Consider the following 57671-nt stretch of genomic DNA (forward strand, 5'->3'; position numbering starts at 1 on the left):
CAGGAGCTAACATGATTTTCGAAAAGCCATTCACGGGTGTGCCCAACGGCGAGATCTACCCGATCAGCTACGAGCCTGGCCAAGATTGTCCGCCCGAGTTGCTCGACGCGGCCAAGGAACTGGGCGCTGTCGCCGGCGATGATGCCGATGCGAAAACGGCCAGCAAGAAGGTGCCGGCAAAATGACCATGATCTCGGTCGAGGTGGCTAAATCGCACCTGCGCGTAGTGGGCAACGACGAGGATGCCGACATCGAGCTCAAGCTGGAGGCGGCCGAACAATCGGCTGTCTCGTATCTGAACCGTAATGTGTACCCGGACAAGGTGGCGCTCGAGGCGGCCATCGAGGCGGCGCCAGCTGCGTTTGCAGAGGCGCGCCAGGAGCAGCTGGCGGCAATGGCTGCCGCAGCACTGCTGAAGGATTGCGACGAGCGTGCCATGGCCAAGTTGGCGGCGGCTGAGCGCTGGTCGACCGCGCGGCTGGCCGGCATTCACACTCACCGTGGCATCGTGATCAACAGCGCGATCAAGGCCGCTATCCTGCTTATCGTGGGCCACCTCTACGAAAACCGTGAAGATGTGGTGGTGGGCCTGTCGGTCGCGCAATTGCCGCTGAGCGCTACTTCGCTCCTGCGGCCGCACCGCATCGGAGTGCCGCTGTAATGCGCGGCTCCCAACTTGATGATCGCGTGACGATCGAGCGCCAGACGCAGGTGAATACTCCCAGCTACGGCATGCAGCCAGGCCCATGGGTGGTGGTCGCTTCCAGAATTCCGGCTCAGGTGCTGGATGACTTGCCCAGCAAGGATGAATCGGTGCGCGATGGACTTGCGGTGGCGAAACGGCCGGCACGGTTGCGTATCCGTTATATGCGCGGACTCACGTCCGATATGCGCGTAACGCTTCACGGCGAAGACGATCGGGTATTCCAGATCGTCGGTGGCCCTGCCGAACTGGGACGGCGCGCCGGGATTGAAATGAAATTGGAGGCCTATACCTCATGAGCGATGAATATATCAGCGGAGGACGCCAGCTCGACGACTTCCTCAAAACACTGAGCACGAAGGTGGAAAAAAACATCATGCGCTCGGCGCTGCGCCAAGGCGCTAACGCATTCAAGGATGCCGTCAAGGCCAACATTCCCGTCGATAGCGGCGCGCTGCGGCGCAGTGTGCGTGTCGCCACGAAGGCGAAAGGCGGCCGCGTCACCGCGTCGCTGCGCGTTGGTAACAAGCGGGCCTGGTACGGGCATATGGTCGAGTTCGGTACCAGCGCGCACCAGATCCTACCGAAGAATGCCAAAGCACTGGCGATTGCAGGCGTGGCCGTCCGATCAGTCGATCACCCTGGTGCGACGCCTCGCCCATTTATGCGCCCGGCGTTCGACAGTAAGGGCGCTGCCGCCGTACAGGCCGTGGCCACCCAGATCCGCGCCCGCCTGACCGCCGAGGGTATCAACGTACCGGCTCCGGAGGTCGATTGAGCGATACCTCGATCATCCACGCCCTACTGGCCAGCAATGCTGCGCTGATGGCCCTGGTGCCGACCGAGCGCATTCGCATTGGCACCATCCCTCAAGGTACCGTGCTACCAGCGATCCTGATCAGCACGGTTTCGAGCAACGATCGGCAACGCGTAGCCGACAACAACAAGCCGATCCTGATCACTGCCCGCACCGAAGTGACCGTGTTGGCGAAGAATTACCAGGACCAGCGCAAGGCAATCGACCTGATCGGCAAGGCCATTCGTGGCGGCCGGCGCATGGTCGGCGGCGTCCTGGTTGCCAGTATCAGGACCGATATTGTCGGCCCGGATATGCACGACAAGCCCCTGGACATTTACATGCAAAGCCGCGATTTCCAAGTGGTGTATTACGGTTCGCGCGCGCCGGCACCACAATAAGTTTCTCCAGCCCGCCCGTATCGCAATTTCGCGTGCGGGCTTTTTTATTGAAAGGAAGATCATCATGAGTGATGGTGAAAATGTCACGACCGTAGCGGAGAGTAAGCTGTACATCAGCTTGGGCAAGCCGGCAACTAACAACGCGGCCGGCTTCGCCGCGCTGACCTGGACCTTGATCGGCGAGATCACCGACATCGGTACTGTCACCGGCCGGGAATACAACACCTCGACCCACGCGCCGGTGGCCAGCGCCCAGCAGATCGAGAAAAAGGCCAGCTACAAACTGGGCTCGTCCGAGTTCAAGATGGGCTGGGATGAAACCGACGAAGGGCAGCAGATGGTGGATGCCGCCAGCAAGGACTACAGCATCCCGTCGTTCAAGCTGGAAAAGCAGGACGGCGCCGTCCGCTACTTCACCGCCCAGGTGTCGAAATTCACCGAAGACAACGGCACGGTCGATAACGTCGTCCAGGGCAGTATGACCCTGTTGCGCCAAACCGACACGATCCGCGTCGCAGCACCAGGCTAACAGCACACCGCATTACAACCGCAGCACCACCACGAAAGGCCGGCTAAGAACCGGCCTTTTTCTATTTCTACTTTGGAGTTTCATCATGACCGATATCCGCAAACACGCCGTTGAACCTACCTCGATCCTGCACCTGCGCAACGCTGCCGACGAGCTGCTGTATGCCGAGGATGCCGACGGCAACCCAGACAAGAGCCGCCCCATGCAAGCCGTGATGTACGGCCCCGGCAGTAAGCCGTTCAAGAAGGCCCAGGCCGCATCGAGCAACCGCCTGATGGAACGTCTGAAAAAGAAAGGCAAAGACAGCCAGTCGGCCGAAGACAAAGCGCAGGAAGATGCAGTGTTCCTGGCTGCCTGCACCAAGTCCCTGGATAACGTCTCGTTCGACGCGCTGACCGGCGAGGCTTTGTTCATGGCCGTCTACACCGCCCCGGAAATCGGCTTTATCCCCGAGCAGATCAACAAGCACATCGGTGACTGGAGCAATTTTACGAAGGCGTCGCCGACGATCTAATCCTGTACGTCCGACAGGCCGCCTGGCTGGCGGCCGTGCCGGAAGCGCCCAGTAAAAAATCGTCGACCATCCAGTTGTCCCGGCTTGATCGGCACAAGCGCGATGGTGTGACGCCCAAATATCCGCCGATCGACGCCGGCGCCCACTTGATCACGTACCTGTTCGAGATCGGCCCTGGTCAGCCAGGCAGTATGGGCGAGGTGCCCCTCTCGCATGGCGAGCTGCGCGCCTGGCAGGACAACATGGGCTTCGACTTGGAGCCGTGGGAATCCCAACTGCTTCGCCGCCTGTCTGGCGAGTACTTGAGCCAGCTGCATAAGGCGACCGATTCGAATTGCAAGCCGCCATTCGGCGGGCTGTACCGAGCTCCGAACTTGAGCAAGAAAATCGACGACGCGCTCGACTGAGCCGCCGTCCGCCGCCCTGTGCGGCATTTATTCACGATGGTCGCAGAGGCGGCCATTTTTCGTTGGGGCTGCACATGATCGTTGGTGATATGGAAATCCGCCTGCGGGCCGACATCGCGCGCCTGCAGCGCGATATGGACCAGGCCCGCCGCGTGGTCAACGACACAGCCAACGGTATTGGCCGCGCGGCCGATGCCATGAAGATGGCGCTGGCGGGGATCGGCCTTGGCGTTGGCTTGGGCGGCCTCGCCCGGATGGCGGACGAGTACAACAAATTTACCGCGCAGCTGCGGCTGGCGACTACGTCGCAGCGCGAATACGCGGCGGCGATGGATGACGTGCGCCGGATCGCAAATAGTGCTCAACAGGACTTGGCGGCCACGGGCACGCTGTACGCCCGGATTTCAAACGGTACCCGCGAGCTTGGCATCCAGCAAAAGCAGGTCGCAAAAATTACTGAGACGGTCAACCTGTCGCTTTTGGTATCCGGCGCCACGGCTTCCGAGTCCGCATCGGCACAGTTGCAGTTGTCGCAGGCATTCGCCTCCGGCACGCTTCGCGGCGAAGAGTTCAACGCCGTCAACGAGGCTGCGCCGCGCCTGATGAAGGCGCTTGCCGACGGCATGGGCCTGCCTATCGGCGCACTGAAGGAAATGGCCGGCAACGGCGAGATTACGTCCAAGATCATGGCCGAAGTGCTGCCTGCCGCTCTGGTGGCGCTGCGGGAGGAGGCCAAGCAGATCCAGACTATCGGCGGCGCAATGACGGTGCTCAAGAACCGGACCATGGAACTCGTGGGAGTGCAGGCGCAGGCCAGTGGCGCTGTGTCGGTCATCAATTCTGCGCTCGACCTTCTTGGCCAGAATATCGGCCTGGTGGTAGGGGCAATCGGTACCCTCGGTGCTGCGAAACTTGGATCAGGATTGGCTGCCTGGGCCGTTGATTCTTACCGTGCCGCTGCCGCCAGCAGCGCGCAGGCGACAGCAACGCTGGCCGCTGCGGCGCGCACCACCGAGGCCGCTGCCGCGACCGCAGCCGCGAAGCTTGCTGCTGCGCAGGCCGACGTGCGCGCAGCCGCTGCGGCATCGTCCCTGGCCGCCGCGCGCGTCGCTGAACTCCGTGCGTCCGTCCTCGCAGCGGAAGGAGCCACTGCCCTGGCGATCACCACCAATGGATTGATCCCGGCCCAGGCCCGGCTCTTGGCACTGGAGCAGGCGCGCACAGCCGCGCTGGCTGCCCAGGCAGTGGCCGCTGGCGCCGCCACCACGACGGCGGCTGCCGCTACAGCCGCACTGGGCGCGCAGGCCGCTGCTGCCACGCTGGCCACCAGAGCTATGACGTTGTTACGCGGAGTCATGAGCATGTTCGGTGGTCCTATCGGAGTGATCATCACCCTCCTTGGCGCCGCTGCAATGGCCTGGTCCCACTTCTCCGACAAGGCCAAGGAATCCAACCAGGATACAGCTGAATCGTTCGAGGAAGCACAGGTTCGTATCGTCAAAGGGCTGGACGAGCAGATTGCCAAGCAAGAGGCATTGCTACGCCTGAAGGGAAAAGGAATTCCCGTGCAACAGGCGGACAAAGAATATCCGATCATCAAGCAAATCGAGGAGGGACAGCGCCGCGTGGCGGAGATGGAAAAGACCATGAAGCCCTCCGTCGGCGAGTCACTCAAAGACTTTGCTACACGGTACAAACGAGAAGTCGATGGCGTTCTTGAGTTGCAAAAAAAGCTACCAAAGGCGAGGGAGGGCGAGAAGAAGGTTGGCGAGCAGACGACTGCTGATCGCGTGGCGGGGCTGAAAAAAGAAATGGCCACAAGCGCGGAGAAGATGGCGGCCGAACTGAAAGCGATCGAGGATCTTAAGGGCAAAACCGGTGAGTACGACGACCTGGTTGCGCGCATCCGCAAGAAGTATGAAGACAAGGGCGCCGCCTCGGCACTGAAGCAGGAAGAGACTGCTTACAAGACGCTGATCACCAGTATCAAGGAAAAGATCGCCGCTAACGAACTGGAAATGGCTGGTTACAACCAGCTGACTGAATCGCAGAAGCTGACCATCAAGCTCGACGCCGAAGTGGCGACCGGCAAAACGAAGCTGAATGCCGGCGACATCGAGCGTGCGCGCGCCCTGATTGCGGTGGTTGCAACTACCGACGGCGTGATCGCGTCCAACAAGCTGGCGGCCGAGGGCTTGGCTGGCTTTACCAAAATGCAGAAGGAACACGACGACCAGGTGGCGAAGACCCTGCTGGCCGCGCAGGACGAAGCGGCCAAGAACGAAGAGCTGGTGCTGACCTACGGAATGTCGAAGGCCGCGATCGAGCAGATGGAACTGGCGCGCCTGGAAAGTCAGTATGCGCAGCGTGTTTCGAACGCGCTCACCCAGCAGGAGATCACCGACCTCGAGGCACTGATCGCGGCCAAGCAGCGCAGTGTGGCTGCCGTGACCAAGATCGAAACCCTTGATACCGGCTCCGACGTGACCAGGGCAAAGGAACTGCTCGACATTCTGGTCGCCGTGGACAACGCGGCCAAGTCCGCCGCTCAAGGCATGGCGGCATCGTTCGGTACCGTGGGCACCGCCATCGGCGGCCTGACCACGGCGCTGACCGACTACGCCGTGCAGCAGCAGGCTGTGGCCGCGCAGTTGGCGGCCGTGAAGGCGGACCCCAAGAGCAGCGCCGACAAGATCGCCAAGGCCGAAATGGCCGCGTCGAAGGCATCGGCGCAGGCGCAAGTCAAATCGTATGGCGATATGGCTGCCGCCGGCAAAGGGTTCTTCAAAGAGAACTCGAAGGGCTATAAGTTGATGGAAACCACGGAGCGTGCATTCCGTGCGTATGAGATGGCCATGGCCGTCGAGTCGATGGTGAAGAAGATCTTCTTCAAAGAGGGGGAGGTGGCGGCCAACCTGGCGCTGAACGCGACCAAGCTCTCGGGCGAGGCAGCCACCACCGGCGCTTCCGTAGCGCTTGCTGGTACCGAGGCGAGTGCATGGGGCATTACGGCCGTGGTCAAGGCTATTGCCTCCCTGCCGTTCCCGCTCAACTTGGCCGCCGGCGCCGCAACATTGGCTGCCGTTCTGGCGATCGGTGCCAAGGTGATGGGCGGTGTGGGCAGTGGTGGGCTGAGCGTCTCGCAGCAGCGCCAAGAATCGCAAGGCACTGGCACGGTGTTCGGCGATAGCACCGCGAAATCGGATTCGATCAAGCGGTCCCTTGAGCTGGTGTCGAGTAACAGCAGCATCGAATTGAACTACACCCAGGGCATGCTCGCCGCGCTGCGGAACATCGAATCTTCGCTTGGCGGGCTTGGCAACGTGCTGGTGCGCAATTCCGGGCTGACCGGCGCGACGGCCGCCCCCGTGAAAGGTTCGGCACAGCAGACCTTCGACAACGTCTTCGCACCAGGCTCGCTGGGCGAGAAGCTGACCGGCGGGGTGGTTGGAAAAATTGTGGGCTCGATCTTCGGCGGCAAGAAAACCGTCGAAGACACTGGCTTCAAGATCGATCCGACAACTCTGGCGCAGGCCATGGCCGGCAACCTCAATTCGTTCCAGTACACCGATATCAAGAAATCTGGTGGCCTGCTCCGTAGCGACAAAACGAATACCTCATGGGATGCGCTCGGCGCCGAGGCTGACACGCAGTTCGCTCTGGTGCTCGGTAGCCTGGGGCAGGGCGTTACCGAAGCTGCGAAGCTGCTGGGTCTGGGCGGCGACGAATTCACAAAGCGCCTCAACGGCTTCGTGGTCGATATCGGCAAGATCAGCCTCAAGGGTATGAATGGGGAGGAAATTCAAAAGACGCTGGAAGCGGTGTTTTCCAAGCTGGGCGACGACATGGCCAGCTACGCTGTGGCCGGCCTCGACGTATTCGCAAAAATTGGCGAGGGACCGCTCGAAACCCTGACTCGCATCGCAGCGAATTACGCCAACCTCGATTCCATTCTGGCGTCGAGCGGCACGTCGTTCGGGCAAATGGGCATGGCCAGCATCGCGGCGCGGGAGCGCCTGATCGAGTTGGCCGGCGGCATCGATGATCTGGCCAGCCTGCAGTCCGGCTTCAACGACAACTTCCTGACGGAGGCTGAGCGGCTGGCACCGGTGCAAAAATACGTCACCGGCCAGTTGGCGGCGATGGGCCTGCAATCCCTCGACACCCGCGACAAGTTCAAGGATTACGTCCTGGGCTTGGCCAACAGCGGCAAACTCGCGACCGACGCTGGCGCCGCGCAATACACCTCGCTGCTGGCCCTGGCCGATGCGTTCGCAAAAACGCACGCGGCCACCGAAGACCTTACGCAGAGCGAGCAGGAAATTGCAGACGAGCGCAAGGACCTGGCGCAGCAGTTGGCCGAGATCACGAAGAGCGAAGCGGAGCTGCTGGCCATCCAGCGCGCTGGCATCGCCGACGTGAACAAGTCGCTTTTCGACCAAGTGCAGGCGGCCAAGGCGGTCGTGACGGCAAAGGACGCGTTGTCTGCCGCTTACGACCGCGAGGCATCGGCGGCCAAGACTGCGCTCGATCGCTCGAAGGCGTGGGTAACCACGCTCAACGGCTTAAATCCTGCACTCGCGCAGGGCAATCTGTCCACCCTCACGCCGGAGCAGAAATATGCCGAGGCGCGGGCGCAGTTCGAGAAAACGCTGGCCGCCGCAAATTCCGGCGACACGACAGCGCAATCCGGACTGTCGGCGGCGGAGCAGGCATTCCTCACCGCGTCGCAAGTGGTCAACGCATCGGACGCCAAATATGCGGCCGACTATGCCCGCGTGATCGCGGCCAACCAGGAGGCGGTCAAGTGGGCCTCGCAGCAGGTGGACCTGCAGCAGGCCAGCTACGACGCGCTTGAGGCGCAGGTCAAGAGCCTGATCACCATCAACGACAGCGTGCTCACGGTGGCCCAAGCCATCGCCAACCTGCAAATTGCGATGGGTGTGACGGATGGTCTGGGTGTGAAGTTCACCGAAGCGCCGGCCGTGACGGCCATGGTGGCCAGCGCGGCACCGGCAATCGATTACAGCCGGTACTCGGCAGCGTCGAATGCTGGCTCGGATGCACTGGTTGCGGAGATCCGGGGCCTGCGTGATGACAACAAGGTGCTGCAAGAGAAGGTTGAGCGCCAGACTGCCGTTCTGGCCCGGGTGACTGCTGAATCGAATGAGAAGGCGGCCGGCACGGTGGTGGCAGGCGTCGAGAAGTCGGCGAAGGCTTCGGCCTGGACCTCTACAGTGAAAGGAGTTTACGCAGAATGACCGATCAACAATTCATGGCCTGGCTGAAAAACCCAGCCGCAGTGCGCATGGTGCTGATCGAGGCCGAGGTGAACGTGGACGGCGCCGAGGTGACGCGCTACATCGCCTCGCGTGAGTACGTCACCGGGCCGGCCGACGTGCCGGCCAACACGGCGTATCTGCCGCTGGCCAAGGGGGGCCTGGCTTTCACCGAGCAGGTCACCCTGATCGGTGAAGCCTCGCTATCCAGCGGCGACATCGAGCTGGATAACGGCGACGGCGCGCTTGATAGCTGGCTGAGCGACGTGTGGCGCAACCGTCGCATTCGCGCATGGTCCGGCGATCCGGCGTGGCCGCGTGCTGATTTCCGTCTCGTGTTCGACGGCATCGTCGACGACGTGGGCAGTTCGAGCCGCGACACCGTGAACCTGGTGCTGCGCGACAAATTGCAGCGCCTGAACACGCCGATCAGCGAGGCCAAGCTGGGCGGCACATCGCCCAACAAGGACTCGGTGCTGCCGATTCCCTTCGGCGAATGCCACAACGTGGCGCCGCTGCTCACCGACCCGGTGGCGCTGGAGTATGGATTCCTCGGCGCCGTGGAATCGTTGATCGAGGTGCGCACCAACGGCAAACCACTGGGCGTGATGCCGGGCAGCCAGGCCGGCCGGTTCAAGCTGAGCAGCAATCCGTTCTCGACGGTGATCACGGCCAGCGTGCAGGGCGACAGCGGCGGCGGTTACGCGCCCCGTATAGCTCCTCTGGTGCGCCGCATCGCCACCGCGTATGGCAAGGCCTCCGACCGCTTCACCGAGGCCGACCTCGACGTCGCCAACCTGGCCGCCTTCGATGCCGCCCACCAGCAACCAGTCGGTCTGTACGTGGCCGACCGGATGAACCAGGCGCAGGCTATCCAGCAGCTGGCGGCCAGTGTTGGGGCACAGGCGATCATGTCGGCCACCGGGCAACTGCGCCTGGTGCAGATCGCGCTGCCGGCCGCCGGTGTTCCGGTGGAGATCGGACCCGACCAGATGCTGGCGAACTCGCTGCGCCCGGCCGAACGCCTGCCTGTAGTAGCCGCGGTAAAAATCGCTTTCGACCGCAACTACACCGTGCAGGCCAACCTGACCACCAGCATCCCGCCAGAGCACGCGGACCTGTACGCCACCGAGTGGCTGACCGAGACGGTGGTGGACGAAGCCGTGCAGGCACGGTACCGGCAGACCGATGACCCGGTGCAGATCGAAACATGCCTGAAAGCCAGGGCCGACGCGCGCGGCGAGGCCGAGCGGCGCCTGGCGCTGCGCAGGGTGCCGCACACCATTTACGAGTTGGACGGCGAGCCGGAGCTGGCTGTGCTCGAGATGGGCGCTCCAGTGGTGCTGCGCGACGATCGCTGGGGCCTGGCCGCCGGCGCGCCGGGCGTGGTGGTGATGATGCAACGGAACTGGCTGACCGGCCGTGTAACAGTAGGAGTGATGGTATGACGGCAATCATAGGCGAACGCGACACCCTGATCATGAGCACCGTGCCGCGCTACGCCGCGCCCATCGACCGCGATCTGCACCTCACGGCCAGCTCGACCACGTTCGAGGTGTCGCTGACCGGCCAGCCGACGCCAGCAACGATCACGTTCTCGGCGCTGATGTTGGGCGCCGTGGGCGAGATCACGTTCTCGTCCGAGCCACCGGTAGCGCTGACAGTGGCCAACGGCGACGCCGTGCTCAAATTTGAGGATATGACCTCCAGCATCGTGACAGTCACGGCGACCACTGTCATCGACGGCCTCACCTATATTGATCGCCAGACCGTGGACAAACGTCAGGCGCTGGACCTGCGCCCGCCGCCAGCGCCGACAGGCTTGGTCACCACCGGCCAGCCGGCCGCGATTCGCCTGAACTGGGCCGCCGCCCCGGCCAATTATGCCAACCTCGATTACACCGAGATCTGGCGCGCCGGCGTCAACGACTTCGGCCAGGCGGCGCCGGTCGGCCGCGCGGACGGGCGCGAGTTCACCGATCCGGTCGGCCCGGGAAAAACGCTCTACTACTGGATCCGGTACGTCTCGCGCGCGGCGATCCCGGGGCCGTTCAATAACAGCACCGGGACGGTCGGCGCGTCAGCCGCCGAGGTTCAGCACCTGCTGGAAGTCCTGACCGGTCAAATTCGGCACTCGCAGCTGTTCACCGACCTGGGCGAAAAAATCGATCTCATCGACGACCTGGTGCTTGCCGTGGGCGACACCGTGGGGGCGGCGGTATCCGCGTCGCAGGCGGCCCAGTCGGCGACAAACGCAAGCGGGTCAGCAGCATCGGCCAACAGCGCAGCCGGCGTCGCAACCCAGGCGGCTAACTTGGCGGGGCAGAGCGCCGGCGCGGCCGTGCAAAGCAGTCAGTCGGCATCGAGCGCAGCTACCAATGCCGCTGGCAGCGCGAGTTCAGCAGCAACCGCTGTGCTGCAGGCGCAGGCAATCCTGAGTGACCCAGTGACCGGGCTGGTCAACCAGGTGGCGGTGGTAAAACAAACTCTGGAGACGACCGCCAGCACGCTGAACGGCGTCGCTGCGAAATACAGCGTGCAGATGGATGTGGACGGCGTGGTGGGCGGGCTGGAGGTGCTGGGTGGCGGTGGGCGCATCGATTTCGGCGTGCGCGCCAGCGGCTTCTTCATCGCTGGGCCGGCGGGAAGCGCTGTTCCGTCAGCGGTACCGTTCATTGTGCGCACCACGGAAACTGTTGTCGGCGGCGTCACCATCCCCATCGGGGTCTACATCGCCGACGCATTCATCCAGAACGCCTCGATCACCAACGCGAAAATTGGCGGTGACATTTGGTCGAGCAACTGGGCGCCAGGTGCCAATGGCAGCGGCTGGTATCTGCAGCGCACGGGCGATTTCTACGCCAACAGCGTACGCCTGCGCGGCAACATCGCCGGCGGTACGTACACCGGCTACGCCTGGCCGCCGAACAATGGCACCGGATACTACCTCGGCCCCGAGGGACTGCTGCTGGGCAATCCCAGCACCGGGCGCTACATTCAATTGGAGAGCGACGGTACGCTGCATGCCCCGGGGCTCTCGATCGAGGGTGGCCGGGCTAGTTTTTCGGGTAACGTCAACACTGGTATGGGCGCCGGGTTTCGCATTGAGATGGGGCCCGATGATCCGGTGTATGCGATGTGGGCCGGCGCCGGAACAAAAAATGATACCAACGCGATTTTTTACCTGAAACGCAGCGGCGCCGGCTATTTCGGTGGCGCGCTGTCGGCGGGCATCTTGCGCACATCCGTGACGAATCCAACTCTGGATGCAAACAGCCAGGTTACCGACGGTCCATTCGGTACCAACGGCGGTCCGATCACCGTGGTGTGCAGCTACTCGTACAGCGAGGAGGCAGGGCGCGATGGCGGCACCTACAGCGCGTCTGGCCCAGAGAACTCGGCAACGATCCAACTTTACCGGACGATCCGCGACACTGCCGAGGAACTCGTGCAGACCTTCAGCGTCACCGGCGCCACATACATCCAGAACAATGGCGTTTTCGACGAACTGTCGTTCTACCAGCGCGTGATCGAGGGATCGATCACATACACGGATACGGTGGGCGGTAGCCAGGATCGTACGTTCCGCGCCGTGCTGGTGACCAGGTCGCTGCGCACCATTACGTTCAACCCGATGCCGGGCGGGATCGGCCAGTCGATGTCGAATATCCGTCAATCGCTGAGCCTCATTTCCACGGAGTGACATGAACAATTTACGAATCCTCCACGACAATGCTATCGACCGCGCGGTGCTGACGGCATCGAGCCAGGCGGGCGCGCTGGGCCCGGGTAACCTGCAGCGCGACGAACGCTCGGCGGTGCTGCGCGCTGTCGGCACCAGCGTGACGATCACGGCCACCTGGCCGACGCAGGAGCTCATCGCCTGCGCGGCGCCGATCCGATCGAATATGAACAGCTCAGCGCGGATGCGGGTGCGCGGCTACGAGCGCGTCGGCGACGCCGCACCCGTGCTCGACACCGGCGTGATACTGCCGTGCCCCGAGGCGCCGCTGGACCCTGCTGATTTCGGTGTAATGCCGCTTGGCTGGAACGCCTACCAGTTCGGTGGCGTGAACACTTGGGCGCGCGGCGGCGGCGCTGACGGCGTCGCCTGGTTCGAACCGGTGCTCGTGCGCCAGCTGGTCATCGATCTGTCCTCGGTGGATAACCCCGACGGCTACATCGAGCTGTCACGTCTGGTTGCCGGCATGTACTGGGCGCCGGAATACAACCCGAGCTACGGCGCCAGCCTGGCGACCGTGGACACCAGCGAGGGCTACCGCACGGCCGCCGGCGCTGCGAAAACGAACGTCGGTACCCGGCACCGGCTGCTCAACATCAACCTGGAATTCTTGACGCCGTCCGATCGCGCGCGCCTGGCCCGCATCGTGGACGAGTGCGGCACGGTACGGCCGCTGCTGTGCAGCCTGTTCCCAGAGCACGCCGACCCGGTGCTCGAGCAGCAGCACATGGTCTACGGCCGTGTCGCCAACATCGACGCCATCAGCGCCTCAAGTTTCGACATCTATTCCGCTCCACTCCAAATCGAAGGGTACTAAAAATGGCAAGCAAATTTAAAGCAGGCATGTTGAACTTCATCGAGGTGTTGAACGAGATGTGGGACGCGTTCGTGGTCGGCCCATTCAATGCGCTGCCGTTGATCGGTGGCGTGTTGACCGGCCCTCTGTCTTCTCCGCTCGTAACTGGCACTGGCGCAACAAATGCGTCATCGCGGCCACGCTCATTGCTGGGCTACCCGGGGGGGCAAGAGCCATCCATTAGCATGGCTCGCTGGACGGGGCAGGGAAGTAACGACTACGTGTGGACGTTCGTAAACAGCAATGGCACGCTCCGCTTGCAGTTTTCGAAAGTGGGCGCATTCGGCACAGCCGAGCAGGAATCTGCGTATATGCAGATTTTCAATATCTCCCATACCGATACTGTGGACGGGGATGACATCACCACTACCTGCAATTTCCGAGGAAAGTATTTGATCCCTCGATTGGACAACCAGTATGACGTAGGACTGCCATCGCAGGCCTATCGCACCATCTACGCACGCACCGGCACCATCAACACGTCGGATGCCCGACTGAAATGCCAATTCCGCGACCTGACGCCTGCAGAGATCGCGGCGTCCTGTGATCTGGCCCGCGCCGTGCAGATCTACCGCTGGCGGGATGCCGTTGACGAGAAGTCGTCGGACGCCCGGGAACACGTCGGCCCGACCGTGCAGCGCGCAATCGAGATCATGACGGTTCACGGCCTCGACCCGTTCAACTACGGATTCGTCTGCTACGACGCGTGGGATCGCCAGGTGGTTGAGCACCCGGCCGTCGAGGCGCGCGCGGCGCTGCCGCCTACAGCCGAGGTGGCGGCTGTACTCGATGGCGCCGGCAATGTCGTAACCCCTGCGGTACCGGCCACGCCCGGCCGGCCAGCGATCGAGGCGCGCGAGGCCTACACCGAGGTCGTGCGCGAGGCCGGTGACCGTTACGCGTTCCGCTACGCCGAGCTGTCTATGTTCATCGCGGCGGGCCAGGCTGCCCACCAGGATGCGCTCGAGCATCGCATTGCTGCACTCGAAGCAGCATAAAAATCACCGTTCCACCAAGACCCGCTTCGGCGGGTTTTTTTACGCCCAAAGAAAGGCAACCATGCCAGCAGATGAAGCAGTAGAAAGCGCCCGTCACGGCGACAACCAGCGCCGAATGGTGCAGATGGAAGAGCGCATCGGGCGCGTCGAGGATGCTGTCGGCAAGCTGGCCGCCGATGTGCATGCCATGAAGGGCAATCTGGACGCAAACACTTCGTTCAGCCGCGAGGCAGCGGAGGGCATCGAGGCCATCAAGCAGCAGCTGGGCCAGCTCGCGCAGCTGGACATCCCCTCCCTGAAAGACATCGCCGAATACATGAACAGCATGCGCGGCGGCGTGCGCGTGCTGGGCTGGCTCGAGCGCCCCGCGCGGTGGGTAATTGCGATCGCAGGCGCCGTTGGCGCGCTGTATGGAATCTTCAAACTGAAAGGCTGATATGAAATTTGAACTGATTGAAGACTGGCAGGCCGTGCTGGGCAAGGCGTGGTCGATGAAATTCAGCATCCTGGCTGCGATCCTCGGCGGCCTGGAGGTGGGCGTGCAGTTCGTCCAGCCGGCCGGCGTCCCGAACGGCGTGTTCGCCGGCATCGCTTCGGCTGTGTCCCTGGCTGCCGGCATCGCGCGCCTGGTCGCGCAGAAAGAACTTTCGGGAGCCGCCAATGGCAACGCCTAAACAACGCGCTGCTGCCGCTGCAGCGCTGGCCACCATCATCGCCGTGCCGGCCGAAGGGATCCGCCAGATCGCCTACTACGACCCGCCCGGGATTCTGACCGTGTGCTACGGCCACACCGGCGCCGATGTGGTGGCGAAGCGCAAGTACTCGATGGACGAGTGCCGCGCTTTGCTGACGGTGGACATGCAGAAGGCGGTCGACCACGTGGAGCGCTGCGTGCCCGGCCTGCCGGTACCGGTGCTGGCGGCGTTCGCCGACGCGGTGTTCAACCTGGGGCCGACCATCGCGTGCGCGCGCATCAGCTCGACGGCAGCGCGCATGCTCTACGTCGGCGACCTTGCCGGCGCGTGCAACCAGTTGCCGCGCTGGGACAAGGCGCGCATCCTGGGCGTTCTGGTTACGCTGCCGGGCCTCACGAAGCGCCGGGCCGCCGAGCGCGAACTTTGCATGACGGGAGTGACGTGAGCACGCTGAGCGTGGCCGGCGGCGCCGTCGTCGCCGGCATCTGGAAAGTGGCGACCGTGGTGCTGGCCGTCCTGCTGCTGGTGGTAGCTACGGGCACCGGCACAGGCTGGTGGCTGGCAGCGGCCGCGCGCGACCAGGCGCTGGCTAGCCTGAAAGCGGAGCAGGGCGCCAGCGCCGACCTGCGCGCCTCGATCGGCGTCCAGAACAGCGCGGTCCGGTCGATGCACGACGCGACGGTGCCCGCCGATAAGCGCCGGCGCGCCGCGCAGGAACTCGCCGCGGCAAATGGTCGTCGCCTGGATGCCGCCCAGGCCAAGCTCACCGGCGCGCGCGCCACGACCTGCGAAGAGGCCATGCCCTACGTGAACCAGCTACTGGAAAGTGTGCGATGAAACCACGAAATGCACGACGAATTATTCCAAAAATTATTCCACTGGTCGCCGCCTTGGTGCTGGCCGGCTGCGGCATCGCGCCGCCGGCGACGCAGATCGTCGAGGTGCCGGTGTACGTGCCGTGCGTAAAGGACGTGCCGGCGGCGCCGGCCTACGAGTTCGACAAGCTGCCGATGGATGCGTCGGACGGCGTCAAGATCCTAGCGCTGGCACGGGATTGGCCGCGCGGCCGCAAGTACGAGGGCGAGATGGTAGCTGCAATAGCGGGTTGCCTCTAACGGGTCAGTGCACGCTTTCGCGCGAAATCGGTCCATCGCTGCGCCGTCAGATCCGCTCCTTTTCGTACGGCGGGATCAAATCGATCCAACTGTTAAAATTATTTCTGCTAGAGGGGCGATTCAATTATTCCCCCGCAGCCAATTTATACGGACCACCTTCACTTAAATAATTCAATAGGTCATAAAAGGAAACAGTAGTTATCCACCTCCCTAAGGCATAATTGCTTACTTGATATGGCGGAAAGAGGAAGGTAAATCCTGAAGAATTTACAGTAAAAGATTTGAAGTGTTCAAGTTTTTCACCAGCGCCTTCATTAAACCATTTGGTCTGAAATTCATCTGGCTTTTCTCCAGTTCTTTCCCAAAATTCACGGCCTAACTGCTCAATGGAAATTTTACTGATAACTTTCAATGCAGAATCAGCGTCGGAAAAGAACTCTTCCAGAGTGACGGGGTAAACCCGTTCAAGCAAAGCGAAATTATAGGTCTCAAAACGTGAATTAGGATGCGCTGCTCCAGCACCATACCAGCCGATGTTATATGTCAGGCTGAGGAACCGACTATTGCAATAAACTATATCAAAATCATCCCAGCGCCCGTTTTGCGAAAGTGTGCTGTCTTTTTCGGTAAAAACATCAGGCACTTGCTCCCAAGGTTTCTGACGTTCCTCAAGCAAAGCTTGACTAGCTCGCCCTCCAAACAGCAGCGATAGTTCGTGGGCCGCATCAGGTCGCTGCGAGGACTGGAATCGAGGGTAGTCTATTTTTATGTCATGACCTGGCATTCCGACCCAGTTATCCTCATATTTCTCAGTAAAAATCTGGAATTTGTCAAAAAGGCTTCCCTTTTCCAATATCACGGATTGTTGCTCAGCAGCGATATTTAGAGATGCTCGAACTTGATCCCAAGCACCCGGCGTACTTAGCTCTATATATTGCAGGCGGTTAGCAATTTGAATAGGAACTTCGCACGGCTCTAGCAAAAGCGGGATGACGTAGATATCAGTAGGCAGCTTGTAACGCAATCGCTCAACTGCATCATTCGCTTCACGCTGAACAAACCCGCGTTTATTAACGCTTTTTTGACTCAGTAGTAAAATTACCAAATTCGAATCGCTAAATGCTTTTTCTATCTCTGCCGCCCAGTTTTGCCCTGGGAGAAGTTTTTTAATATCCAACCAGGGAGCCACACCTTCTTTTAATAAAAGATCATAATAAATAATTGCCGCTTTTTGATCTTCTTTAGCGTAGCTTATGAAAACTTTAAGAGTCATTTTAATCGATCAATTGAAATTAAATTACTTACTGCCGCTGTCCAGAAAACGAGGTGTCGTTTGGAGTGAATGAACTGATTTAGAATCCTTACCAAGGGATATCACGCTGATCTTCACGGTGCTTTTCGCAATGCTGTCTGACTAGATTGACCCACGATTCATACCAATACCATGTTTTTGAAACGGTGGTCCCGAAGTTTTTTCCATCTTCTTTAGCACCATGCTTTTTCCAAAGCAGGGTGTGATCATGCATCGTAAATTTAAACCCCTCTGTTTTCATTTTATCTATGATCTCAGATGGCAAATACTTAACCTTTTCTATTTCTTTTAAAAGTGTGTATTCAGTATTAACCTTTTCAGCAAGTTCTGACCCGGGTTTTACAAACTGAATTACTCGATCAGCTTGGCCGAAATTATTCGCGGTTTTTGCGACAAACAAAACGCGATATGCATATTTGGGACTATTGAATTCTTCCCTAGATAGCGCACCATCGAATCCTTCAATAAATTTCTGAATATTCTTGGGTAGGCCAGGTTGGTCGCTCAGCATGTCGACTTGCGAATCGCTTAAGGATGAGAGTTGCAGACTGAACGAAAGATGCTTGTCAATTCCCAATTTCTCTGAAAATAATTTTTTTATTAATGTGTTATAGTTGAGACAGCACGCTTGAAACCTGGCGCTTAATAAGTCGTCAATCTTTGAGGTCATCTGATGTTCGATTTCATGTCGTAGACCTACGAGGAAACGAAGATTGTTGGCCGCGTCAGTCTCCACAGGAGACCTTTCACAATTCAAACATCGCTCTAGCTCCCACCATTTGTATGCGCCGCGTTTTGTAGTGTCATATTTTTTTCGACCTCCAATCATGGAAAAGTGACGATAGTCTATTTTCTTGGAGCGGAAGTACGCATGCATCAAATAAGTCCAAGCTATCACCATCAGGACAATATATATTTCTGATTTAAAAAGGATGCTGGGACTGTTGAAAATCTGCACGGCAGCTAGGGCAGACTCGCGGGATTTTTTCAACAATTCATCTTTTATCGACTTTACCCGACGGTGGCGAGTTGGCATATTGCCCCAAAGTTGTGCTGGACAACCTATTGTATCAACTTAGCAAGTCCCGAAAACTATTTTTAGTTTTATTTTTCGATGGGCAGACAATGGGCAACAAGGCCCTCTCTAAGCGTGATCATCGCCGACGTGGCCACCGTCTCGGAGGCACCCGATTAAGCCTGCATAAGCATCACACGGTGCTCCAGCAGACCACTGCACTGGCACGGTGCCTCGGTTTTATCCAGATGGTTGCAGGCAAGCCCAGCGTAGCTCTTTTACGGACCCAGATCAGGAGATAGGATGGCTGATGGTCGCTGGCCAAGCTTCTTCCACGCTGCGCGTTTTTCGTCCGCGTAGTCGTGGTGCATGTAATGCCCCCGCACCTTGCTGCCTGGAAGAACATGGTTCTGGCAGCGGTCGATGATGTCGAGACCGATGCCCGTTTGCCTTGCCAAAATTTGGGCGAAAATTGGGCGAAAGCTCAAACCATTTCCGACCTCTCCAGACCCCCAACCTCTGCGACCAGCCAGACGTTATCAGGTCTGGTGAGGTCTTTGGAGGTCTAAACGCTGTACTCTTCATTTGCTTATCACCACGCGTCGATCCATGCCTCCACTGCACGCAGGTCAATCCACAGGCGGCCGTCGACCATCTTGCACTCCCGCCCGTCCAGCCACTTCCCGGCCTTGCGGCGCGACTGCACCGCATCCGTCGTGTCGCCGGACAGCTCGATGTAGCGCCCCAACTTCACCCAGTTCAGTCTCGCTTCTGGCCGTGCCGCTGTGTTCGCCAAAGCGATGCGCGGCTGGTCCCGAATCTCCCGCGCTAGTTCGTCAAGCGCCCGCTGCGCCGCCTCCAGTTTATCCTCGATGGCCATGATGGGGCCTATGCTCCCGCTTCGGGTTGAAGGGTCGCCGACAGGCGCGCGCCCAGCGCTGCCCATGCCGCGCGCTTCTCGTCAGCGTAGTCGTGGTGCATTTAGTGCCGGCGGACTTTGCTGCCCGGCAGTACGTGGTTTTGGCAGCGGTCGATGATGTCGAGTTCTGCACCAGTTGCTGCATCATGGTCGTGTCGGGCCATGAGTGTGACAAGCTGCCGCTTGATGCGTCGGTCGGCGAGAAGGTACTGGCACTGGCGCGGGACTGGCCGCGCGGGAGGAAGTATGAGGCGCTGCTTGAGGCGGGGGCGGCTGGTGGCGACTGAACTTAGCGGTAGATGCCACCATAAAAGATTTTCAACTGGCGTACAAAGTTGCTACGCAATTGCCGCACACTTTTCTGCCAATCCTAGCCATTTTAAGGCGTGCGCTTTCTTCTTCTTCGCAGGCAAAGGACGCAATTTCAGTGTCAGCCAAAAGCACTTGACCGCATTCCGACTCACGTTCTGCCATGCATTCTGAATTAAAGTTCTTATGCGCTTTAAACAGATGATATTCGCCTGTTGATTTCAAAGTGAACAATGAATAATGCTGCAAATTACGTTGCAGCGAACGTCGGAAATCGTCCAAAATATCACCCATTTAAGACTCCTGAGATAAAAGAGGTTTTAAAAATTATGGAAGTGCCCCGCCAGCCGAGCTGAATACGGGGGCACAGTTACTGCCCCTTTACCTTATAGCTTTGATAGCAAGCACACCATCATCGCAGCGAGAATGAAGGCAGTTACTGGCGGAAAGTGCAGCGCTAACGCACCGAACAATCCCGTAAAAGCCACAGTCCTCTTGTGCAAAGGTGCTGAACTTGTCATTTTTGGTTTGGCCATGGCCGCTCCTCCATAGACTGCACCCGGTCTCATGAAGAGTCGGAAGGGCGCGTTCAGACTTTAGTGCTATTTTGGTTTCAGCTAGGCTCAATGGCTTTCGCGCAGGACATACCCAAGGCAGCACCAATCCGACTGCTCTTTTTGCCTAATTAAAAGCATTAGGCGAGTTCGGCGTTGAATTGCCTATTGTAAACTTTGCATTAGATAAAACAATACTGTGATTTCATACAGGAAACAAGGTGTAGTAACTTCTTCTGCCACACCAATCGGTGAAAGCGCGACGGCATCCTTTAAGTCGCAGCGCCGCGTATCGGCGTTACCGTCGCTGCTTCCGGCACGGTCCCACAGAAGTCGGCCCATGCCTGCATCAGCATCACCCGCTTGTCCAGTAGGTCTCCGCGCCGGTAGGCTGCCTCCGTTTTATCCGGAAGGCTGTGTGCCAGGGCATGCTCACAAACCTCGCGCGGGAACGAGTTGGCGACGGATTCGGAGCACCAGTCACGGAATGTTGAGCGGAAACCGTGTACTGTGATCTCCTTGCGTTCCATGCGCCGCAGCACGGCGGTCAAGCTCATATCCGAGAGCGGTGTACTGTCGGTTTTTCCAGGGAAAACAATGTCGCCCATGCGCGGCATATTCTTGAGCAGTGTCAGGGCAGCCGTGGACAGTGGTACGCGGTGTTCCTTGTTGGCCTTCATGCGCTCGCCGGGAATGGTCCACAGTGCCGCATCGAAATTGATCTCACCCCACTTGGCACCACGCACCTCTCCTGATCGCGTAGCGGTCAGTATTGCGAATTCCACCGCCCGCGCGCCGATGCCTTCGCGCTTCCTCAGATCAACCATAAACTCCCCAGTTTCGCGCCAAGGTAGGGCTGGATGGTGTGCAACCTTGACCACTTTGCCCGGGTCGGCCAGCAAGTTGTCCAGGTGTCCGCGCCAGCGCGCCGGGTTTTCACCTGTTCGAAACTTGCTGACCGTAGCCCAGTCCAAGATGCTCTCGATGCGGCCGCGCAACCTGGTGGCGGTTTCTGTTTTCTCCAGCCAGATATGGCTGAGCACCTTGACGACCAGCGGAGTATCGACGGCCGCCACCGGCAGCGCGCCGATGATCGGGGTCGCGTATGTCGCCAAAGTGTTTTCCCACTGACTGGCATGCTTGGCGCTCTTCCAGCCACCTCGGTGTGCCGCGATGTATGCTGCGGCGCACTGGTCGAACGTCATCAGCTTTGCGCGTTCAGCCGCCAGCGCGAGCTTGCTGGCCGCGCGAACCTCGAGGGGGTCTTGCCCGGCGAGTAGCGTCGAGCGGCAATCCTTCGCCTTAGCGCGGGCCTCGCTCAGGTTGACGGTATGCAGCGCACCGAGCCCCATTTCCCTCTGCTTACCGCCGATCGTAAATCGGAATATCCAGCTCTTGCTGCCCGACTTTGATACCTGCAACCAGAGCCCTGCGCCATCACCGTAATATCCAGGCTCCTTCATCCTGCTCACCGCTAAAGGGCTGAGCTTTTCCACTGTCTTCGCCATCCTACCCCCATCTCTACCCACATTCGATGTGCGGATTGTACCGCACCTATACGAACTGATGCGAACAAACTGGATTTCATAACTCTTTGATTTTTATGGGAAAGTGAACTAATGCGAATTGGTTTGAATCTCTCAAATGCGGACCCTCTCTCCGCCAAGGATACACTCAGGCGATCCCAGCAAGTCCCGGGAAGTCCCTCAAAAAGCCGCTTTAGCCCTTGCTAGAGCGGCTTTTTTGTTTTGTGGCGTCCTGGGCTGTGCGAGGGCATCCAGGGTTTTTAGGGGCCTGATACAGATCAGCCTCTCTTTTATTGGGTGCTGAAAGGCTTTGCTTTTCCTAGTGCCCCGAAAGTTATTCAACTGATTAAAGACGGCCAGCTTGGTTGGGTCGGTGCTGGCTTTACATGTTCAACGCTCTACGAGATTTTTGAGCCCGGCACAGGCAAAGCGATGTCGATGGAGGCGGGGGCTGGGTATGCCATCGGCGCGGCGATTGTCTTCTTGGCGGCCTCAAGCGTAATTGCAGCATTGGGAACCATGCTGCCGGTTGCCTACCCAATGCCAACTGGCGCTACTTGGCGAACGCATTATCAGATTCTCATTAAGTCGGTTGGCTTGACGATTGCCAGCGCAGTGTTGTTCGGGCTTGTTCATTATGGTACTGTTGGAGTCCGAACGCTATAAATCTTGCCTTCGTATCCCAAATTGATCACGCGACGGGAGCGTAAAATGACAACCTTAAAAGCCTGGATAGGCGACCGCCTTGAAACCCCGGAGAAAGCGCGTACAACGCTATCGAATATTGCTGTGTTCGGTGGCGTGGTTGGTGTTGTCCTGACAATGATAGCTGTGATAATCGCTCAAGTCTGATTAGGGTGATTCGCAAACAAAAGGCGATCCGCCACCCTCAACGGCTTGGCAACATTTGTCTTTACCTCTAAATCAAGTCCTCTTTGCGAGGTATAGGCTCTGTGAGTCAGCGCTGGAAGGGGGCCACTGGCGGGCGGCGTGCAGTACACGCAGCACGCGCACCACGTCGCCGGCAGTGTCATAGACGAGAATGTAATTCTGGTGCGCTACGAGCTCACGAGTGCCGGCAGCACGGCCAAGCTTGCCCAAGCCGGGATGATCGACCAGGCGGTTCGCCTTTTCTGCAAACAGCTCATCGATGGCGAGCGCGGCGGCCGGGTTGTCGGCCTCGATGTATTCGTAGATGTCATCGCGGTCTCGAATCGCCTCTGGTGTCCAGAACAATTCCATTATTCAGCGGCGTCCAGTCGGCGACGTGTGGCGGCGCGCCTGGCGGCGAACTTGGCTTCAACCTCAGCGGCCGGGATCAGGTTGCCGGCATTGGCCGATTCCAGACCGCTCTGCACCTGGCGACGGAACCATGCGTCATGTTCTGCCGCTTCCTGCTGCTGCCGAACGAAGTCACGCATGAAGTCGCGCAGCAACTGGGCGCCGGTACGGTCGCGCCCCTTGGCGGCTGTCGTGAACTGGTCTTTCAGGTTCTTATCGACCCGGAAGGTAAAAGTTGCTTCGCTCATGCCCTTGCTCCTATGTGTTACAGCGTAATTACATGGTAGCACAAGGCGCAACCGCCGTATGGCGACTCGCAGCAAGGAACGGAAACCGGGTTAATGAAAAGCCGGCCCGGCCGGATTGGCTTGGCTTTCCTTTTATCCCGTGTTGTTGGCGCTGACCGAAAACTGACCCGGATAACCTATCGGGGCATAATTGAGGCATATCTTGAGAGCTTTCAGGCAGGAATCCAAGCGTGGCAAGCCTTCTTCGAAGGCCTCGTCCTGTGCACGGGCGTGCCTCTTCGAATCGCCCATTTGCCGCCGCGCGAGCGACGGCGTCGCGCGCCGTGGGCGCGCGGTTTGCACCCGATCAGGCTTTTCGATCTGAAGTCCGCTGGCCTACCTCTTCGGCGTGAGCATCAGCAACCGCCCACTCGCACCGTCTTCCAGCAACCACAGCGCGCCACTGGGCCCGGTGCGCACGGCACGAATCCGTTCGCCCATGTCCCAATGGTCCTGCTTGGTCGCATTCTCGCCGTCGAGGGCGATGCGGTCCAGCGACTTGCCCGAGAGACCGGTGATGAACAGGGAATTTTTCCACTTCGGGAACAGGTCCGCATCGTAGTAGGCCAGGCCGCCCGGTGAAATGGCTGGATTCCAGGACACTTTCGGGGCCTCGAAGCCGTCGCCAGGCGCGTGGTCGGGGATGTCCCGGCCGTCATAGTGGCTGCCGTTCGATACCTTCGGCCAGCCATAGTTGAGGCCTGGCTTGATCAGGTTGATCTCGTCGCCATGGCGCGGCCCCATCTCCATTTCCCACAGGCGTCCCTGTTTGTCGAAGGCGATGCCCAGCAGGTTGCGGTGGCCGTACGACCACACGGCTGCATTGAAGCCCTTGGCCGCGAGCGGGTTGCCGGCGGCCGGCGTGCCGTCGAGGTTCAGGCGCAGCACCTTGCCCAGCGTCGACTTGGGATCCTGTGCCGGATCGAAAAGCTGGCGGTCGCCACTGGTGAAAAACAGATACTTGCCATCCGTCGAAAAGCCGATACGGCCCGAATAATGCCCGCCTGTCGAAGCATCCTGGCCGCGGAAAATGGTCTTTGTATCCTTGAGCGTGCCGCCTGCCTGATCCAGTGTCGCGGTGGCGAGCACGACCCGGCTGCTGTCACCGGTGCCAGCCTCGGAGTAGCTGAAGTAGAGCAGCTTGCTGGCCGCGAAATCGGGCGCGGGCACGATGTCCATCAGCGCGCCCTGGCCCTTGCTGCTGACGGCGGGTGTGCCGGACACTGTCCTCCTGGTACCGGTTGCGGGATCGAACAGGATCAACGTCCCTTCCTTTTGCGTCACCAGCACGTGGTCGTTGGGCAGAAATGCCATGGCCCACGGGTTCTTGAATGTGCCGACCGGCTTGACCTCGAAAGGCAGGCCGCCGGTTGCGGATGTGCTGGCCCGTGCGTTCGCGGCTGCCGGGGCGGTCAAGGCGAGCAGGGTGAGCGAGAAAGTGGTGGCAACGCCGATCATGTTCAAATTCATGTTTTCCAGATCTCCATTTGCGGATTGATGCCAGGTTGTTGGCGCGAACAGTATGCCATTTGCGCCGGCGCTGTTGGTCTACAGGGGCGATGGGAAGTGTAGAGCAAAACTTCCGTTGCAGACGTTCCGCTACTCGCGGCCGGAGATCGCTGTACTGCGCACCACAATTGCCGAGATTACGGAGGCTTGACACTACACCGTATCGAAGCTTATGTGAGCGGCGTTACGCTGAACCTGATACCCCAACACCCAATCTGTGACATCATGCATCCCCACCCTAGAAGCCGCGCACCATGCCCACCACCACGCCCCAATTTACCTTGCGCCGTTACCAGGAGCTTTTCGAACAAGCCCCGGTCAGCATCCAGATCCTGGCGCCGGACGGGCGTACCGTCCGGGTAAACAAGGCATGGGAAAACCTCTGGCAAATTCACGAAGGCACGGCCTTGCGCGACTTCGTTTTCAGCGCCGACTACAACGTGCTGAACGATCCGCAAATGCTCGAGAGCGGCATCGCGGCACTGCTTCGGCGTGCATTCGACGGCGAGTCGGTCGAGATTCCATCGGCACGCTATGACGTCAGTGCGCTCGGCGGCGAGGGGCCGGCGCGGTGGGTGACGGCGCGCGCGCATCCGATCAAGGATGGCGAGGGCAATATCGTCGAGGTGATGCTGATGCATGAAGACATCACCGAGCGGGTGGAAAGCGAGAATGCGCTGCGGCTGCGCGAAGAACGGTTCCGCTCGCTCGTGATGGCGACCTCGCAAATCGTCTGGACCAACACGCCGGATGGCCGGGTGCTCGAAGATTCGCCGTCGTGGCGCGCGTTCACGGGGCAGACCTACGACCAGTGGAAGGAATTCGGCTGGCTCGACGCCCTGCATCCCGATGACCGTGCGCCCACCGAGGCGCTGTGGCACACTTGCGTCGCGGCGCGCGCCGTGTTCGAGACCAATTACCGCATACGCTGCACCGATGGCAGCTACCGCTGGACCGCCGTCAAGGGTGTGCCCATCCTGGCGGCCGACGGTTCGGTGCGGGAATGGATCGGCGCCAACACCGATATCCACGACATGGTCATGGCCGAGCTGGCGCTGGCGCAGCGGCTCGATCGCGAGCAGCGCACCAGCGCGCTGCTTGGCAAGGTGGCGCAGGCGGCGCGCACCTTGCACAAGATCCTCTCGACCGAGGAGATCGCCAAGACGCTGGTGGCGGAAGTGCGTGACATTCTCCAGGCGCACCAGGCCATCGTCGCGCTGGCCGATGCCGGCACCGGCGTGATGGCGGTCCATGCCGTCTCGGAGTCGGCGCATTACGCGCCGACTGCGCCGGTGCCGGCGGCCGGTCGGCTGGCGGTGCCGCTGATCGACCGTGCCGGCAATCACCTGGGCATGATCGAAGCGGTGGACAAGATCGATGGCGCTTTCACGGTCGAGGACGAGGCCATCCTGGTGCAGCTGGCATCGATCGCCGCGACCGGGTTCGAGAACGCCCGGCTCTACTGTTCATTGCAGGAGCAGGATCGTCGCAAGGATGAATTCCTGGCCATGCTGGCCCACGAGCTGCGCAATCCGCTGGCGCCGATCACCTCCGCTGCGCACCTGCTGCACCTGAAGGCCTCCGATGAAGCCCTGGTGCGCAGGTCGGGCCAGATGATCGGCCGGCAGGTGCGCCACCTGACGTCGCTGGTGGACAGTTTGCTCGACGTCTCGCGCGTGACGCACGGACTGATCGAGCTCGCGACCGCAGTGATCGACCCGATGGGCATCGTGGCTGCCGCCGTGGAGCAGTCGCAGCCGCTGATCGCGGCCCACCAGCACGTGTTGACAACCAGCGGCGACGCCGGCGGCGCGGCCATCGTCGGCGACCCGGTACGGCTGACACAAGTGCTCGTCAATCTGCTCAACAATGCCGCGAAATATACGCCGCCTGGCGGACGTATCGAGGTCACCGTTGCGCGGCATGGCGAGGTCGTCTCGATCGACGTGCGCGACAACGGCATCGGCATCGATGCGCAGCTGCTGCCCCAGGTTTTCGACCTGTTCGTCCAGGCCGAGCGGTCGGCCGACCGGTCCCAGGGCGGGCTGGGCATAGGCCTGGCGCTGGTGCGGGAAATCGTCGCCCTGCACGGCGGCCAGGTGGCGGCGTACAGCGCTGGCGCAGGGCAGGGCAGCACCTTCTCGCTGACGTTGAATGTTGCCGCTAGCGCCGGCGCCGTCGCATAATGCCGCCGCCGTAGTGCGCTTGTCCGACGCGGCTGCGAGGTGTCGGCGCCGTCCACGCTCTCTCCAGATTTCGGTATACACGGAAACAAAAACTAATATATGATGATCGTCATATTTTAAGTGAGGCGCAGTGCATCCTCACTTTTCTTGACATAAAAATATGATGATCGTCATATTTCTGTGTTGACCTCAATTCATCCAATCAGAAGGAAATGTTATGACGACCCCCACAGTTGTACTGGTCACCGGCGTCTCATCCGGCATCGGCCGCACGACCGCCGAGCAATTCGCCCGGCGCGGCTGCGAGGTGTACGGCACCGTGCGCAATCTGGCCACGGCAGCGCCATTGCCGGGCGTTACCCTGGTGGCGATGGACGTGCGCGACACCGACTCGGTGCAGCGCGCCGTGACCGACATCATCAGCCGCGCCGGCCGCATCGACGTGCTGGTCAACAACGCCGGCATGAACATGACCGGTGCCGTGGAGGAGACCAGCATCGCGGAAGCGCACGTGATGTTCGAGACCAATGTGTTTGGCGCCATGCGCACCATCCAGGCGGTGCTGCCGCAGATGCGCCAGCGGCGGGCGGGGCGGATCGTCAACATCAGTTCTGTGCTCGGGTTTTTGCCAGCGCCGTACATGGGATTGTATTCGGCGTCGAAACATGCGCTCGAAGGCCTTTCCGAATCGCTTGATCACGAAGTGCGCCAGTTCGGCATTCGCGTCACGCTGGTCGAGCCGGCCTATGCCAGGACCAGCCTGGAGGCCAATTCACCGACCGCCAAGTCCCCCATCGCTGCCTACGACCGTGAGCGCACGGCGTCTGCAGCTGCGGTGGTGCGTGAAATCAACAAGGCGCCGGCGCCCGATAGCGTGGCGGCGACCATCGTCGAGGCGGCTCTGGGTAAGTGGCAGATGCGCAAAACGCCGCCCGGTCCGGCTTCGCTGCTCAGCAAGTTGCGCCGGTTTATGCCGGCGGGTCCGGTGGATGCGAGTTTGAGGAAGCAGTTCGGGCTGGGGTAATTCGGATCCGACAAGGGGCAGCGGCGGCGCAGACCAAGGCCGATATCGGCCGTAGATAAAAGATGACTACAAAGTTTTCATCCAGACTGCCGACTCTCCATCCCCTCCAATGTGCACAAACCCCAACCCCGAAAACAACCGCTCTGACCGCCCATTCCCCACATCGATCTCCGCGTCCAGCCTTGCCAATCCAACGCCCGGCGCAACATCGAGCACTGCCAGCAATGCCTCCCGCATCAATCCGCGTACCCAATACGCCTTGGCCAGCAAACACCCAATCTCCGCCTGGCCTCCTGCAAAATTATGCAGGCCGACCACGCCGATCATTACGCCGTTCGACTTGAGCACCACGCCCCATTCGATCGCCACGTCTTCAACCAGGTTGCGCTCGATGCTGGCGACTGTTTGCAGATACTCGTCGTCGATCGTGAAGGCCGGGTCCGAAGCGTAGCGCATCACCTCGGGATCGCCATAAACCGCGGTCAGGTCGGCGATATCGCCCAGTTTTACCGAGCGTAGCAGCAAACGCTTCGTCTCCAGCATCGGCAGCGAGCGGGGCAGGCGGCGCATGGTCATTTCTCGAACGGCCGGTCCAGCAACACCGCCCCCGTCCCATTCGCACCCAGGGCATCGCCGCCATTACGCAGCGGGCATTCAGTGGTGGACAAGCATCCACAACCGATACAGCCATCGAGCTCGTCGCGCAACCGCGTCAGGCGGGCGATGCGTTCGTCGAGCTCGGCGCGAAAACTCTCGCCCAGCTTGCGCCACTCTCTGGCGCTGACGATGCGGTCTTGCGGCAGCTTTTGCAGATATGCGCTGATGGTTTCTAGCGGGATGCCGGTGCGTTGCGCCACCTTGATCACGGCGATTTGCCGCAGCACGCTGCGCCCGTAGCGGCGCTGGTTGCCTTCTGTGCGCCAGCCCTTGATCAGGCCCTTCGATTCATAAAAATGCACGGTGGACACCGCCACGCCGCTGCGGCTGGCGACGTCGCCGACCGTCAGCTGGGTTTTTTCGGGATCGATTCGGTTCATCCTCCTGGCCTCCCGTTCGATTGGCGCCACCGCTCAACCACCTCGAAGACCCCCATCCCCACCAACATACTCGCCACAAACACCAGCACCTTGCCATTACCCGTGACAAGCAAGGCCAGCGCCGGCCCAGGGCACAGGCCGGCCAGCCCCCAGCCGGCGCCGAAGGCCAGCGCGCCCAGTACCAGGCGGCGGTCGATGCGGGTGGCGGTGGGCAGTTGCAGTGGCGCCCCGGTCAGCGTGCGCTGGCGCCTGGCGGCAAGCGCAAACGCCGGCAACGCGACGACGATGGCGCCGCCCATCACGAACGCCAGCGACGGGTTCCACGATCCGGCCAGGTCGAGAAAGCCCAGCACCCGCGCCGGGTCGGTCATGCCGGAGACGATCAGGCCCAGTCCGAATACCAGGCCCACCAATAGTGCAATCAGACTTTGCATGGTGTGCTCCTCAAGCCAGCAGGTGGCGCACGACATACAGCGTGGCGAAGCCGGCCAGCATGAAGGTGGCCGTGGCCGCCATCGAGCGCGGCGCGCGGCGCGACAGGCCGCACACGCCGTGGCCGCTGGTGCAGCCGGCGCCGTAGCGGGTGCCGATGCCCACCAGCAGGCCGGCCACGACCAGCACGGTGGTGTCCGCTTCAAGCGTAACGGCGGGCAGCGAGGCGGCCAGCCCATAAACCAGGGGCGCGATGACCAGGCCGCCGATGAAGGCGACGCGCCAGCCAAGGTCGCCGCCGGTCGATGACCGCCTGGTGCCAGGCAAGCCGCCCAGCAGTCCGCCGAGCAAGCCGCCCAGCACACCGCTGATACCGGCGATTTTGCCATTGAATAAAATCAGCGCGGCGCAGGCCGTGCCGATCAGCAGGCCGCCGGCCAGCGCGGTCCAGGGGGCGAAGTTGATCCAGTCGATGGTCATGTCGGGCTTTCGAGGGGAGTGGGGCAATACAAGGTGTACAGCACGCGCAGGACGGCGGCCGCTTCCGCGCTCGCCAGGCGGTAATAGATCTGCTTGCCCTCGCGCCGGGTATCGACCAGTTGCTCGGCGCGCAGCACGCACAATTGCTGCGACAAGGTGGGCTGCAAGATGGCAAGCGCGTCGGCCAGTTCACTCACGCAGTACTCGCCTTGCGAGAGCTGGCAGAGCAGCAGCAGGCGGTCCGGGTTGGCCAGCGCCTTCAGCAAGGCCGAGGCACGCGCCGCTGCCGCCTGCATGGCCTGCGGATCGATAGCGGCAGGGGGGGTAATGGAGGACACCGTGGATCTCCAGGAAAAACAATATATTGAATTGTATATTGTTTTTTCGGAGCCTGGCCCGGAACGAAAAAAAGCCGCAGCGGCGGGCGCCGCGCGGCATGAATCAGTTAAAAGGCCAGTTAAAAAATTAGTTAAAACTCTTCCCACTCGGTTTCGTTGGCCTTGGCGGAAGCCTTTACCGCCGACGCAGCCGGCGCCGATCTGGGCACGCTGGCCAATTGCCGCACCGGCGCTTTGCCGGCCGGCTTGACGGCCGCCACCGGCCGCGCCATCGTGCGTACCGGTGCGACAGATGGTGACGCCGTCTCGTCGAGCTTGAACACGCTCACCGCCTGCGCCAGCTTGCCGGCCTGTTCCTGCAGGGCCGACGTGGCTGCCGCTGCCTCTTCTACCAGCGCGGCGTTCTGCTGGGTCACGGTGTCCATCGAGGTGATCGCCTGGTTGATTTGCTCGATGCCCACTTCCTGTTCGCGGCTGGCGGCGGTGATTTCGCCGACGATGCTGGTCAGCCGCTGCACGCTGGACACCACTTCATCCATGGTCACGCCGGCGGTGCTCACCAGCTTGTTACCGGCTTCCACTTTGTCCACCGAGTCGCCGATCAGCACCTTGATCTCCTTGGCGGCGCTGGCCGAGCGTTGCGCCAGGTTGCGCACTTCCGAGGCCACTACCGCAAAGCCGCGGCCCTGCTCGCCGGCGCGCGCCGCTTCCACCGCTGCGTTCAACGCCAGGATGTTGGTCTGGAAGGCAATGCCGTCGATCACCGAGATGATGTCGACGATCTTGCTGGCGGAAGTGTTGATCGATTCCATTGTCTCCACCACCTGCGATACCACCTCGCCGCCGCGCACGGCCACGGCTGCGGCAGACTGCGCCAGCTGGTTGGCCTGGCGCGCGTTGTCGCCGTTCTGCTTGACGGTGGACGTCAGTTCTTCCATCGACGAGGCGGTTTCTTCCAGTGCGCTCGCTTGCTCTTCGGTGCGCGACGACAGGTCCATATTGCCGCTCGCAACCTCGGTGGTGGCGGTGGCGATTTCCTCGGTGCCGTGGCGTACTTCGCCGACGATTTTCTTGAGGTTGTCGTTCATCTCCGCCAGCGAGGCCAGCAACATGCCTATCTCGTCTTTGGTAGTGACCGTGATGCGGCTGGTCAGGTCGCCTGCGGCCACGGTGCGCGCCACTTCCACCGCGCGGTTGACGGGCACGGTGATCGAGCGCGTGATGATCACGCCGATGACGATGGCGGCCAGAGCCGCGATGCTCGACAACACCAGCGTGGCCATGATGGCGACACGGCCATGGTTGCGGGCCTCGGCGGCCGATTCCTGCATCATCTTTTCCTGCAGCGCCACCATGGCTTTGAGGGAGTCGAAGAACTTGTTCTGCGGTGGACGCAAGTCCTTGAGCACATACTGGCCAGCTTCCTCGGCCTTGCCATCGCGCAGCAGCTTGACGGCGGTATCGCGGGCCTGGGCATAGCCGGTGCGCGCCTCCATCATGGCGGCGAACTGGCGCTTGCCATCGTCGCTGTTGATCATGGCTTTCAATTTCTCCAGCGCCTTGCCGTTGATCTGCACCGAGTCGTCGAGCTTGGCCAGCGATGTTGTCACCTCCGCCGGATCCTTGGCGCCGATGGTGGCGTTGCGGATATACCGGGCCTGGACATTGACTTCGTCCTGGATCCCCCTGGTCAGCGTCACCTTCACGTAGCGGTCTTCCAGCATGGTGTCGGTGGCGGCGTTGATGTTCTGGATGCGGCTGACAGCCACGCCGGCCACCATGAGCAGCAACAGCAGCACAATGCCGAAGCCGGCAGCGAGCCGGGTACCAATTTTCAGATTCGAGATATTCATTGCGTGCGCCGTGGGGTATTGAAGCGAGTCAAATCCCGGGGGCGAGGGGAAGGGAGTGTGTCGATCGGGCGCGGGATGGGGCGCCTGGAACAGAAGTTAAGCAATGCTTGCGAGTCTAGTTAACTAATTGTTCCAGGGCAAGTAAATCCTGATGGCTGGTTGCCAGGCGTTGTAATTGCGAGAGTGTTCAGGCCGCTAGCGTTTCGCCTGCTGCAAGTTGAGCAAATACACATCGTTTTCACGCAGCGGCAGGCTGGTGGAGAAGCGCCCGTCCGCGCCCACCCGCACCGTTTTCTGCGCCGATGGCTTGCCGGTGGCCATGTCTTTCAGCGCCGTCACCTGCGGCCTAGTCAGCTGCTTGGGCGAACCCATGCCAATGAAACCGGTGTAGGCGTCGTTCTGCTTGTAGCCCACTTGCGAGACGGTCAGCGTGTACGCGCCCGGTTTCAGGCCGGCGACCTTGACCGCCACTGTGCCCTTGTCCCTGGCCGGCAAGTCCTGGATGAAGTACTGCTGGTTGTTGATCTTCTCGGGCAGGGTATGGGTGTAATCCCACAGCAGCACTTGCGCATTGCCCTGGCCGTCGGTGGTGGCGTACGAGCGGGCGTCAGTGTTTTTCAATTCATTGGGCGCCAGCTGGTTGAGGAACTGGTAAGCGAAATAGGCGGGTTTCTTGATGCCCTGGGTGTTCATCAGGCCGAAGCCGCCGTGGAACGCCTCGAAGCGCGGTCCCGCTTCCTCGAAAATATCGGTGAATACCCAGTACGACATCGACTGCGCGGCAGTGCCCACCTGCTTGAGTTTTTGCAGGATGTACGCGGCCTGGTGGTAGCTGTCGTGGCTCGGATCGGACGGCGTGTACGACGAGCTCCACTCGGTGTAGTGCAGCGGCAGCGTGGGCATGGCGGACGCGCCGATTTCACGGCGGTTGCGCAGCACGTCGGCGCTGATCGCGCCATCATCCTTGTTGAGCACCGTGCCTTTCTTGCCGAATTCGTCGAGGAAGCCCTGGCTCACGCCATAGGTATGGGTGCTGATGAAATCGAGCGGCACGCGGTTCTTGTCGGCGTAGGCGATGGTCTCGGGGATCCACGCGGCGCCGGCGGTGGCGGGGCCGCCCACGCGGTAGCGCGCATCGACGCTCTTGATGGCGCGCGCGGCGTGCGCATACAGCTTGAAGTAATCGTCCTGGGTGCCGGCCCAGAAGCCGTCCAGGTTAGGTTCGTTCCACACTTCGAAGTACCAGCTGGCCACTTCGTCGGCGCCATAGCGTTCGGTCCAGTGCGCGGTGAGCGCTTTCACCAGCCGCTCCCACGCCTCGTAGTTCTTGGGCGGCGTGACATTCCCGCGCCACCAGAAAATGGTCTTGTCGCCGCTGGCCATTTGCGACGGCATGAAGCCCAGCTCCACGAACGGCTTGATCTTGATGCTCAGCAGGTAGTCGTACAGCGCGTCGATGTACTGGAAGTTGTAGTGCTCCTTGCCTTGCGCATCGACGTGGTACACGGCCATGTCGTCGCTGAGCAGGCCGTGCATGCGGATGTACTTGAAACCGGCGTCGCGCTTGATCTCGGCGAGCTGCTGCTGCCAGTCGGCGCGCAGGCCCTCGTTGGCGCGGCCGGCGCCCACAGCAAAATTGAAGGTGGCCGGCAGCGGGCCAGCGACCTGGCTGACGTTGACGTCGATGACGCGGTCCTGGGCGGTGGCGCAGGCCGGCGCCAGCATGGTGGCGGCGGTCAGCGATAGTTGACCTATCAGCTGTGCGATTTTCTTGGTTTGCATTTGTCTCTCTCCATTGGTAGCACCATGTCCATGGGGTGCACCATTCTGAAAGAGACGCCTGCCAGCTGCAACATTGAAAATGCGTTTTCGCGCTTACGAAATTCGCCAAATGATGTCGGCAGCTTCGCAGAATTCGTATCGAATCTGCATTTACAAGCCACGGTGAAAATACTATATTGATAAGTCTTCGCCACCCGGCGCGTCTCAAGAAAGGACTACCATGGCCATCCGCACGCTCACCGCCACCTGGACCGCCGGCATCGGCAGCGTTGGCAGCGCCACCGCCGTCATCACGCTCGACACCGACCTGGTGACCACCGCCCCTGGCAACACCATCCCCATCGCCCAGGTCCAGGATCTGACCGTGACGGTGCAGGGCGCCCGCGCCGGCAACGGCACCTTCGGCAAGGACGACTTCAATGCCGTGCAGTTTTACGCCAGCTTCCCGCTCGACTTCAGCCAGCCGCTGATCGGCCAGACCGGCAGCGGCGGCGCCCTGGCCTACGGCACACCCGACGCGCAGGGCGGCGCGGGCGACTTCAACCTGCTCTCCGGCAGCGGCGGTGCGGGACCGGCCGGCGTGGCGGCGTTCACCTTGGCCACCAATGGCCGCAACGATCCATCGGACGTGCTGGTGATCGCTTCGATCAACCCTTGAACTTTCATGGCCGCCTCGCGTGATACGCGGCGCGGCCAATATCATTCGTCCGCTTGGTGAATTTCGCAATTGCAGCAGCTGTTTGCTGCTTGCAGAATGAACGCAAAATAAAACCCAGCGAGACAATCGATGACGTATTCCCCCCGCCGCGCGCGTGCCTTGGCTGCGACCGCGCTGGCATGCGCGTTCGCCTGCGCCACCCCTGGCTTTGCTGCCGTCGCCCGCCAACTGACGCTCTACAACGGCGCGCCGCCGGCCGGCTTCCACGTCACTGTCGCCGATTCCGAATCGAGCACCGTGCTCGCTGGCGCCACCGCCTCGGTCACGCCGCCGCCCGGCACGCCCACGCGCCAGGTCATCGCTACCCGCACCGGCAAGGAGCTGTCGCTGCAATGGAAAAACGCCTGGTACGCGGCGCTGCGTGTCGACGGCGGCCAACCGCTCGATCTCCGGCCGTATATGGCAAGCGGTGTGCTGGCGCTGGATGTGAAGGTCGATGAACTGGCCAACGGCGGCCTGGCCTTCAAGGTCGGTTGCGGCGACCAGTGCGAACGCGCCGTGTCGTACGTGGTGCCAGCGCGCGCGGCGCAGGGCAAGGGCTGGCAAAAGCTGTCGTATGCACTGAGCTGCTTTGTGCGCGATGGCGCCGATTTCAGCGCTGTGAAGCTGCCGTTCGCGCTGGAGGCCACTGGCGCCGGCAAGGTGGCGATCGCCAACGTGCGCTTGCTGCGCAAGGGCAGGCCCACCATGGCGTGCCCCGACTACCGCACCGCGTCGGTCACGCCCGATAAACTCAACGAGTCGTGGTCGGTCGGGTGGTGGACTGGCCGCCATGAGCAAAAGCTCAAGGAGGCCGCCGCGCTGGGCAAGAAGGCGCAGGTAGTGTTCATCGGCGACTCGATCACCGAGGGCTGGGAAAAGAGCGGCGCGCCGGTCTTCCAGCAGTACTACAAGCGACTCGATGCGCTGGCGCTGGGCTTCGGCGGCGACCGCACCGAAAACGTCTTGTGGCGCCTGCAGCACGGCGAAGTCGATGCCATCGCGCCCAAAGTGGCGGTGCTCATGTTCGGCACCAACAACACCGGCCACCGCAAGGAAAATCCGGTGACCACGGCGGCCGGCATCAGGCGCAATATCGAGGAACTGCGCCAACGCCTGCCGGACACCAGGATCCTGCTGCTGGCGATCTTCCCGCGCGGCGCCACTGCCGACGATCCGGCGCGGCGGCTGAACGACCAGGTCAACGCCATCATCGCCGGCTTTGCCGACAACCGCCACGTGTTCTACCTCGATATCGGCCGGTCTTTCTTACAGCCCGATGGCGCGCTGTCGAAAGACATCATGCCCGACTTGCTGCACCCGAACCAGAACGGTTACGAGATCTGGGCGCGGGAAATGGCGCCCACGCTCGACAGGCTGCTGGGCGGGCAAGGCGCCAGCCCCAATGCGGCTCCTGGCGCCGGATCCAGCTACGCCTGGCGCCCGGTCGCCATCGGCGGCAGCGGCTTCATCTCCGGCATCATCCCCAGCAAAACCCGAAAAGACCTGATCTACCTGCGCACTGACGTTGGCGGCGCCTACCGCCGCGACACCGCCAACGGCCGCTGGGTGGCGCTGACGGACTGGGTGTCGGACCAGGAAACCGGCATCCTCGGCGTGGAGTCGATCGCCACCGATCCTGCCGCGCCCAACAAGCTGTATCTGTCCACCGGCGTCGAGTACCTGAACGGCGGCGCCAGCGCCATCCTCAAGTCCGACGACTACGGCAATACCTTCAAAAAAATCGACGTCACCAGCCAGTTCAAGATCCACGGCAACGGCATGGGGCGCGGTAACGGCGAAAAGCTGCAGGTCGATCCGGCCAACGGCAAAATCCTCTACATCGGTACCCGCGCCAACGGCATGTTCAAGAGCGTCGATGAGGGCTTGACGTGGCAGCACCTGCCCGGCCTGGACGTGACCACCACGCCGCCCAACAACAATGGCGTGAGCTTCGTGGTGCTCGACTCGTCCGCTAAGCCGGCCAGCAAAAAAGACGGGGCCACCCAGCGCCTGTTCGCCGGCGTCTCGCGCTTCGGCAAGAACGGTCCGAACATGTACGTCTCCAACGACGCCGGACGCACCTTCCAGGCCATGGCGGGTGGCCCGGCGCACCTGATGCCGCACCGCGCGGTGCTGGCCGATGGCGCCCTGGTGGTCACGTTTGCCAAGGGCGCCGGTCCGTGGGGCGACGTCGCCAAGGGCGAGGGGCTGGAAGAGGGCGGCGTGTGGCGCTACGATATCGCCGCCGGCACCTGGCGCGACATCTCGCCGCCGCTCAACCGCGCCTATGCCGGCATCACGGTCGATCCAGGCAATCCCCGGCGCATGATCGTCACGACCATCAATTACTACCGCTACTCCAAGGGCCGCATGGGCGACCAGTACTTCGAGACGCTCGACGGCGGCAACAACTGGAAGAGCATCGTCGACCAGGGCGTGAAAATCGACCCGAACGGCGTGAGCTGGATCGGCGGCAGCTTCATGCACTGGGCGGCCAGCATCGAGTTCGATCCGTTCGATGCGCGCTCGGTGATGGTCGTCTCGGGCAATGGCCTGTTCAAGTCCACCGATATTCACGCCAGTCCCGCGGTCTGGAAGTTCGACGATGATGGTATCGAGGAGTCGGTACCGCTCAACCTGGTCAGCATCCCTGGCGGGCCGGTGATTTCGGCCATCGGCGACTACGACGGCTTCCGCCACAGCGACGTTACGCAGTATTCGCCGATCCATACGCCGAGCATGGGCACCACCTGGGGGCTGGACTTTGCGGCGCAAAACCCCAACGTGGTGGCGCGCGTGGGCAGCGCCATGTACGTCTCGCGCGACATGGGCGTGACGTGGACAAAGACCGCCAGACTGCATGGTGAAAAGGGCCAGCTGGCGCTGGGCAGCGACGGCGCCACCATCGTCCACAGCCCGGAAAAATCCGCCACCAGCTACTACAGCCGCGACGGCGGCGACAGCTGGTTGCCGGTCGCAGGCCTGAATGGCGCGCGGCCGGTGGCCGATCCAATCGATGCCAAAAGATTTTACGCGGTGCGGGGCGCCAGCTTCCTGGTCAGCCGCGACGGCGGCGCCTCGTTTGCACCGGCTGCCACGCTGGCATCGGCTACGCAAGCGCGGGCCGTGGTGCGCGCGGCGCCGGGACGCTCGGGTGACGTCTGGGTGCCGCTGTACGATGGCGGCCTGGCGCGCACCACCGACGCCGGCGTTTCCTTTGCCAGCCTGCCCGGCGTGAGCTACGCGGCCGCAGTCGGATTCGGCAAGGCGGCGCCGGGCGCCAGCTATCCCACGGTGTACATCTGGGGCACGGTGGGCGGGGTGCGCGGCGTGTTCCGCTCGACCGACACCGGCGCGACCTGGCTGCGCATCAACGACGACCAGCACCAGTACGGCGGCCCGGGCGACGCCCAGTTCGTCATTGGCGACGCCAATACCTTCGGCGTGGTCTACATGAGCACTGCCGGCCGGGGCATCGTCTTCGGCCGGCCTTTAGCCGAGGGAGAACCGCCCCCAGCCAACTGACTCCTGCACCAGGCGCTTGTGCAAAGTAACAAAAGTACTAAAAGTAACAAGATTTCGCCTGAATTCCTCAGTTCGTGACGGAACCATGTCACAATACTCGTCGCGCCAAAAATCTGGCGTGCTGGATTGTGTCGTCCCGATAGAGGTGGTTGAAGATGCAGATGAAGTCTCATCGTATCGCACTGTTATTTAACGCAAACAAGATTTTCGACCGCGAGATCATCGCGGGCGTCGCCGCTTACCTCGGCAGTACCCGTGCCGCCTGGGATTTGTTCCTGGAAGAGGATTTTCGCCTGCGCCTGTCGGGCCTGGAGAGCTGGCACGGCGACGGCATCATTGCCGACTTCGACGACCCTGCCGTGGCGGCAGCCCTGTCGCGCAGCCGTATCCCGGTCGTGGCCGTGGGCGGCTCGTATGCCGACGACAGCAGCTATCCCGACGGCGTACCCTACGTGGCCACCGACAATTTCAAATTGATCAAGCTGGCGCGCGACCACCTGATCGAGGCCGGACTGCGTAATTTCGCCATGTTCAGCCTGCCGGAGGCGCAGGAAAACCGCTGGGCCCAGGAGCGCGAAAAGGCGTTCCGCACCCTGATGGCCGAAGACAAGATGGAGGCGCAGGTGTATCGCGGCCTCGGCACCAGTGCCGCCGCCTGGGACGAAGCGGTGGAGCAGCAGATCCAGTGGCTGCACAGCCTGCCCAAGCCGGTCGGCATCATCGCCGTGACCGACGCCCGCGCGCGCCAGCTGATGCAGGCCTGTATCATCGCCGGCATCGAGGTGCCGGAACAGGTGGCCCTGATCGGCATCGACAACGACCCGCTGGCGCGCATGCTCACCCGCATACCACTGAGTTCCGTGATCCAGGGCGCGCAGGAGATGGGCCGCACCGCCGCCCAGTTGCTCGACCAGATGCTGCACGGCGCCCGCCTGCAAGGCACGCGCGTGCTGGTGCCGCCAATCGGCATCAATATCCAGACGTCCACCCGCCACGAAGCGGCCAAGCACCCGCACGTGATGCGCGCCCGGCACTTCATCCGCCAATACGCGTGCCAGGGCATCAAGACCCACCAGGTGGCCGAATACGTGGGCATTTCGCGCTCGTCGCTGGAGTCGTACTTCCGCCAGGAGCTCGATTGCAGCGTGCACGACGTGATCCTGCGCTTCAAGCTCGATGCGGCCACCGAGATGCTGGCGCAGGGCGACCGCACCATCTCGGACGTGGCGCTCAGCTGCGGCTTCACGTCGGTGCAGTACATGCACGCGGTGTTCAAGCGGGAGCTCGGGTGTACGCCGCGCGCTTACCAAGATAAGGCGAAGGATCAAGCCAAGGATCAGGCCAAGGCGGGCCGGGAGCAAGCCTGCGCGTAAATCATGACCGCGCTTGGTGAGTTTCATAATTGCCGCCCCCGGGGAATCGGGTCAAAATCCTCTCGCAGTTTGCCTGCATGCCTGGAGAGAGAGAGACCTTGGAAAATAATATTAAAGCAATGCTGCCGGACGACTTGAGCCGGGCAGTGATGGTAGGCCGCGTGTGGTGTAAAGATGGCCCCTGCGTGGTCGCGGTACGCAACGGCGAGGTGTTCGACATCTCGGCCCATGCCCCCACCATGTCCGATTTGCTCGAGCGCGACGACGCCCTCGAGATTGCGCGCAGCGCGCCGGGCGCCTCGCTTGGCCCGGTGCAGCAGCTGCTGGCCGATGCGATGGCCCGCAACGCCGATGACGATACCCCCAAACTGCTGGCCCCCTGCGACCTGCAGGCCGTCAAGGCCTGCGGCGTGACCTTTGCCGTGAGCCTGCTCGAGCGCGTGATCGAAGAGCAGGCCAAGGGCGTGCCTGCCCGCGCCGCCGAACTGCGCGCCGAGATCCAGACCATCATCGGTTCCGACCTGTCGGCGATCCGCCCCGGCTCCGACGAAGCCCAAAAGCTCAAGGAAAGCCTGATCGCGCGCGGCATCTGGTCGCAATATATGGAAGTCGGCATCGGCAAGGATGCCGAAGTGTTCTCCAAGTCGCAGCCGATGGCCTCAGTTGCCAGCGGCGCCGACGTCGGCCTGCACCCGGATTCGAAATGGAACAACCCCGAGCCGGAAATCGTTTTGGCGGTCAACAGCCGCGCCCAGGTGCGCGGCGCCACGCTCGGCAACGACGTCAACCTGCGCGACATCGAGGGCCGCAGCGCCCTGTTGCTGGGCAAGGCCAAGGACAACAACGGCTCGTGCGCGATCGGCCCGTTCATCCGTTTGTTCGACGAACACTTCACCATCGACACCGTGCGCAACGCCGAAGTGCGGATGCTGATCGAAGGACAGGACGACGACTTCCGCCTCGAAGGCAGCAGCCGCATGCGCGAAATCAGCCGCGATCCGCTCGACCTGGTCGCCCAGACCTGCGGCCCGCACCACCAGTACCCGGACGGCTTCATGCTGTTCCTGGGGACGATGTTCTCGCCGATCAAGGACCGCGATGCGGCCGGTGGCGGCTTTACCCACCACCTGGGCGACCGTGTGACCATCGCCACGCCGTCGCTGGGCGCGCTGGTCAACACCGTGCAGCGCAGCGACCAGATCACGCCGTGGACCTACGGCACCCGTGCGCTGCTGAACCGGGCCCGTGGTACCGAAGTTGTCACGCCAAGCGCAGCGCAACCGAAGCCAGGTACCACCTTCGAGCAGCCGATCTACCCGAGCCTGGCCGGCAAGCGCGTGGTCGTCACCGGTGGCGGCAGCGGCATCGGCGCCGGCATGGTCGAGGCATTCGCCCGCCAGGGTGCGCGCGTGCACTTCCTCGACATCGCGGAAGCCGATTCGCAGGCGTTGCAGGTCAAGCTGGCCGGCCTGGCCGTGCCGCCCCTGTTCGTGCCGTGCGACCTGACCAACCTCGCCACCGTGGCGAAAGTATTCGCCGACATCGGCCCGGTCGATGTCCTGATCAACAACGCCGCCAACGACGATCGTCATTCGCTCGCCGAAGTCACCCCGCAGTACTGGGAAAACCGCATGGCCGTCAACCTGCGCCACCAGTACTTCTGCGCCCAGGCCGTGGCGCCGGGCATGCAGGCGCAGGGCGATGGCGTGATCCTGAACTTCGGTTCGATCTCGTGGCACCTGGCGCTGCCGGACCTGACGCTGTACATGACCGCCAAGGCGGCCATCGAAGGCATGACGCGCGGCCTGGCCCGCGACCTGGGCCAGCACAATGTGCGCGTGAACTGCATCGTGCCCGGCGGCGTGCGTACGCCGCGCCAGGAAGCGCTGTGGCACACGCCGGAAGAGGAAGCGCGTATCCTGGCCGGCCAATGCCTGAAGGCGCGCGTGGAAGTCGATGACGTGGCAGCGCTGGCGTTGTTCCTGGCGTCCGACAGTGCGCGCCGTTGCAGCGGCCGCGATTACTATGTCGATGCCGGCTGGTACGGAGCCTGAACACGATGAGCAATCAGACTAGCAATCAAATGAGCGACCTGAATGACATGAACGACATGAGCCAGCGGACCGTGGGCGAAGCGCCGCGCCGCTACCGCTCGCAGGACTGGTTCGACAATCCCGATCATATCGACATGACCGCGCTGTACCTCGAGCGCTTCATGAACTACGGCATCACGCCGGAAGAACTGCGCTCGGGCCGCCCGATCATCGGCATCGCCCAGAGCGGCAGCGACATCAGCCCGTGCAACCGCATCCACCTGGAACTGGCCAAGCGCGTGCGCGACGGCATCCGTGACGCCGGCGGCATCGCCATGGAGTTTCCGCTCCATCCGATCTTCGAAAACTGCCGCCGCCCGACAGCCGCCATCGACCGCAACCTGGCCTATCTTGGCCTGGTCGAAATCCTGCATGGTTACCCGATCGATGCCGTGGTGCTGACCACCGGCTGCGACAAGACCACGCCGGCACAGGTGATGGCCGCATCGACCGTCGATATTCCCGCCATCGTGCTGTCCGGCGGGCCGATGCTCGACGGCTGGTTCGAGGGCGAACTGGCAGGTTCGGGCGCGGCGATCTGGAAGGGCCGCCGTCAGCTCGCTGCCGGCACCATCGACAACGAAAAATTCCTGCAGATCGCGGCGGCTTCGGCGCCGTCGGCCGGCCACTGCAACACCATGGGCACGGCATCGACCATGAACGCGATTGCCGAAGCGCTGGGCCTGTCGCTGACCGGCTGCTCGGCCATTCCCGCGCCGTACCGCGAGCGCGGCCAGATGGCCTACGAGACCGGCCGCCGCATCGTGGAGATGGCCAAGCGCGACATCAAGCCGTCGAGCATCCTCACGCGCGACGCCTTCCTCGACGCCATCGTCACCAATGCGGCGATCGGCGGCTCCACCAACGCCCAGCAGCACATCGTGGCCATGGCGCGCCACGCGGGCGTGGAACTCAAATCGAGCGACTGGATGGAATACGGCCACGAAGTACCGCTGCTGCTCAATATGCAGCCAGCCGGTAAATTCCTCGGCGAGCGTTTCCACCGGGCCGGCGGCGTGCCGGCCGTGATGTGGGAACTGGAGCAGCAGGGCATGCTGCGCTCGGACCGCGCCACCGTCACCGGCCGCACCATGCGCGAAAACCTCGCTGGCCGCGAAACCGTGGACCGCGAAGTGATCTATCCGTTCAACGCGCCGCTGAAAACCGACGCCGGCTTCTTCGTCTTGAAGGGCAACCTGTTCGACTTCGCCATCATGAAGACGTCCGTGATTTCGGAAGCCTTCCGCGCGCGCTACCTGAGCGAGCCTGGCCGCGAAAACGTGTTCGAATGCCGCGCCATCGTGTTCGACGGTTCCGGCGACTACCACGCCCGCATCAACGATCCATCCTTGGCCATCGACGAAGACTGCATCCTGGTCATCCGTGGCGCCGGCCCGGTGGGCTGGCCCGGTTCGGCCGAAGTGGTCAACATGCAGCCGCCCGATGCGCTGGTCAAGCGCGGCATCAACTGGTTGCCCACGCTGGGCGACGGTCGCCAGTCCGGCACCTCGGACAGTCCGTCGATCCTGAACGCTTCGCCCGAGAGCGCGGTAGGCGGCGGCCTGGCATGGCTGCGCACCGGCGACCGCATTCGCGTCGATCTGAACGCCGGCCAGTGCGATGCGCTGGTGCCGGAAGCGGAATGGGAAGAGCGCAAGAAAGGACCGATTCCAGCCTATCCGGCCAGCCAGACGCCGTGGCAGGAAATCTACCGCAGCACGGTAGGCCAGATGGAGCATGGCGCGGTGATGGAACTGGCCGTACCATACCGGGCGGTGGCCGATACGCTGCCGCGCCATAACCATTAAGTAATTCAGCCGGGCGGAGACCCGGCACTTACCGAAAATTCACAGGAGACGAAACAATGAAAAAACTGCTTACTTCCGCCGCTGTCGCGGTCATGCTGGTGTGCGCAGGCGGCAACGCCATGGCCGACGCCAAGAATCCTAAAATCGGCTTCTCGATCGACGACCTGCGCCTCGAGCGCTGGGCTCGCGACCGCGACTACTTCGTCGCCGCCGCCGAGAAGCAGGGCGCCAAGGTGTTCGTGCAATCGGCCGACGCCAGCGAACAGCGCCAGATCGCCCAGATCGAGAACCTGATCTCGCGCGGTGTCGATGTGCTGGTGATCGTGCCGTACAACGCCACGGTGCTCAACAACGCCATCCGCGAAGCGAAAAAAGCCAAGATCAAGGTGGTGTCGTACGACCGCCTGATCCTCAACGCCGATGTCGACGCCTACATCTCGTTCGACAACAAGAAGGTCGGCGAGCTGCAAGCGAAGGGCGTGCTGGCGGTCAAACCGAAGGGTAACTACTACCTGCTCGGTGGCGCGCCGACCGACAACAACGCCAAGATGCTGCGCGAAGGCCAGTTGGCCGTGCTGCAGCCGCTGATCGACAAGGGCGACATCAAGGTCATCGGCAAGCAGTGGGTCAAGGACTGGAGCCCGTCCGAGGCGATGTCGATCATCGAAAATGCGCTCACCGCCAACGGCAACAAGCTCGATGCCGTGGTTGCGTCCAACGACGCCACCGCCGGCGGCGCGGTGCAGGCGCTGGCCTCGCAAAAGCTCGACGGCAAGGTGGCAGTATCGGGCCAGGATGCCGATCTGGCCGGCGTGCGCCGCGTGATCGCCGGTACCCAGACCATGACCGTCTACAAGCCGTTGAAATTGATCGCCACCGAGGCGGCCAACCTGTCGATCCAGCTGGTGCGCGGCGAGAAGCCGGCCTTCAACACCAAGATCAACAACGGCTTCAAGCAGGTCGATACCCGTTTGCTGGAACCAACGCTGCTGACCAAAGCCAACGTGGATACGGTCGTCACCGACGGCTTCTACACCAAGGCCCAGCTGGCCGCCAAGTAAGCCGCATTCACTACCTGTAGCAACCACAGGGCGCTGCCTGCGCCCGGAGGGCATGCGCCGCATGCCTTCCCATCACCACCTCTGCGAGAACTTTGTATGTCCGGCTATTTGCTAGAAATGAAGGGCATCGCCAAAAAATTTGGCGGTGTCCCCGCGCTCGACGGCATCGACCTGACCTTGAAGGCAGGCGAGTGCATCGGCTTGTGCGGCGAGAACGGCGCCGGCAAATCGACGCTGATGAAAGTGCTGTCCGCCGTGTACCCGCATGGCACCTGGGACGGCCAGATCCTGATGGACGGCAAACCGCTCGAAGCGCAGTCGATCCGCGAAAGCGAGGCCGCCGGCATCGTCATCATCCACCAGGAACTGATGCTGGTGCCCGAGCTGTCGGTGACCGAAAACCTCTTCCTCGGCAACGAGATCACGCTGCCCGGCGGACGCATGGATTATCCCGCCATGAACCAGCGCGCCGAAGCGCTGCTCAAGGAACTCAATCTGCGCGACGTCAACGTGGTGCTGCCGGTCTCCACCTATGGCGGCGGCCACCAGCAACTGATCGAGATCGCCAAGGCGCTCAACAAGAACGCCCGCGTGCTGATCCTCGACGAGCCGTCGTCGTCGCTCACCGCCAACGAAATCAAGGTGCTGCTCGACATCGTGCGCGGCCTGAAAGCCAAGGGCGTGGCGTGCGTGTACATCTCGCACAAGCTCGACGAAGTGGAAGCGATCTGCGACACCATCGTGGTGATCCGCGACGGCAAGCACATCGCCACCACGCCGATGGACCGCATGGACGTCAACCAGATCATCGCCCAGATGGTGGGCCGCGAAATGAGCCAGATGTATCCGACGCTCGAACGCACGCCCGGCGAAGTGGTGTTCGAGGCGCGCAACGTCACCTGCTACGACCTCGATCGGCCCGAACGCAAGAAGGTCGACAACGTCTCGTTCTCGCTGCGTCGCGGCGAGATCCTCGGCATCGCCGGCCTGGTGGGAGCGGGCCGCACCGAGCTGGTAACCGCGCTGTTCGGCGCCTACCCGGGCCGCTGCGAAGCGGAGGTGTGGCTGGAAGGCCAGCGCATCGACAGTCGCACGCCGCTCAAGGCGATCCGCTGCGGGCTGGCGCTGGTGCCGGAAGACCGCAAGCACCATGGCATCGTGCGCGATATGGACGTGGGCCAGAACATCACCTTGTCGGTGCTGGGCCGCTTTGCGCGCTTCACCCGCATCGACCGCGAGGCCGAACTGGCAGTGGTGAGCGAGGAAATCGCCCGGCTGGGACTGAAGACGGCCAGCCCGTTCCTGTCGATCACGTCGCTCTCGGGCGGCAACCAGCAAAAGGCGGTGCTGTCCAAGATGCTGCTCACTAAACCGAAGGTGCTGATCCTCGACGAGCCGACGCGCGGGGTGGACGTGGGCGCCAAGTTCGAAATCTACAAGCTGATGCTGGAACTGGCGGCGCAGGGCATGTCCATCATCATGGTGTCGTCGGAACTGGCCGAAGTGCTGGGCGTGTCCGATCGCGTGCTGGTGATGGGAGAAGGGAAGCTGCGCGGCGACTTCGTCAACGACAACCTGAGCCAGGAAACCGTGCTGGCCGCCGCGCTCACGCACTGAACGCACTGAACACAGAGTACAAAGAACCCATGCAAACTACCAATCTCAAACAACTGTTCACGCAGTACAAAATCCTGGCGCTGCTCATTGCAATTGCCATCATCTGGGCCTTCTTCAGCTGGAAGACCGAGGGCGGCTTTACCTCGCCGCGCAACCTGTCGAACCTGATGCGCCAGATGGCGGTGACCGGCATCGTCGCCTGCGGCATGGCGTTCGTGATCATCGCCGGCGAGATCGATCTGTCGGTCGGCTCGCTGCTTGGCCTGCTGGGCGGGATCGCCGCAGTCCTGGACGTCACGCACGGCATGCCGCTGCCGGCCACCATCGCGGTGGTGCTGGCGTGCGGCCTGGTGCTGGGCCTCTTCAACGGCTACCTCACTGCCTACAAGGGCATACCGTCGTTTATCGTGGGCCTGGGCGGCATGCTGGCCTATCGCGGCATCGTGCTCGGCGTGACCGGCGGCTCCACCATCGCGCCGGTGTCCGATCCGCTGGTGAACCTGGGCCAGGGCTACCTGTCGCCGCAGATGGGCGTGGTGCTGGGCGTGGCGCTGTTCGTGCTGGCGGCCGTGCTGACGCTGCGCCAGCGCGCCAGCCTGGCGCGCCATGGCCTGCCGGTGCACCCGGTGTGGCAGGACGCGCTGCGCCTGGCCGCCATTGGCGCCGTGCTGTTCGCGTTCGTGCGCACCTTGAACAGCTACGAGGGCATTCCGCTGCCGGTGTTGCTGCTGCTGGCGCTGCTGGGCATCTTCAGCTACGTCGCCACCCAGACCGTGTTCGGTCGCCGGATCTACGCGGTGGGCAGCAATATGGAGGCCACGCGCCTGTCGGGCGTGAATGTACAAGCCGTCAAGCTGTGGATCTTCGGCTTGATGGGCGTGATGTGCGCGCTCGCTGGCCTGATCAACACCGCGCGCCTGGCCGCTGGTTCGCCGTCGGCCGGCACCTCGGGCGAACTCGATGCGATCGCCGCCTGCTTCATCGGCGGCACGTCGATGCGCGGCGGCTCGGGCACCGTGTACGGCGCCCTGATCGGGGCGCTGGTGATGGCCAGCCTGGACAACGGCATGTCGATGCTGGACGTGGACAGCTACTGGCAAATGATCGTCAAGGGCGCGATCCTGACCCTGGCCGTGTGGGTGGACGTGGCCACACGTTCAGCACGCAGATAATTCATTTGTCCACTAAATAAGCCCCGTGTTTAGTAGACGGCCCGCAACAGCGGGCCGTTTGCATTGCAGTTGTCGGAAGTAAGCGACGCTTGCTGATTATCATTCGCCCGCTTGGTGATTTTCGCAATTGCCGCACGATTCGGTAACTTGCAGAATCTTCGTATAGATTCGTCAGGTCCGCGGCCTCCCCAGCCCGAGTCACTAGACGATAAAAAATAACGACGAGCGAGACACACCCAATGACGACGATCGAGCCTGCCGCGCTGCCCAGCGCCGGCGCCGTTGCGCGCCGCTTTGCAAACGATTTCACACGTAGCGCAGCGATACCTAATCAGTTGTAGAGCAGCACCGGAGCAGCATCAACCAGGCCGCAGAGCCTTGATCGAACCAAATAACCTTGGAGAGCACAGATGAAACACAACTTTAAAAAGACCGCCATTGCGATGGGCCTGGCCCAGATGGCGCTGATGCTGGGCGCTGCCCAGGCACAGGAACAGGCGCAGGCCCCGGTGCAGAGCACCGGCAACGACGCCACCGTCAACACGGCAGCCGCACCGGCGGGCTCGATGACGTCGGTGGTCGTGACCGGCCAGCGCGCGGCGCTGCAGTCGGCGCAAAAAATCAAGCAGAACGCCGACGAGGTGGTCGATTCGATCGCCGCCGACGATATCGGCAAGCTGCCGGACCGCTCGGTGACCGAGGTGCTGCAGCGCGTATCGGGCGTGACCATCGACCGCGCCATGGCGCGCAGCGATCCCGATCACTTCTCGGTCGAAGGCTCCGGCGTGTCGGTGCGTGGCCTGAGCTACGTGCGCTCCGAACTCAATGGCCGCGATTCGTTCTCGGCCAACGGCGGCCGCTCGCTCAACTTCGAAGACGTGCCGCCAGAGCTGATGGCAGGCGTGGACATCTACAAGAACCCGTCGGCGGAACAGGTGGAGGGCGCCATCGGTGGCCTGATCAACCTGCGCACCGCGATGCCGTTCGACTACAAGGGCTTCAAGGCTGCCATCTCCGGTTCCGCGACCCACTCCGAACTGCGCAAGGGCAAGGCTTCGCCGTCGTACTCGGGCATGGTCTCCAACCGCTGGAAAACGCCGATCGGCGAAATCGGCGCCCTGGTCGACCTGGCCTACTCGGAATCGGCCACCCGCACCGACGCCGTCCAGGTCGAGCCGTACTACCAGATCCAGGATAACGGTCGCACCGTGTGGGTGCCGAAAGGCGCGCAATGGCGCTCGCTCAACTTCGACCGCACCCGCGAAGGCGCGTACGGCGCCCTGCAATGGAAGCCGAGCAGCACCCTGACCACCGGCCTGACTTTCTTCAAGTCGAAGTACAAGATGCAGTGGGACGAGCAGGCGATCTTCGGCTCGGCCGATCCGTATGCGATCAAGGTCACCGATGGCGAGTATGGCGACAACGGGGCACTGCTCAAGGGCACGCTTACCAATACCGATCCGACCAAGGGCATCAACTTCAACAACGACACCCGCACCGCCTGGCGCAAGTCCGACACCACCGACATTTCGTGGAATGCGCGCTGGCGCCCGAACGACCGCTGGACCATCGTCACCGACCTGCAAAAAATCCGCGCCAACACCCGCAGCGTCGACTCGACCGTGGCTACCGGCCTGAAAATGCCGAAGGAGCAGCTGGACCTGACCGGCAGCGTGCCATCGATTACCTTCGATGCCGCCGACCGCGCCTACCTGGCCAACCCGAACAACTACTACTGGGCCTTCACGATGGAGCACCTGGATCGCGCGAAAGCCGAATCCAAGGCGGGCAAGATCGACCTGAAGTACGACTTCGACAATCCGATCCTGCGCGACATCCGCTTCGGCGCTCGCCTGACCGACCGCGACTCGACGACCGAAAACTCGAATCCGAGCTATAACTGGCAAGGCATCACCCAGGACTGGATGGGCGGCCTGCAGGGCAAGCTGGCGTACCTGGGCGATCCACGCTTCTCCGGCTCCACCAACGTCCACTCGTTCAAGAATTTCTTCAACGGTAAAATCGACGTGCCGGCAGTGGCCTTCCCGGACGTGTCGCTGGCCCGGGGCTACCCGGACAGCTACGCCAAGCTGCACTCGTACCGTGGCATCCTGTGCGCGGAAAACGGCACCACCTGCGATCCCTGGAACCAGGCTACCTTCGGCGGCGACCCGAAAGGCATCAACCAGCAGTCGGAAAAAACCAAGGCCCTGTACGCGCAGACGCGCTTCGGCTTCGACGACCTGAAATACCCGATCGACGGTAACATCGGTCTGCGCATGGTCAAGACCGATTCGCACGCCAACGGCTACACCCTGTTCAGCTCTTCGGCCACGCCAGGACCCGGCATCCCGGTCATCGTGCCGTATGCCCGCGCCGAGAACTTCGACAACTCGTACCGCAACTGGCTGCCCAGCCTGAACCTGCGCCTGAAGGCGACCGACACGCTGCAGTTCCGCTTTGCGTTTGCCTCCGCGCTGTCGCGTCCCGATCCATCGCAGCTGCAGGCTTACACCAAGCTCACGCAAAGCGTGGACAACAATTCGCAGGTCGTCAGCTACACCGGCGAAGCCGAGGGCAATCCCAACCTGCGTCCGATCACCGCCAAGCAGGTCGACCTGACCGCCGAGTGGTACTTCTCGCCGGTGGGCTCGATAACGCTGGCCGTGTTCAACAAGCGCCTCAAGGACGTCATCGTCAAGCAGACCACCATCAACCGGCTGCCCGACACCGCTGGCGTGATGCATGACTTCACCACCACCTCGCCGGTCAATGGCGCCAAGGGCCGCGCGCGCGGTTTCGAGCTGGCGTACCAGCAGTACTTCGACAAGCTGCCTGGTGCCTGGTCGGGCCTGGGCATCCAGGGTAACTTCACCTTCGTCGACAGCGAGCGCACCCTGTACAACGGCGTGTACTCGCAGTACTGCACCGCTACCACCGGCGCGGCCAACCTGAACCTGAACCTGAACGGCTGCGATACCAACGGCACCACCTTCGGCAATCTGCCGCTGGAAAACCTGTCGCGCCAGTCGTACAACCTGGCCCTGATGTATGACAAGGGCCCATGGTCGGCGCGTATGGCCTACAATTGGCGTTCGAAGAGCCTGCAGGCGGTCAACGTCAGCGGCACCAACGGCACCGACGGCACCGACACCAATCCTGCCAGCCCGACCGTCGGCCAGCACAACGTGGCATGGGGCTTGCCTACCTGGGCGGACGATTACGGCCAGGCCGATGCCTCGCTCTCGTACAAGATCAACGACCGTATGCAGATCGGCATCGAAGCGCAGAATCTGACCGACTCCAAGTACAAGATCCTGATGCAGCAAAGTACCGGTTTGATGGGCCGTTCCTGGTTCTCGTCGGGCCGCCGCTATACCGCCCGTCTGACCTACAACTTCGAATAAGGAATGCGACGCATGAAATCAACCGTCCGCCAGCTCGTTACAGCGCTTGGTCTTACTTTTGTGGTGGCAGCTGGCGCGGCGGCCGCGCCGATTCCGGAACTGGTGACCAAGGATGGCCGCCACGCGCTGATGGTGGACGGTGCGCCGTTCGTCATGTTCGGCGGCCAGGCCCAGAACTCCAGCAACTATCCGCTGGCACTGGACAAGGTATGGGCCGCCATCAAGGACGCCAACGCCAACACGCTGGAAATCCCGGTGGCCTGGGAGCAGATCGAGCCGACCGAAGGCAAGTTCGATTTCAGCTACGTCGATACCCTGGTGGCGCAGGCGCGCAAGAACAAGGTGCGCCTGGTGCTGCTGTGGTTCGGCACCTGGAAAAACACCGGTCCCAGTTACACGCCGGAGTGGGTCAAGTTCAACAACGCCCGCTTCCCGCGCATGCTGGACCAGGAGGGCAAGCCGATTTATTGCCTGTCGCCGCAGGGCGAAGAAACCCTCAAGGCCGACAAGAAGGCGTTCGTGGCCCTGATGGCGCACATCAAGAAGATCGACGATGTGCAGCGCACCGTGATTATGATGCAGGTGCAAAACGAGGTGGGCACCTACGGCTACGCGCGCGATTACGGTCCGAAGGCCGAAGCGCAGTTCAACGCGCCGGTGCCGGCCGAAGTTTTAAAACATAAAAAGTCGCCGGTGGCGCTGGCGGCGACCGGCACCTGGAAGCAGGTGTACGGCGACTATGCCGACGAGTACTTCCACGCGTATTCGGTGGCGAAGTACATCGGCGAGATCGCCAAGGCGGGCCGCGACGTGTACAACCTGCCCATGTACGTCAACAACTCGATCCGCGATTCGCTCGAAGAACCGGTCAAGCCATGGAACAAGAACTTTGCCAGCGGCGGACCCACGTTCGACGTGATCGACATCTACAAGGCGGCTGCGCCGGCGATCGACTTCGCCGCGCCGGACATCTACAGCCCGGATTCGCGCAAGTTCGTCGCCACGCTCGATAAGTTCCAGCGGCCCGACAACGCGCTGGCCGTGCCGGAGATGAGCAACGGCGCCGACTACGTGCGTTACGCTTACCTGGTGCTTGGCCGCGGCGCCATCAACTTCTCGCCGTTCGGTATCGACTACGCCGACTACAGCAATTTCCCGCTCGGTCACAAGGCCACCGACAAGACCATGACGGCGCCGTACGGCAAAATCTTCGGGGCTTTCCGGCCGATGGAGCGCCAGTGGTCGAAGTGGGCCTTCGAAGGCCGCACCTACGGCGTAGCCGAAGGCGACGACCGCCAGCCGCAAAAGCTCGCGCTCAAGGGCTGGAACGCCACCATCTCGTTCCGCGAATGGCAGTTCGGCGAGGCGCAGTATTTCAAGGACGTGAAGGACCTGCCGGCCAATACCGAGAAACCCAACGGCGGCGTGGCGATGGCGCAGATCGCCGACAATGAATTCATCATCGTCGGCCAGCACGCGCGGGTAAAGATCGACAGCGCGGACGGCAAGCCGACCATGTGGGCGCGCGTGGAAGAGGGGCGGTATGATGCCGCCGGCAAGTGGATCATGGAACGCAACTGGAATGGCGACCAGACCGATTATGGTCTTAATTTGACCGGTAATCCGGTCGTGCTGAAAGTGAAGGTCGGAACCTACTAAGGTTATCGAGCCTCTATAAAAACTCAGGAGAACACATGCAATTCAAAGCAATCGTGCCCGCGGCGTCCTGCCTGGCGGTGCTGATCTCCGGCCATGCAATGGCCGGCACCTTCGAGAAAACCGCCACCGGCGTGGTCGTCAAGCCTGACAGCGGCGCCAAGGAAGTGCGCCTCGAAGTCATGAACGACAACATCATCCACGTCGTCAAGACCGACCAGGCGGGCAAGGAACTCACGCCCTCGCTGATGACCGTTGCTACTCCTGTCAGCGGTAAAGGAGGTGAAAAATTCGAAGTCACCGCACAGGGCAAGGACAGGGTCACGCTCAAGGCCAAGAAGATTTCGGTGGCGGTCTCGCTGGCCACCGGCCAGGTGCAGTTCTTCAACGCCGCCGGCAAGGCGTTCCTGACGCAGGCGGCCGAGAACATGACGCCGGTCGAAGTGGGCGGCAAGCCGTTCATGGCGGTCACGCAGGGCTTCAACCACGGCACCAAGGACGCCTACTACGGCCTGGGCCAGCACCAGAACGGCCAGATGAACCTCAACGGCGAAGACGTGCTGCTGATGCAGCACAATATGGTCATCGCCGTGCCGTTCGTGGTCTCCGATAAAAACTACGGCGTTTTGTGGGACAACAATTCGATCTCGCGCTTCGGCGATCCCAAGCCGTATGGCTTCCTCTCGCGCGACCTGAAACTGGCGGACGCCGACGGCAAGGCCGGCGGCCTGACCGCGCGCTACTACGTCGACGACAAGCTGGTGCTCACGCGCCAGGAAAAGGACATCGATTACCAGTACCTCAAGGACGTCGCCGATAACTGGCCGAAGGAACTGGGCGACCCGAAAAAAGCCGTGGGCGTGAAAGTGGTGTGGGACGGTACGCTCACATCCGACAAGCCGGGCGTGCACAAGATGCAGCTGTATTCGTCGGACTACGCCAAGCTCGATATCGACGGCAAGCAGATCATGGACGTGTGGCGCCAGGGCTGGAACCCGTGGTACCACAACTTCGAGCTGAAATTCGAGGCCAACAAGCCGGTCAAGCTGCACCTGGAGTGGAAGCCGTCGGGCGGCATGATCGCCATGACCCATAACGACCCGCTGCCGGCGCCGGAACGTCACTCGCTGACGTTCTCGTCGGAAGTCGCGCAGAGCATCAACTACTACGTCATCAACGGCGAGACCAGCATCGACAAGGTGATCGCCGGTTATCGCCACCTGACCGGCGAAGCGCCGATGATGCCGAAGTGGTCGTACGGCCTGTGGCAGTCGCGCCAGCGCTACGAGACCCAGGAGCAGCTGCTGGGCGTGTTGAAGGAGTACCGCAAGCAGGGCTGGCCGGTCGATAACATGGTGCAGGACTGGTTCTACTGGCCGCAAGATGGCTGGGGTTCGCACGACTTCGACAAGGTGCGTTTCCCGAACCCGAAAGGCCTGGTGGACGAAGTCCACAAGAACAATGCGCGCGTGATGATTTCGATCTGGGGCAAGTTCTACGAGAACACCAAGAACTACCAGGAGCTCAATAAAGCCGGCTACATGTGGACCAAGAACGTCGAAAATGGCGACCTTGACTGGGTAGGACCCGGCTACAAGAACAGCCACTACGACCCGTACACCAAGGGCGCGCAGGACATGTATTTCCGCCAGATGAAACCGAAGCTGGTGGACCTCGGCTTCGACGCCTGGTGGATGGACAATACCGAGCCGGACGTGCTGTCCAACACCCGCCTGGAAGACTTCAAAAAGCTGATCGGCCCGACCGTGTATGGCGCGGGTGAAGTGACGTTCAATCCGTACAGCCTGGTGCACACCGAGGGCTTCTACAACCACCTGATCAAGGATCAGCCGCAGAAGCGCCAGTTCATCCTGTCGCGTTCCGGCTTTGCCGGCATCCAGCGCAACGGCACCGCGCTGTGGAGTGGCGATACCGTGGGCCGCTGGAACAACCTGTACGACCAGATCTCGGCCGGCGTGCAGATCTCGATGTCGGGCATTCCGAACTGGACCCACGATATCGGCGGCTACGCGCAGGAAGTGCGCTTCCAGACCGGCGACGTCGGTTCGGCCCAGGAAAACCGCGTGGTCGCTGCCAACCAGGGCACCCCGGAAGACCTCAAGGAATGGCGTGAGCTGAACCTGCGCTGGTGGCAGTTCGGCGCGTTCTCGCCGCTGTTCCGCTCCCACGGCGAAGTGGTCAAGCGCGAGATCCACATCATCTCGCCGGAAGGCTCGCCGATGCGCGAATCGATGGTCTGGTACGACAAGCTGCGCTACCGCCTGATGCCGTACATTTACTCGACCGCCGCCACCACGCACCACGAGTCGGGCACCATCATGCGCGGCCTGGTGATGGACTTCCCCGAGGACGACGCGGTGAAGAACATCGCCGACCAGTACCTGTTCGGCCACAGCTTCCTGGTCGCTCCGGTGTACGAGTACGGCGCGCGCGAACGCAGCGTGTACATGCCAAAAGGCGCGGACTGGTACGACTTCTATACCGGCGAGCTGCATAAAGGCGGCACCCGCGTGGCGATCAAGGCGCCGGAAACCCGCATGCCGTTGCTGGTCAAGGCTGGCGCCATCATCCCGGTAGGCCCGGTCACGCAGTACGTGGACGAGAAGCCCGATGCACCGATCACCTTCAACGTGTACGTGGGCGCCGATGGCACCTTCAGCCTGTACGAAGATGACGGCGTCTCGAACGGCTACCTGCGCAAGGAGTTCAGCCGCATCCCGGTGACCTACAACGACAAGACCGGCAACGTGACCATCGGTGCGCGCGCCGGTTCGTACAAAGGCATGGTGGCCAAGCGCGAGTTCCGCGTACGCTTCATCAAGCCCGGCGTATCGAGCTCGGACAACTTCGACGCCAGCGACAAGGTGGTCGCTTACGAAGGCAAAGCCGTCACCATCAAGCGTTAGTAATACGGAGCCGCTTTGTTCAATTTTCTGACCAGGGCGGCGCCGTGGCTGGCGCTGTCCTTAGCACTTGCCGGGACGGCGCCTGCCGCAGATTTGACCTTGCGCTACCAGCAGCCGGCGCCCAACACCGACGCCGGCTGGGAGCGTGAAGCGCTCCCGATCGGCAACGGCCGCATCGGCGCCATGCTGTTCGGCCAGCTGGCGCGCGAACGGATCCAGTTCAACGACATCACGCTGTGGACCGGCGACGACAAGGTGATGGGCGCGTACCAGCCGTTCGGCGACGTGTTCATCAACCTGCCGGGCCATGAAAAAGCCACCGCTTACGGGCGCCAGCTCGACATCGGCCGCAGCGTCCACCGCGTCACCTACACCCACAATGGCGTCACCTTCCAGCGCGAGGCCCTGGCCAGCTATCCGGCCCAGGTGATTGCCGTGCGCCTGTCCGCAGATCGGCGGGGGCAGTACACCGGTTCGATCGAGCTGGCAGACATGCACCAGGCGCGCGTCGAGGCCAGTGGCGACCGCATTACCGCCATCGGTTCCTTGCGCGGCAAGGGCCCGGCGCCGTCATCGAACGCGATGGACTACGCCAGCCAGGTGCAAGTGCGCAACGAGGGCGGCAAGATCGCCATCGACGGCAACAAGATCACTTTCACGGGCTGCGATGCCGTGACACTGATACTCGGCGCGGGCACCAGTTACGTGCTCGACGCCGCCAAACAATTTCAGGGTGCGCCGCCGCAGGCCCGGGTGGCTGCGCAAGTGATAGCGGCGCCTGCGTGGCCGGCGCTGCTGGCTGCGCACCAGCAGGACTACCGCGCCCAGTTCGATCGCGTGCGCGTGGACTTCGGCACGGCATCTGCGGCACGGCGCGCACTGCCCACCGACCGGCGCCTGGAAACCTATACCGCGCAAGGCATGGATCCGGAACTCGAAGCGCTGTTCTACCAGTATGGCCGCTACCTCTTGATCTCGAGCTCGCGCGGTTCGCTGCCAGCCAATTTGCAGGGGCTGTGGAACAACAGCCTGTCGCCGCCGTGGAATTCGGACTATCACACCAACATCAACGTGCAAATGAATTACTGGCCGGCGGAGACGGCCAACCTGTCCGAGCACGCGCTGCCTTTTTTGAACTTCGTGCAGGGCGTGGCGCCCGTGTACCGGCGCCTGATCGCCGACACCGCCGCCAAGTCCATCGCCAACCCGGACTCGGTCTTGATGGCTGCGCCGGACCTGAGCGGCGCAGCAGTGCAGCGCGAAGAGACGTTTGTCACCTCGAGCGGCAAGCCGGTACGCGGCTGGACCCTGCGCACCGAGTCGAACCCGTTCGGCGCCATGGGCTATATCTGGAACAAGACCGGCAACGCCTGGTATGCCCAGCACTTCTGGGAACACTATGCGTTCACCCAGGACCGGGCCTACCTGCGCGACGTGGCGTATCCGATCATGAAGGAAGCGGTGCACTTCTGGCAGGACTATCTGAAGGTGCTGCCGGACGGCCGGCTGGTGGCGCCGCTGGGCTGGTCGCCCGAGCACGGGCCGATCGAAGACGGCGTGACGTACGACCAGGCCATCATCTGGGACCTGTTCAACAATGCGGCCGAAGCGGCCGGGGTGCTCGGTGATAACGTCTTTGGTGCCGAGGTGGCGGCGTTGCGCGACCGGCTGGTGGCGCCGCGCGTGGGCAGCTGGGGCCAGCTGCTCGAATGGATGGACGAGAAAAAGAACGACCCGGTGCTCGACCAGCCGGGCGACACCCATCGCCACGTGTCGCATTTATTCGGCCTGTTCCCGGGGCGGCAGATTTCGCCGACCACCACGCCGGCGCTGGCTGCTGCCGCGCGCGTATCGTTGCAGAGCCGGGGCGACGCCGGCACCGGCTGGTCGATGGCGTGGAAGATCGCCTTCTGGGCGCGGCTGCGGGATGGCGACCATGCGCACACCATGCTGCGTGGCCAGCTGGCCAAGCCCGGTGCGCGCGCGGCGCTGCAAAAGGGGCAGGGCACGGAAGTGAACAACGCCGGCGGCACCTACGCCAACCTGTTCGATGCGCACCCGCCGTTCCAGATCGACGGCAACTTCGGCGCCACGGCGGCGATCACCGAGATGCTGCTGCAGTCGCACAACGGCGAGCTGCATTTGCTGCCGGCGTTGCCGGCGGCGTGGAAGAACGGCTCGGTGCAGGGCTTGCGCGCGCGCGGCGGCTACGAGGTCGATATCGCATGGCGCAATGGCCGGCTCACTGCCGCCACCATCCGTCGCCATGCCGGCACTGGCGCAGGTCGCGTGCGTTATGGCGACAAGGTGCGGCCGCTGGCGCTGTCGCCAGGTGAAAGACGTCAGTTCGATGCGGGGTTGTCAGCTCAAGTAGGACAAAAATAACAGAGAATTACTGAAATGCACCAAAATGGCGCGTTTAGCGCTATGATAATTGCCCCAAGGCACATCTC

The 57671-nt window shown here is 62.1% G+C and carries 50 protein-coding genes and 2 pseudogenes; 36 read left to right on the top strand and 16 right to left on the bottom strand.

What is annotated here, in order from left to right; translation table 11 throughout:
- Nucleotides 1-11 precede the first annotated feature (11 nt).
- From DUPY_RS28560 to DUPY_RS26750, 18 genes are all read left to right on the top strand, one after another.
- Nucleotides 12-185, top strand: a complete 174-nt coding sequence (locus tag DUPY_RS28560; RefSeq protein WP_167359124.1) for a hypothetical protein — start codon at nucleotides 12-14, stop codon at nucleotides 183-185.
- Nucleotides 182-661, top strand: a complete 480-nt coding sequence (locus DUPY_RS26670; RefSeq protein ID WP_070252266.1) for a head-tail connector protein — start codon at nucleotides 182-184, stop codon at nucleotides 659-661. The genes DUPY_RS28560 and DUPY_RS26670 overlap by 4 nt, the downstream gene beginning before the upstream one ends.
- Nucleotides 661-1002, top strand: coding sequence for a phage head completion protein (locus tag DUPY_RS26675; RefSeq protein WP_070252268.1), 342 nt, complete (start codon nucleotides 661-663; stop codon nucleotides 1000-1002). The genes DUPY_RS26670 and DUPY_RS26675 overlap by 1 nt, the downstream gene beginning before the upstream one ends.
- Nucleotides 999-1481, top strand: coding sequence for an HK97-gp10 family putative phage morphogenesis protein (locus DUPY_RS26680; RefSeq protein ID WP_070252270.1), 483 nt, complete (start codon nucleotides 999-1001; stop codon nucleotides 1479-1481). The genes DUPY_RS26675 and DUPY_RS26680 overlap by 4 nt, the downstream gene beginning before the upstream one ends.
- Entirely contained in the window at nucleotides 1478-1900 is a 423-nt protein-coding gene (gp17, locus tag DUPY_RS26685) for a tail completion protein gp17 (protein WP_070252272.1), read from the top strand. The genes DUPY_RS26680 and gp17 overlap by 4 nt, the downstream gene beginning before the upstream one ends.
- Before the next feature lie 64 nt (nucleotides 1901-1964).
- Nucleotides 1965-2429, top strand: coding sequence for a hypothetical protein (locus DUPY_RS26690; protein WP_070252275.1), 465 nt, complete (start codon nucleotides 1965-1967; stop codon nucleotides 2427-2429).
- An 85-nt stretch (nucleotides 2430-2514) separates the two neighbouring features.
- Nucleotides 2515-2943 (top strand): hypothetical protein, encoded by a 429-nt coding sequence (locus DUPY_RS26695; protein WP_070252282.1) that lies wholly within the window; start codon nucleotides 2515-2517, stop codon nucleotides 2941-2943.
- A 35-nt stretch (nucleotides 2944-2978) separates the two neighbouring features.
- Nucleotides 2979-3350 (top strand): phage tail assembly chaperone, encoded by a 372-nt coding sequence (locus DUPY_RS26700; RefSeq protein WP_141749703.1) that lies wholly within the window; start codon nucleotides 2979-2981, stop codon nucleotides 3348-3350.
- Between the two features lie 74 nt (nucleotides 3351-3424).
- Nucleotides 3425-8611 carry a tape measure protein gene (locus tag DUPY_RS26705; protein WP_084640910.1) on the top strand — a complete coding sequence of 1729 codons (5187 nt, stop codon included), beginning with the start codon at nucleotides 3425-3427 and terminating at the stop codon, nucleotides 8609-8611.
- Complete coding sequence (locus tag DUPY_RS26710) at nucleotides 8608-10077, top strand: hypothetical protein (RefSeq protein WP_070252289.1); 1470 nt, start codon at nucleotides 8608-8610, stop codon at nucleotides 10075-10077. Before DUPY_RS26705 ends, DUPY_RS26710 begins: the two co-directional genes overlap by 4 nt.
- Nucleotides 10074-12332 carry a phage tail tip fiber protein gene (locus DUPY_RS26715; protein ID WP_070252291.1) on the top strand — a complete coding sequence of 753 codons (2259 nt, stop codon included), beginning with the start codon at nucleotides 10074-10076 and terminating at the stop codon, nucleotides 12330-12332. The genes DUPY_RS26710 and DUPY_RS26715 overlap by 4 nt, the downstream gene beginning before the upstream one ends.
- Before the next feature lies 1 nt (nucleotide 12333).
- A complete protein-coding gene (locus DUPY_RS26720; protein ID WP_070252293.1) occupies nucleotides 12334-13188 on the top strand; it encodes a hypothetical protein in 855 nt (284 codons plus the stop codon).
- Nucleotides 13189-13190: 2 nt separating this feature from the next.
- Nucleotides 13191-14225, top strand: coding sequence for a tail fiber domain-containing protein (locus DUPY_RS26725; RefSeq protein WP_141749704.1), 1035 nt, complete (start codon nucleotides 13191-13193; stop codon nucleotides 14223-14225).
- Nucleotides 14203-14661, top strand: a complete 459-nt coding sequence (locus DUPY_RS26730; RefSeq protein ID WP_167359125.1) for a hypothetical protein — start codon at nucleotides 14203-14205, stop codon at nucleotides 14659-14661. The genes DUPY_RS26725 and DUPY_RS26730 overlap by 23 nt, the downstream gene beginning before the upstream one ends.
- A 1-nt stretch (nucleotide 14662) precedes the next feature.
- Nucleotides 14663-14899 carry a DUF7940 domain-containing protein gene (locus tag DUPY_RS26735; RefSeq protein ID WP_070252299.1) on the top strand — a complete coding sequence of 79 codons (237 nt, stop codon included), beginning with the start codon at nucleotides 14663-14665 and terminating at the stop codon, nucleotides 14897-14899.
- The gene (locus DUPY_RS26740; protein WP_070252301.1) at nucleotides 14886-15365 is read left to right on the top strand and encodes a lysozyme; all 480 of its coding nucleotides are present in this window, start codon (nucleotides 14886-14888) and stop codon (nucleotides 15363-15365) included. The genes DUPY_RS26735 and DUPY_RS26740 overlap by 14 nt, the downstream gene beginning before the upstream one ends.
- On the top strand, nucleotides 15362-15757 hold the full coding sequence (locus DUPY_RS26745) for a hypothetical protein (protein ID WP_070252303.1): 396 nt from the start codon (nucleotides 15362-15364) through the stop codon (nucleotides 15755-15757). Before DUPY_RS26740 ends, DUPY_RS26745 begins: the two co-directional genes overlap by 4 nt.
- Nucleotides 15754-16035, top strand: coding sequence for a hypothetical protein (locus DUPY_RS26750; RefSeq protein WP_070252304.1), 282 nt, complete (start codon nucleotides 15754-15756; stop codon nucleotides 16033-16035). Before DUPY_RS26745 ends, DUPY_RS26750 begins: the two co-directional genes overlap by 4 nt.
- A 124-nt stretch (nucleotides 16036-16159) precedes the next feature.
- Here DUPY_RS26750 and DUPY_RS27440 read toward each other — a convergent pair whose 3' ends face one another.
- The 4 genes from DUPY_RS27440 to xisR all read right to left on the bottom strand — a co-directional run bounded on the left by DUPY_RS27440 (nucleotide 16160) and on the right by xisR (nucleotide 19242).
- A complete protein-coding gene (locus DUPY_RS27440; RefSeq protein ID WP_071651712.1) occupies nucleotides 16160-17308 on the bottom strand; it encodes a TIR domain-containing protein in 1149 nt (382 codons plus the stop codon).
- A gap of 88 nt (nucleotides 17309-17396) precedes the next feature.
- Nucleotides 17397-18383: a DUF3644 domain-containing protein gene (locus DUPY_RS27445; RefSeq protein WP_071651713.1), complete on the bottom strand. Its 987-nt coding sequence runs from the start codon at nucleotides 18381-18383 to the stop codon at nucleotides 17397-17399.
- Nucleotides 18384-18640: 257 nt separating this feature from the next.
- Nucleotides 18641-18850 carry a site-specific integrase gene (locus tag DUPY_RS28180; RefSeq protein WP_208600111.1) on the bottom strand — a complete coding sequence of 70 codons (210 nt, stop codon included), beginning with the start codon at nucleotides 18848-18850 and terminating at the stop codon, nucleotides 18641-18643.
- Between the two features lie 104 nt (nucleotides 18851-18954).
- Nucleotides 18955-19242, bottom strand: a complete 288-nt coding sequence (xisR, locus tag DUPY_RS28710; protein ID WP_070252306.1) for an excisionase family protein — start codon at nucleotides 19240-19242, stop codon at nucleotides 18955-18957.
- A gap of 104 nt (nucleotides 19243-19346) precedes the next feature.
- On the opposite strand from xisR, the gene DUPY_RS28565 reads away from it, so the two are divergent.
- Nucleotides 19347-19568 carry a hypothetical protein gene (locus DUPY_RS28565; protein ID WP_167359122.1) on the top strand — a complete coding sequence of 74 codons (222 nt, stop codon included), beginning with the start codon at nucleotides 19347-19349 and terminating at the stop codon, nucleotides 19566-19568.
- Nucleotides 19569-19599: 31 nt separating this feature from the next.
- Here DUPY_RS28565 and DUPY_RS28190 read toward each other — a convergent pair whose 3' ends face one another.
- Both DUPY_RS28190 and DUPY_RS26765 read right to left on the bottom strand, forming a co-directional pair.
- Complete coding sequence (locus tag DUPY_RS28190) at nucleotides 19600-19884, bottom strand: hypothetical protein (protein ID WP_141749706.1); 285 nt, start codon at nucleotides 19882-19884, stop codon at nucleotides 19600-19602.
- 532 nt (nucleotides 19885-20416) lie between these two features.
- Nucleotides 20417-21652 carry a tyrosine-type recombinase/integrase gene (locus DUPY_RS26765; protein ID WP_070252310.1) on the bottom strand — a complete coding sequence of 412 codons (1236 nt, stop codon included), beginning with the start codon at nucleotides 21650-21652 and terminating at the stop codon, nucleotides 20417-20419.
- A gap of 315 nt (nucleotides 21653-21967) precedes the next feature.
- Here DUPY_RS26765 and DUPY_RS28195 point away from each other — a divergent pair, with 315 nt between their 5' ends.
- Nucleotides 21968-22336, top strand: a complete 369-nt coding sequence (locus tag DUPY_RS28195) for a hypothetical protein (RefSeq protein WP_141749707.1) — start codon at nucleotides 21968-21970, stop codon at nucleotides 22334-22336.
- Between the two features lie 45 nt (nucleotides 22337-22381).
- Nucleotides 22382-22522, top strand: a complete 141-nt coding sequence (locus DUPY_RS28570; protein WP_167359126.1) for a hypothetical protein — start codon at nucleotides 22382-22384, stop codon at nucleotides 22520-22522.
- 72 nt (nucleotides 22523-22594) lie between these two features.
- On the opposite strand, the gene DUPY_RS26775 is transcribed toward DUPY_RS28570, so the two are convergent.
- The 3 genes from DUPY_RS26775 to DUPY_RS26785 all read right to left on the bottom strand — a co-directional run bounded on the left by DUPY_RS26775 (nucleotide 22595) and on the right by DUPY_RS26785 (nucleotide 24708).
- Complete coding sequence (locus DUPY_RS26775) at nucleotides 22595-22912, bottom strand: type II toxin-antitoxin system RelE/ParE family toxin (protein ID WP_070252314.1); 318 nt, start codon at nucleotides 22910-22912, stop codon at nucleotides 22595-22597.
- Nucleotides 22912-23199 (bottom strand): CopG family ribbon-helix-helix protein, encoded by a 288-nt coding sequence (locus DUPY_RS26780; RefSeq protein WP_070252316.1) that lies wholly within the window; start codon nucleotides 23197-23199, stop codon nucleotides 22912-22914. The genes DUPY_RS26775 and DUPY_RS26780 overlap by 1 nt, the downstream gene beginning before the upstream one ends.
- Before the next feature lie 375 nt (nucleotides 23200-23574).
- Nucleotides 23575-24708: a PQQ-dependent sugar dehydrogenase gene (locus DUPY_RS26785; protein WP_208600112.1), complete on the bottom strand. Its 1134-nt coding sequence runs from the start codon at nucleotides 24706-24708 to the stop codon at nucleotides 23575-23577.
- A gap of 293 nt (nucleotides 24709-25001) precedes the next feature.
- Here DUPY_RS26785 and DUPY_RS26790 point away from each other — a divergent pair, with 293 nt between their 5' ends.
- Nucleotides 25002-26933 carry a PAS domain-containing sensor histidine kinase gene (locus DUPY_RS26790; RefSeq protein WP_070252318.1) on the top strand — a complete coding sequence of 644 codons (1932 nt, stop codon included), beginning with the start codon at nucleotides 25002-25004 and terminating at the stop codon, nucleotides 26931-26933.
- Nucleotides 26934-27150: 217 nt separating this feature from the next.
- Nucleotides 27151-27957, top strand: coding sequence for an oxidoreductase (locus tag DUPY_RS26795; protein WP_070252319.1), 807 nt, complete (start codon nucleotides 27151-27153; stop codon nucleotides 27955-27957).
- A 66-nt stretch (nucleotides 27958-28023) separates the two neighbouring features.
- On the opposite strand, the gene DUPY_RS26800 is transcribed toward DUPY_RS26795, so the two are convergent.
- From DUPY_RS26800 to DUPY_RS26830, 7 genes are all read right to left on the bottom strand, one after another.
- Nucleotides 28024-28527, bottom strand: coding sequence for a GNAT family N-acetyltransferase (locus tag DUPY_RS26800; protein WP_167359127.1), 504 nt, complete (start codon nucleotides 28525-28527; stop codon nucleotides 28024-28026).
- Nucleotides 28528-28529: 2 nt separating this feature from the next.
- Nucleotides 28530-28994, bottom strand: coding sequence for a redox-sensitive transcriptional activator SoxR (gene soxR, locus DUPY_RS26805; RefSeq protein ID WP_070252321.1), 465 nt, complete (start codon nucleotides 28992-28994; stop codon nucleotides 28530-28532).
- Entirely contained in the window at nucleotides 28991-29428 is a 438-nt protein-coding gene (locus tag DUPY_RS26810; RefSeq protein ID WP_070252323.1) for a YeeE/YedE family protein, read from the bottom strand. The genes soxR and DUPY_RS26810 overlap by 4 nt, the downstream gene beginning before the upstream one ends.
- 10 nt (nucleotides 29429-29438) lie before the next feature.
- Nucleotides 29439-29906 carry a YeeE/YedE family protein gene (locus DUPY_RS26815; protein ID WP_070252325.1) on the bottom strand — a complete coding sequence of 156 codons (468 nt, stop codon included), beginning with the start codon at nucleotides 29904-29906 and terminating at the stop codon, nucleotides 29439-29441.
- Nucleotides 29903-30244 carry an ArsR/SmtB family transcription factor gene (locus DUPY_RS26820; protein ID WP_307188211.1) on the bottom strand — a complete coding sequence of 114 codons (342 nt, stop codon included), beginning with the start codon at nucleotides 30242-30244 and terminating at the stop codon, nucleotides 29903-29905. The genes DUPY_RS26815 and DUPY_RS26820 overlap by 4 nt, the downstream gene beginning before the upstream one ends.
- Nucleotides 30245-30375: 131 nt before the next feature.
- On the bottom strand, nucleotides 30376-32097 hold the full coding sequence (locus DUPY_RS26825) for a methyl-accepting chemotaxis protein (RefSeq protein WP_070252329.1): 1722 nt from the start codon (nucleotides 32095-32097) through the stop codon (nucleotides 30376-30378).
- Nucleotides 32098-32292: 195 nt separating this feature from the next.
- Nucleotides 32293-33879 carry a GH39 family glycosyl hydrolase gene (locus DUPY_RS26830; protein WP_070252331.1) on the bottom strand — a complete coding sequence of 529 codons (1587 nt, stop codon included), beginning with the start codon at nucleotides 33877-33879 and terminating at the stop codon, nucleotides 32293-32295.
- A 220-nt stretch (nucleotides 33880-34099) separates the two neighbouring features.
- On the opposite strand from DUPY_RS26830, the gene DUPY_RS26835 reads away from it, so the two are divergent.
- From DUPY_RS26835 to DUPY_RS26890, 13 genes and pseudogenes are all read left to right on the top strand, one after another.
- Complete coding sequence (locus DUPY_RS26835; RefSeq protein ID WP_070252332.1) at nucleotides 34100-34537, top strand: hypothetical protein; 438 nt, start codon at nucleotides 34100-34102, stop codon at nucleotides 34535-34537.
- 129 nt (nucleotides 34538-34666) lie between these two features.
- The gene (locus DUPY_RS26840; RefSeq protein ID WP_070252334.1) at nucleotides 34667-38104 is read left to right on the top strand and encodes a GDSL-type esterase/lipase family protein; all 3438 of its coding nucleotides are present in this window, start codon (nucleotides 34667-34669) and stop codon (nucleotides 38102-38104) included.
- A gap of 161 nt (nucleotides 38105-38265) precedes the next feature.
- Nucleotides 38266-39477, top strand: a complete 1212-nt coding sequence (locus tag DUPY_RS26845; protein ID WP_070252335.1) for a XylR family transcriptional regulator — start codon at nucleotides 38266-38268, stop codon at nucleotides 39475-39477.
- 119 nt (nucleotides 39478-39596) lie between these two features.
- A pseudogene (locus tag DUPY_RS28575) lies at nucleotides 39597-40709 on the top strand (fumarylacetoacetate hydrolase family protein); the annotation flags it as partial.
- A gap of 81 nt (nucleotides 40710-40790) precedes the next feature.
- Nucleotides 40791-41531, top strand: a pseudogene (gene xylB, locus DUPY_RS28580) (D-xylose 1-dehydrogenase); the annotation flags it as partial.
- 56 nt (nucleotides 41532-41587) lie between these two features.
- Complete coding sequence (locus tag DUPY_RS26855; protein ID WP_070252369.1) at nucleotides 41588-43378, top strand: IlvD/Edd family dehydratase; 1791 nt, start codon at nucleotides 41588-41590, stop codon at nucleotides 43376-43378.
- Between the two features lie 56 nt (nucleotides 43379-43434).
- Complete coding sequence (gene xylF, locus DUPY_RS26860) at nucleotides 43435-44439, top strand: D-xylose ABC transporter substrate-binding protein (RefSeq protein ID WP_070252339.1); 1005 nt, start codon at nucleotides 43435-43437, stop codon at nucleotides 44437-44439.
- Between the two features lie 96 nt (nucleotides 44440-44535).
- On the top strand, nucleotides 44536-46056 hold the full coding sequence (gene xylG / locus DUPY_RS26865) for a D-xylose ABC transporter ATP-binding protein (RefSeq protein WP_070252340.1): 1521 nt from the start codon (nucleotides 44536-44538) through the stop codon (nucleotides 46054-46056).
- 29 nt (nucleotides 46057-46085) lie between these two features.
- Nucleotides 46086-47228, top strand: coding sequence for a sugar ABC transporter permease (locus tag DUPY_RS26870; RefSeq protein ID WP_070252342.1), 1143 nt, complete (start codon nucleotides 46086-46088; stop codon nucleotides 47226-47228).
- A gap of 410 nt (nucleotides 47229-47638) precedes the next feature.
- Nucleotides 47639-50635 carry a TonB-dependent receptor gene (locus DUPY_RS26875; RefSeq protein WP_070252344.1) on the top strand — a complete coding sequence of 999 codons (2997 nt, stop codon included), beginning with the start codon at nucleotides 47639-47641 and terminating at the stop codon, nucleotides 50633-50635.
- 12 nt (nucleotides 50636-50647) lie between these two features.
- A complete protein-coding gene (locus DUPY_RS26880) occupies nucleotides 50648-52294 on the top strand; it encodes a DUF5597 domain-containing protein (RefSeq protein WP_070252345.1) in 1647 nt (548 codons plus the stop codon).
- A 35-nt stretch (nucleotides 52295-52329) separates the two neighbouring features.
- Nucleotides 52330-55218: a glycoside hydrolase family 31 protein gene (locus DUPY_RS26885; RefSeq protein ID WP_070252347.1), complete on the top strand. Its 2889-nt coding sequence runs from the start codon at nucleotides 52330-52332 to the stop codon at nucleotides 55216-55218.
- 15 nt (nucleotides 55219-55233) lie between these two features.
- A complete protein-coding gene (locus DUPY_RS26890; protein ID WP_070252349.1) occupies nucleotides 55234-57603 on the top strand; it encodes a glycoside hydrolase family 95 protein in 2370 nt (789 codons plus the stop codon).
- Nucleotides 57604-57671: the final 68 nt, after the last annotated feature.

The sequence above is a fragment of the Duganella phyllosphaerae genome (assembly GCF_001758785.1).
In the GTDB taxonomy this organism is placed as follows: Bacteria; Pseudomonadota; Gammaproteobacteria; order Burkholderiales; family Burkholderiaceae_D; genus Rugamonas; species Rugamonas phyllosphaerae.

Bases quoted from the DNA above. Each gene is read 5' to 3' on its own strand.
- DUPY_RS28560 (WP_167359124.1), top strand. From the start codon at position 12: ATGATTTTCGAAAAGCCATTCACGGGTGTGCCCAACGGCGAGATCTAC.
- DUPY_RS26670 (WP_070252266.1), top strand. From the start codon at position 182: ATGACCATGATCTCGGTCGAGGTGGCTAAATCGCACCTGCGCGTAGTG.
- DUPY_RS26675 (WP_070252268.1), top strand. From the start codon at position 661: ATGCGCGGCTCCCAACTTGATGATCGCGTGACGATCGAGCGCCAGACG.
- DUPY_RS26680 (WP_070252270.1), top strand. From the start codon at position 999: ATGAGCGATGAATATATCAGCGGAGGACGCCAGCTCGACGACTTCCTC.
- DUPY_RS26690 (WP_070252275.1), top strand. From the start codon at position 1,965: ATGAGTGATGGTGAAAATGTCACGACCGTAGCGGAGAGTAAGCTGTAC.
- DUPY_RS26695 (WP_070252282.1), top strand. From the start codon at position 2,515: ATGACCGATATCCGCAAACACGCCGTTGAACCTACCTCGATCCTGCAC.
- DUPY_RS26705 (WP_084640910.1), top strand. From the start codon at position 3,425: ATGATCGTTGGTGATATGGAAATCCGCCTGCGGGCCGACATCGCGCGC.
- DUPY_RS26710 (WP_070252289.1), top strand. From the start codon at position 8,608: ATGACCGATCAACAATTCATGGCCTGGCTGAAAAACCCAGCCGCAGTG.
- DUPY_RS26715 (WP_070252291.1), top strand. From the start codon at position 10,074: ATGACGGCAATCATAGGCGAACGCGACACCCTGATCATGAGCACCGTG.
- DUPY_RS26720 (WP_070252293.1), top strand. From the start codon at position 12,334: ATGAACAATTTACGAATCCTCCACGACAATGCTATCGACCGCGCGGTG.
- DUPY_RS26725 (WP_141749704.1), top strand. From the start codon at position 13,191: ATGGCAAGCAAATTTAAAGCAGGCATGTTGAACTTCATCGAGGTGTTG.
- DUPY_RS26735 (WP_070252299.1), top strand. From the start codon at position 14,663: ATGAAATTTGAACTGATTGAAGACTGGCAGGCCGTGCTGGGCAAGGCG.
- DUPY_RS26740 (WP_070252301.1), top strand. From the start codon at position 14,886: ATGGCAACGCCTAAACAACGCGCTGCTGCCGCTGCAGCGCTGGCCACC.
- DUPY_RS26750 (WP_070252304.1), top strand. From the start codon at position 15,754: ATGAAACCACGAAATGCACGACGAATTATTCCAAAAATTATTCCACTG.
- DUPY_RS27440 (WP_071651712.1), bottom strand. From the start codon at position 17,308: ATGACTCTTAAAGTTTTCATAAGCTACGCTAAAGAAGATCAAAAAGCG.
- DUPY_RS27445 (WP_071651713.1), bottom strand. From the start codon at position 18,383: ATGCCAACTCGCCACCGTCGGGTAAAGTCGATAAAAGATGAATTGTTG.
- xisR (WP_070252306.1), bottom strand. From the start codon at position 19,242: ATGGCCATCGAGGATAAACTGGAGGCGGCGCAGCGGGCGCTTGACGAA.
- DUPY_RS28190 (WP_141749706.1), bottom strand. From the start codon at position 19,884: ATGGGTGATATTTTGGACGATTTCCGACGTTCGCTGCAACGTAATTTG.
- DUPY_RS26765 (WP_070252310.1), bottom strand. From the start codon at position 21,652: ATGGCGAAGACAGTGGAAAAGCTCAGCCCTTTAGCGGTGAGCAGGATG.
- DUPY_RS28570 (WP_167359126.1), top strand. From the start codon at position 22,382: ATGACAACCTTAAAAGCCTGGATAGGCGACCGCCTTGAAACCCCGGAG.
- DUPY_RS26775 (WP_070252314.1), bottom strand. From the start codon at position 22,912: ATGGAATTGTTCTGGACACCAGAGGCGATTCGAGACCGCGATGACATC.
- DUPY_RS26780 (WP_070252316.1), bottom strand. From the start codon at position 23,199: ATGAGCGAAGCAACTTTTACCTTCCGGGTCGATAAGAACCTGAAAGAC.
- DUPY_RS26785 (WP_208600112.1), bottom strand. From the start codon at position 24,708: ATGAATTTGAACATGATCGGCGTTGCCACCACTTTCTCGCTCACCCTG.
- DUPY_RS26790 (WP_070252318.1), top strand. From the start codon at position 25,002: ATGCCCACCACCACGCCCCAATTTACCTTGCGCCGTTACCAGGAGCTT.
- DUPY_RS26795 (WP_070252319.1), top strand. From the start codon at position 27,151: ATGACGACCCCCACAGTTGTACTGGTCACCGGCGTCTCATCCGGCATC.
- DUPY_RS26800 (WP_167359127.1), bottom strand. From the start codon at position 28,527: ATGCGCCGCCTGCCCCGCTCGCTGCCGATGCTGGAGACGAAGCGTTTG.
- soxR (WP_070252321.1), bottom strand. From the start codon at position 28,994: ATGAACCGAATCGATCCCGAAAAAACCCAGCTGACGGTCGGCGACGTC.
- DUPY_RS26810 (WP_070252323.1), bottom strand. From the start codon at position 29,428: ATGCAAAGTCTGATTGCACTATTGGTGGGCCTGGTATTCGGACTGGGC.
- DUPY_RS26815 (WP_070252325.1), bottom strand. From the start codon at position 29,906: ATGACCATCGACTGGATCAACTTCGCCCCCTGGACCGCGCTGGCCGGC.
- DUPY_RS26825 (WP_070252329.1), bottom strand. From the start codon at position 32,097: ATGAATATCTCGAATCTGAAAATTGGTACCCGGCTCGCTGCCGGCTTC.
- DUPY_RS26830 (WP_070252331.1), bottom strand. From the start codon at position 33,879: ATGCAAACCAAGAAAATCGCACAGCTGATAGGTCAACTATCGCTGACC.
- DUPY_RS26835 (WP_070252332.1), top strand. From the start codon at position 34,100: ATGGCCATCCGCACGCTCACCGCCACCTGGACCGCCGGCATCGGCAGC.
- DUPY_RS26840 (WP_070252334.1), top strand. From the start codon at position 34,667: ATGACGTATTCCCCCCGCCGCGCGCGTGCCTTGGCTGCGACCGCGCTG.
- DUPY_RS26845 (WP_070252335.1), top strand. From the start codon at position 38,266: ATGAAGTCTCATCGTATCGCACTGTTATTTAACGCAAACAAGATTTTC.
- DUPY_RS26855 (WP_070252369.1), top strand. From the start codon at position 41,588: ATGAGCCAGCGGACCGTGGGCGAAGCGCCGCGCCGCTACCGCTCGCAG.
- xylF (WP_070252339.1), top strand. From the start codon at position 43,435: ATGAAAAAACTGCTTACTTCCGCCGCTGTCGCGGTCATGCTGGTGTGC.
- xylG (WP_070252340.1), top strand. From the start codon at position 44,536: ATGTCCGGCTATTTGCTAGAAATGAAGGGCATCGCCAAAAAATTTGGC.
- DUPY_RS26870 (WP_070252342.1), top strand. From the start codon at position 46,086: ATGCAAACTACCAATCTCAAACAACTGTTCACGCAGTACAAAATCCTG.
- DUPY_RS26875 (WP_070252344.1), top strand. From the start codon at position 47,639: ATGAAACACAACTTTAAAAAGACCGCCATTGCGATGGGCCTGGCCCAG.
- DUPY_RS26880 (WP_070252345.1), top strand. From the start codon at position 50,648: ATGAAATCAACCGTCCGCCAGCTCGTTACAGCGCTTGGTCTTACTTTT.
- DUPY_RS26885 (WP_070252347.1), top strand. From the start codon at position 52,330: ATGCAATTCAAAGCAATCGTGCCCGCGGCGTCCTGCCTGGCGGTGCTG.